Annotated in this window: 43 protein-coding genes (2 of these 43 only partly in view); 19 read left to right on the top strand and 24 right to left on the bottom strand. The window is 71.8% G+C overall.

Going from position 1 to position 57,671, the window contains the following annotated elements; all coding sequences use genetic code 11:
- Nucleotides 1-4,221, bottom strand: the 5' portion of a protein-coding gene (locus JOL79_RS04330; RefSeq protein ID WP_230984211.1) for a HAMP domain-containing protein. The gene continues 12 nt to the left of window position 1, outside the view; 4,221 of the gene's 4,233 nt are visible here — the first part of the coding sequence; the start codon lies at nucleotides 4,219-4,221; the stop codon falls past the left edge of the window.
- A 185-nt stretch (nucleotides 4,222-4,406) separates the two neighbouring features.
- Here JOL79_RS04330 and JOL79_RS34885 point away from each other — a divergent pair, with 185 nt between their 5' ends.
- From JOL79_RS34885 to JOL79_RS04310, 4 genes are all read left to right on the top strand, one after another.
- The gene (locus tag JOL79_RS34885) at nucleotides 4,407-6,032 is read left to right on the top strand and encodes a serine/threonine protein kinase (protein ID WP_269143716.1); all 1,626 of its coding nucleotides are present in this window, start codon (nucleotides 4,407-4,409) and stop codon (nucleotides 6,030-6,032) included.
- A gap of 123 nt (nucleotides 6,033-6,155) precedes the next feature.
- Nucleotides 6,156-7,688 carry a circularly permuted type 2 ATP-grasp protein gene (locus tag JOL79_RS04320; protein ID WP_210154345.1) on the top strand — a complete coding sequence of 511 codons (1,533 nt, stop codon included), beginning with the start codon at nucleotides 6,156-6,158 and terminating at the stop codon, nucleotides 7,686-7,688.
- 26 nt (nucleotides 7,689-7,714) lie between these two features.
- Complete coding sequence (locus JOL79_RS04315) at nucleotides 7,715-8,680, top strand: alpha-E domain-containing protein (RefSeq protein ID WP_210154344.1); 966 nt, start codon at nucleotides 7,715-7,717, stop codon at nucleotides 8,678-8,680.
- Complete coding sequence (locus JOL79_RS04310; RefSeq protein WP_210154343.1) at nucleotides 8,665-9,498, top strand: transglutaminase family protein; 834 nt, start codon at nucleotides 8,665-8,667, stop codon at nucleotides 9,496-9,498. The genes JOL79_RS04315 and JOL79_RS04310 overlap by 16 nt, the downstream gene beginning before the upstream one ends.
- 18 nt (nucleotides 9,499-9,516) lie before the next feature.
- Here the strand turns inward: JOL79_RS04310 and JOL79_RS04305 are convergent, their stop codons facing one another.
- From JOL79_RS04305 to ligD, 3 genes are all read right to left on the bottom strand, one after another.
- On the bottom strand, nucleotides 9,517-10,719 hold the full coding sequence (locus JOL79_RS04305; RefSeq protein WP_307848303.1) for a cytochrome P450: 1,203 nt from the start codon (nucleotides 10,717-10,719) through the stop codon (nucleotides 9,517-9,519).
- A 60-nt stretch (nucleotides 10,720-10,779) separates the two neighbouring features.
- Nucleotides 10,780-12,273 carry an arabinosylfuranosidase ArfA gene (arfA, locus tag JOL79_RS04300; RefSeq protein ID WP_210154342.1) on the bottom strand — a complete coding sequence of 498 codons (1,494 nt, stop codon included), beginning with the start codon at nucleotides 12,271-12,273 and terminating at the stop codon, nucleotides 10,780-10,782.
- 69 nt (nucleotides 12,274-12,342) lie between these two features.
- On the bottom strand, nucleotides 12,343-13,314 hold the full coding sequence (gene ligD, locus JOL79_RS04295; protein ID WP_210154341.1) for a non-homologous end-joining DNA ligase: 972 nt from the start codon (nucleotides 13,312-13,314) through the stop codon (nucleotides 12,343-12,345).
- A gap of 73 nt (nucleotides 13,315-13,387) precedes the next feature.
- Between ligD and JOL79_RS04290 the strand changes: the two genes are divergently transcribed.
- From JOL79_RS04290 to JOL79_RS04280, 3 genes are all read left to right on the top strand, one after another.
- Nucleotides 13,388-13,852, top strand: coding sequence for a protein-tyrosine phosphatase family protein (locus JOL79_RS04290; protein WP_210154340.1), 465 nt, complete (start codon nucleotides 13,388-13,390; stop codon nucleotides 13,850-13,852).
- Nucleotides 13,853-14,055: 203 nt separating this feature from the next.
- A complete protein-coding gene (locus JOL79_RS04285; protein WP_210154339.1) occupies nucleotides 14,056-15,474 on the top strand; it encodes an alkaline phosphatase PhoX in 1,419 nt (472 codons plus the stop codon).
- 182 nt (nucleotides 15,475-15,656) lie between these two features.
- Nucleotides 15,657-16,394 carry a hypothetical protein gene (locus JOL79_RS04280; RefSeq protein ID WP_210154338.1) on the top strand — a complete coding sequence of 246 codons (738 nt, stop codon included), beginning with the start codon at nucleotides 15,657-15,659 and terminating at the stop codon, nucleotides 16,392-16,394.
- A 148-nt stretch (nucleotides 16,395-16,542) separates the two neighbouring features.
- On the opposite strand, the gene JOL79_RS04275 is transcribed toward JOL79_RS04280, so the two are convergent.
- Together JOL79_RS04275 and JOL79_RS04270 are read right to left on the bottom strand one after the other, a co-directional pair.
- Nucleotides 16,543-17,106: a MarR family winged helix-turn-helix transcriptional regulator gene (locus tag JOL79_RS04275; protein ID WP_210154337.1), complete on the bottom strand. Its 564-nt coding sequence runs from the start codon at nucleotides 17,104-17,106 to the stop codon at nucleotides 16,543-16,545.
- Between the two features lie 66 nt (nucleotides 17,107-17,172).
- Nucleotides 17,173-17,709 carry an NUDIX hydrolase family protein gene (locus JOL79_RS04270; protein ID WP_210154336.1) on the bottom strand — a complete coding sequence of 179 codons (537 nt, stop codon included), beginning with the start codon at nucleotides 17,707-17,709 and terminating at the stop codon, nucleotides 17,173-17,175.
- Nucleotides 17,710-17,993: 284 nt separating this feature from the next.
- Between JOL79_RS04270 and JOL79_RS04265 the strand changes: the two genes are divergently transcribed.
- Together JOL79_RS04265 and JOL79_RS04260 are read left to right on the top strand one after the other, a co-directional pair.
- Nucleotides 17,994-20,300 (top strand): rhamnogalacturonan lyase family protein, encoded by a 2,307-nt coding sequence (locus tag JOL79_RS04265; protein ID WP_210154335.1) that lies wholly within the window; start codon nucleotides 17,994-17,996, stop codon nucleotides 20,298-20,300.
- A 166-nt stretch (nucleotides 20,301-20,466) separates the two neighbouring features.
- Complete coding sequence (locus tag JOL79_RS04260; RefSeq protein WP_210154334.1) at nucleotides 20,467-20,973, top strand: vitamin K epoxide reductase family protein; 507 nt, start codon at nucleotides 20,467-20,469, stop codon at nucleotides 20,971-20,973.
- 24 nt (nucleotides 20,974-20,997) lie between these two features.
- Here JOL79_RS04260 and JOL79_RS04255 read toward each other — a convergent pair whose 3' ends face one another.
- The gene (locus JOL79_RS04255) at nucleotides 20,998-23,364 is read right to left on the bottom strand and encodes a hypothetical protein (protein ID WP_210154333.1); all 2,367 of its coding nucleotides are present in this window, start codon (nucleotides 23,362-23,364) and stop codon (nucleotides 20,998-21,000) included.
- Nucleotides 23,365-23,634: 270 nt separating this feature from the next.
- Here JOL79_RS04255 and JOL79_RS04250 point away from each other — a divergent pair, with 270 nt between their 5' ends.
- Together JOL79_RS04250 and JOL79_RS04245 are read left to right on the top strand one after the other, a co-directional pair.
- The gene (locus tag JOL79_RS04250) at nucleotides 23,635-24,042 is read left to right on the top strand and encodes a ribonuclease domain-containing protein (RefSeq protein ID WP_210154332.1); all 408 of its coding nucleotides are present in this window, start codon (nucleotides 23,635-23,637) and stop codon (nucleotides 24,040-24,042) included.
- Between the two features lie 8 nt (nucleotides 24,043-24,050).
- Nucleotides 24,051-24,479, top strand: a complete 429-nt coding sequence (locus tag JOL79_RS04245; protein WP_210154331.1) for a barstar family protein — start codon at nucleotides 24,051-24,053, stop codon at nucleotides 24,477-24,479.
- 160 nt (nucleotides 24,480-24,639) lie between these two features.
- Here JOL79_RS04245 and JOL79_RS04240 read toward each other — a convergent pair whose 3' ends face one another.
- Nucleotides 24,640-25,980: an HNH endonuclease signature motif containing protein gene (locus tag JOL79_RS04240; protein WP_210154330.1), complete on the bottom strand. Its 1,341-nt coding sequence runs from the start codon at nucleotides 25,978-25,980 to the stop codon at nucleotides 24,640-24,642.
- Nucleotides 25,981-26,109: 129 nt separating this feature from the next.
- On the opposite strand from JOL79_RS04240, the gene JOL79_RS04235 reads away from it, so the two are divergent.
- Complete coding sequence (locus tag JOL79_RS04235; protein WP_210154329.1) at nucleotides 26,110-26,412, top strand: hypothetical protein; 303 nt, start codon at nucleotides 26,110-26,112, stop codon at nucleotides 26,410-26,412.
- Nucleotides 26,413-26,738: 326 nt separating this feature from the next.
- Here JOL79_RS04235 and JOL79_RS33735 read toward each other — a convergent pair whose 3' ends face one another.
- The 3 genes from JOL79_RS33735 to JOL79_RS04215 form a co-directional block, all read right to left on the bottom strand.
- A complete protein-coding gene (locus JOL79_RS33735; RefSeq protein WP_230984210.1) occupies nucleotides 26,739-28,517 on the bottom strand; it encodes an ABC-F family ATP-binding cassette domain-containing protein in 1,779 nt (592 codons plus the stop codon).
- A 190-nt stretch (nucleotides 28,518-28,707) separates the two neighbouring features.
- Nucleotides 28,708-30,345, bottom strand: a complete 1,638-nt coding sequence (gene abc-f, locus JOL79_RS04220) for a ribosomal protection-like ABC-F family protein (protein WP_210154328.1) — start codon at nucleotides 30,343-30,345, stop codon at nucleotides 28,708-28,710.
- A 244-nt stretch (nucleotides 30,346-30,589) separates the two neighbouring features.
- The gene (locus tag JOL79_RS04215) at nucleotides 30,590-31,249 is read right to left on the bottom strand and encodes a DNA-binding response regulator (RefSeq protein WP_210154327.1); all 660 of its coding nucleotides are present in this window, start codon (nucleotides 31,247-31,249) and stop codon (nucleotides 30,590-30,592) included.
- A gap of 85 nt (nucleotides 31,250-31,334) precedes the next feature.
- Here JOL79_RS04215 and JOL79_RS04210 point away from each other — a divergent pair, with 85 nt between their 5' ends.
- The 3 genes from JOL79_RS04210 (at nucleotide 31,335) to JOL79_RS04200 (ending at nucleotide 35,517) form a co-directional block, all read left to right on the top strand.
- The gene (locus JOL79_RS04210) at nucleotides 31,335-32,213 is read left to right on the top strand and encodes an aldo/keto reductase (protein ID WP_210154326.1); all 879 of its coding nucleotides are present in this window, start codon (nucleotides 31,335-31,337) and stop codon (nucleotides 32,211-32,213) included.
- A gap of 74 nt (nucleotides 32,214-32,287) precedes the next feature.
- On the top strand, nucleotides 32,288-33,175 hold the full coding sequence (locus JOL79_RS04205; protein WP_210154325.1) for a hypothetical protein: 888 nt from the start codon (nucleotides 32,288-32,290) through the stop codon (nucleotides 33,173-33,175).
- 170 nt (nucleotides 33,176-33,345) lie between these two features.
- Nucleotides 33,346-35,517 (top strand): phosphocholine-specific phospholipase C, encoded by a 2,172-nt coding sequence (locus JOL79_RS04200; RefSeq protein ID WP_210154324.1) that lies wholly within the window; start codon nucleotides 33,346-33,348, stop codon nucleotides 35,515-35,517.
- Between the two features lie 117 nt (nucleotides 35,518-35,634).
- Here JOL79_RS04200 and JOL79_RS04195 read toward each other — a convergent pair whose 3' ends face one another.
- The 10 genes from JOL79_RS04195 to JOL79_RS04150 are packed head-to-tail and all read right to left on the bottom strand — an operon-like array spanning nucleotide 35,635 to nucleotide 50,435.
- A complete protein-coding gene (locus JOL79_RS04195; RefSeq protein ID WP_210154323.1) occupies nucleotides 35,635-36,909 on the bottom strand; it encodes a glycosyltransferase in 1,275 nt (424 codons plus the stop codon).
- 5 nt (nucleotides 36,910-36,914) lie between these two features.
- Nucleotides 36,915-39,146: a glycoside hydrolase domain-containing protein gene (locus tag JOL79_RS35330; RefSeq protein ID WP_307848355.1), complete on the bottom strand. Its 2,232-nt coding sequence runs from the start codon at nucleotides 39,144-39,146 to the stop codon at nucleotides 36,915-36,917.
- 29 nt (nucleotides 39,147-39,175) lie between these two features.
- Nucleotides 39,176-39,679 carry a hypothetical protein gene (locus JOL79_RS04185; protein ID WP_210154322.1) on the bottom strand — a complete coding sequence of 168 codons (504 nt, stop codon included), beginning with the start codon at nucleotides 39,677-39,679 and terminating at the stop codon, nucleotides 39,176-39,178.
- Nucleotides 39,680-39,699: 20 nt separating this feature from the next.
- Nucleotides 39,700-40,242: a hypothetical protein gene (locus JOL79_RS04180; protein ID WP_210154321.1), complete on the bottom strand. Its 543-nt coding sequence runs from the start codon at nucleotides 40,240-40,242 to the stop codon at nucleotides 39,700-39,702.
- Between the two features lie 3 nt (nucleotides 40,243-40,245).
- Complete coding sequence (locus tag JOL79_RS04175; protein WP_210154320.1) at nucleotides 40,246-40,905, bottom strand: NADPH-dependent F420 reductase; 660 nt, start codon at nucleotides 40,903-40,905, stop codon at nucleotides 40,246-40,248.
- A 12-nt stretch (nucleotides 40,906-40,917) separates the two neighbouring features.
- A complete protein-coding gene (locus tag JOL79_RS04170; protein ID WP_210154319.1) occupies nucleotides 40,918-41,358 on the bottom strand; it encodes an acyl-CoA thioesterase in 441 nt (146 codons plus the stop codon).
- The gene (locus JOL79_RS04165; protein ID WP_210154318.1) at nucleotides 41,355-46,688 is read right to left on the bottom strand and encodes a type I polyketide synthase; all 5,334 of its coding nucleotides are present in this window, start codon (nucleotides 46,686-46,688) and stop codon (nucleotides 41,355-41,357) included. The genes JOL79_RS04170 and JOL79_RS04165 overlap by 4 nt, the downstream gene beginning before the upstream one ends.
- 5 nt (nucleotides 46,689-46,693) lie before the next feature.
- Nucleotides 46,694-47,638: an RnfABCDGE type electron transport complex subunit D gene (locus JOL79_RS04160; protein ID WP_210154317.1), complete on the bottom strand. Its 945-nt coding sequence runs from the start codon at nucleotides 47,636-47,638 to the stop codon at nucleotides 46,694-46,696.
- Nucleotides 47,635-49,587, bottom strand: coding sequence for an FG-GAP repeat domain-containing protein (locus JOL79_RS04155; RefSeq protein WP_210154316.1), 1,953 nt, complete (start codon nucleotides 49,585-49,587; stop codon nucleotides 47,635-47,637). The genes JOL79_RS04160 and JOL79_RS04155 overlap by 4 nt, the downstream gene beginning before the upstream one ends.
- Complete coding sequence (locus JOL79_RS04150; RefSeq protein ID WP_307848354.1) at nucleotides 49,584-50,435, bottom strand: DUF1702 family protein; 852 nt, start codon at nucleotides 50,433-50,435, stop codon at nucleotides 49,584-49,586. Before JOL79_RS04150 ends, JOL79_RS04155 begins: the two co-directional genes overlap by 4 nt.
- On the opposite strand from JOL79_RS04150, the gene JOL79_RS33730 reads away from it, so the two are divergent.
- From JOL79_RS33730 to JOL79_RS04140, 3 genes are all read left to right on the top strand, one after another.
- A complete protein-coding gene (locus JOL79_RS33730) occupies nucleotides 50,316-50,582 on the top strand; it encodes a hypothetical protein (RefSeq protein WP_230984391.1) in 267 nt (88 codons plus the stop codon). The two genes, JOL79_RS04150 and JOL79_RS33730, sit on opposite strands and share 120 nt — an antisense overlap.
- A gap of 460 nt (nucleotides 50,583-51,042) precedes the next feature.
- Entirely contained in the window at nucleotides 51,043-51,453 is a 411-nt protein-coding gene (locus JOL79_RS04145) for an SRPBCC family protein (RefSeq protein WP_307848301.1), read from the top strand.
- Between the two features lie 296 nt (nucleotides 51,454-51,749).
- Nucleotides 51,750-52,682, top strand: a complete 933-nt coding sequence (locus JOL79_RS04140) for a hypothetical protein (RefSeq protein ID WP_210154313.1) — start codon at nucleotides 51,750-51,752, stop codon at nucleotides 52,680-52,682.
- A gap of 21 nt (nucleotides 52,683-52,703) precedes the next feature.
- Here the strand turns inward: JOL79_RS04140 and JOL79_RS04135 are convergent, their stop codons facing one another.
- The 3 genes from JOL79_RS04135 to JOL79_RS04125 all read right to left on the bottom strand — a co-directional run bounded on the left by JOL79_RS04135 (nucleotide 52,704) and on the right by JOL79_RS04125 (nucleotide 55,249).
- A complete protein-coding gene (locus JOL79_RS04135) occupies nucleotides 52,704-53,390 on the bottom strand; it encodes a winged helix-turn-helix transcriptional regulator (RefSeq protein WP_210154312.1) in 687 nt (228 codons plus the stop codon).
- Between the two features lie 120 nt (nucleotides 53,391-53,510).
- Nucleotides 53,511-54,737 (bottom strand): AarF/UbiB family protein, encoded by a 1,227-nt coding sequence (locus JOL79_RS04130; protein ID WP_210154311.1) that lies wholly within the window; start codon nucleotides 54,735-54,737, stop codon nucleotides 53,511-53,513.
- Nucleotides 54,734-55,249 (bottom strand): SRPBCC family protein, encoded by a 516-nt coding sequence (locus JOL79_RS04125; RefSeq protein WP_210154310.1) that lies wholly within the window; start codon nucleotides 55,247-55,249, stop codon nucleotides 54,734-54,736. The genes JOL79_RS04130 and JOL79_RS04125 overlap by 4 nt, the downstream gene beginning before the upstream one ends.
- 223 nt (nucleotides 55,250-55,472) lie before the next feature.
- Between JOL79_RS04125 and JOL79_RS04120 the strand changes: the two genes are divergently transcribed.
- On the top strand, nucleotides 55,473-57,671 hold the 5' portion of the coding sequence (locus tag JOL79_RS04120) for an AarF/UbiB family protein (protein ID WP_210154309.1). Its footprint extends 210 nt past the window's final position; only the first 2,199 of its 2,409 coding nucleotides appear in the window; its start codon is at nucleotides 55,473-55,475; the stop codon falls past the right edge of the window.

The following is a 57,671-nucleotide window of genomic DNA, read 5'->3' as shown; positions in this document are numbered from 1 at the left end:
CAGCCCCAGCCACTGCCGCATGCAGACGATCAGCTCCTCGGCGTCCACGGGCTTGGTCACGTAGTCGCTGGCGCCGGACGACAGCGTCTTCTCCCGGTCGCCGTGCATCGCCTTCGCCGTCACGGCGATGATCGGCAGCTGACTGAAGCGCGGCATCGCCCGGATGGCGGCGGTGGCCGCGTAACCATCCATCTCGGGCATCATGATGTCCATCAGGACCAGGTCGACGTCGTCGTTGCGCATCAGCATCTCGATCCCCTTGCGGCCGTTCTCGGCGTACAGCACGTTCATGCCGTGCAGTTCGAGGATGGTCGTGAGGGCGAAGACGTTGCGGACGTCGTCGTCGACGATCAGCACCTTGCGGCCCACGAGCGGGCTGTCGGGCTTGCCGATCTCCGGCCGCCCCGGCTCCGTCTCGGCCGCGGGCTGAACCAGCGGCACCACGCGGCCGGGCTCATCGGCCGACAGGTGCAGCGCGATACGTTCACGCAGCTCGTCCAGGCTGGGCAGGCGCTCCAGCGGCTGGTTGCGGGAGCGGACCTGCAGCAGATCCTCCTGAGGCCGGGAGAGCTTGCGGGAGTGGTGCGCGAGCACCGGCAGGCTCCGCAGGGCCGGATCGGCGTCGAGCCCCTTCAGGAACTCCGCCGCCGCGTCGCTCGGCATGCCCAGATCGAGCACGACGCAGTGGAAGTGCTCCTGCGCGAGCGCCGCGAGCGCCACGGCGGGCTCGCCGGTGGTGGACACCTGGACCGGGCCGTGCGTCTCGTTCAGGTCGGCCGCGACGCTCTGCGCCAGCATCGACAGCAGGCCGCCGGGCCGGGCCTCGACGACCAGGAGGCGGCGGTGCTCCCGTCCGTCCAGCCGCGGCGAGGGGGCGGGAACGGACGGGCTCACCGAAGGCGGGCCGACCGGCCCCGTGGCGGTGGAGGGCCCGATCCCGGGTGTGCCGATCTCACCGGTGCCGATTCCACCCGTGCTGATTCCACCCGTGCTGATTCCACCCGTGCTGATTCCACCCGTGCTGATTCCACCCGTGCTGATCACACCGGGGTCGGTCCCGGCAGGAGCGGCTGCGGCTGAAGCCGTCCCGGCGGGTGCCGTCCCTGCGGGCGCCGGCCCGGGGGATCCCGTCCCGGCCCGGCGGGACGCGTACCGGTCCGGCTGGGCCTCGGGCCCGTGCTGCATGAGCGGGAGGAAGAGCGTGAAGGTGCTGCCCTCGCCGAGCGTGCTCGCCGCCCGGATCTCCCCGCCGAGCAGGGTCGCGATCTCCCGGCTGATCGACAGACCGAGCCCGGTGCCGCCGTACTTGCGGCTGGTCGTGCCGTCGGCCTGCTGGAAGGCATCGAAGATCTGCGACAGGTTGCCCGCCGCGATCCCGATGCCGGTGTCCGCGACGTGGAACGCGAGGACCTCGCGCTGCGCCCCACCAGGAAGCGGCGGTCCGCCAGAGAGCACCGGCCCGCCCGGCAGGCCGGCTCCGGCCGCGCGCTCGATGCGCAGCTCCACTGAGCCCTCCTCGGTGAACTTCACCGCGTTCGACAGCAGGTTGCGCAGTACCTGCCGCAGCCGCTGCTCGTCGGTGAGCAGGCGGTCCGGAACGTCGTCGGCGACCGTGATCCCGAACCGCAGGCCCTTCTGCGTGGTCAGGGGCCGGAAGTTCGCGTCGACGTAGTCGAGCAGCTGGCGCAGGCTGACCGGCTCGGGGGTGATGTCCATCTTGCCGGCCTCGATCTTGGACAGGTCGAGGATGTCGCTGATGAGCTGCAGCAGGTCGGTGCCGGCCGAGTGGATGACGTTGGCGTATTCCACTTGTTTCTGCGTCAGGTTGCGGGTCGGGTTCTGGGCGAGCAACTGCGCGAGGATGAGCAGCGAGTTGAGCGGGGTGCGCAGCTCGTGGCTCATGTTGGCGAGGAACTCGCTCTTGTACTTCGAGGCGAGGGCGAGCTGCTGGGCGCGGTCCTCCAGCTCCTGGCGGGCCTGTTCGATCTCGCTGTTCTTCGTCTCGATGTCGTGGTTCTGCCGAGCCAGCAGCTCCGCCTTCTCCTCCAGCTCGGCGTTCGACCGCTGCAACTCCTCCTGCCGCACCTGAAGCTCCGTCGCCAGGCGTTGCGACTCCGCGAGCAGCGCGTCCGTACGGGCGTTGGCCACGATGGTGTTGACGTTGACGCCGATGATCTCCACGAGCTGTTCGAGGAAGTCGCGGTGGACCTTGGCGAAGCGGCGCAGGCTGGCCAGCTCGATCACACCGAGCACCTGGTCCTCCACCACGACGGGCAGCATGATCAGGCTGACCGGGTCGGCCTGACCGAGGCTGGAGGCCACGGTGAGGTAGCCCGGGGGGATGTCCTCCACCAGGATCGTCCGCCGGGCCAGCGCGGCCTGCCCGACGAGCGACTCGCCCATGGCGTAGCGGCGCGAGATCTCGCGGTGGCCGTAGCTGCCGACCACCCGCAGCTCCGTGCGGGCGGACGTCTCCTCCGCGAGCAGGAACGTGCCGTGCTGGGCGCCGACCAGCGGGGCCAGCTCGTTCATCACGAGCTCGGCGACGGCGGCCAGGTCGCGGTGGCCCTGCATCAGGCCGGAGATCCGGGCCAGGTTGGTCTTCAGCCAGTCCTGCTCCTGGTTGGCCCGGGTCGACTCGCGCAGCGACTTCACCATCGAGTTGACGTTGTCCTTGAGGTCGGCCAGCTCGCCCTCGGCGTCGACCGTGATGGAGCGGGTCAGGTCGCCCGAGGTGACGGCGCTGGTCACCTCGGCGATGGCGCGGACCTGGCGCGTCAGGTTGCCCGCCAGCTCGTTGACGTTCTCGGTCAGCCGCTTCCAGGTGCCGGAGACGCCCTCGACCTCGGCCTGGCCGCCGAGGCGGCCCTCGCTGCCGACCTCGCGGGCGACCCGGGTGACCTCGGCGGCGAAGGCCGAGAGCTGGTCGACCATCGTGTTGATGGTCGTCTTCAGCTCCAGGATCTCGCCGCGCGCGTCGACGTCGATCTTCCTGGTCAGGTCGCCCTGCGCGACGGCGGTCGTGACCTGGGCGATGGACCGCACCTGGCTGGTCAGGTTGTCGGCCATCGAGTTCACGTTCTCGGTGAGGTCCTTCCAGGTGCCGGCCACGTTGGGGACCCTCGCCTGGCCGCCGAGCTGGCCCTCGGTGCCGACCTCGCGGGCGACGCGGGTGACCTCGTCGGCGAAGGCGCTCAGCGTGTCGACCATGGTGTTGATGGTCTGGGCGAGCGCGGCGACCTCGCCCTTCGCCTCAACGGTGATCTTCTGGGACAGGTCGCCCCGGGCGACGGCCGTGGCGACCTGGGCGATCGATCGGACCTGGCTCGTCAGGTTGGACGCCATGACGTTCACCGAGTCGGTGAGGTCTTTCCACGTGCCGGAGACGCCCCGCACGGTGGCCTGGCCGCCGAGACGGCCCTCGGTGCCGACCTCGCGGGCGACGCGGGTGACCTCGTCACCGAAGGCGCTCAGCGTGTCGACCATGGTGTTGATGGTCTGGGCGAGCGCGGCGACCTCGCCCTTCGCCTCAACGGTGATCTTCTGGGACAGGTCGCCCTTGGCGACGGCCGTGGCCACCTGCGAGATGTTGCGGACCTGGCCGGTGAGGTTGCCGGCCATGAAGTTGACGGAGTCGGTGAGGTCGCGCCAGGTGCCGGAGACGCCCTTGACGTCGGCCTGGCCGCCGAGCTGGCCTTCGGTGCCGACTTCGCGGGCGACGCGGGTGACTTCGTCGGCGAACGAGGAGAGCTGGTCGACCATGGTGTTGACGGTGTTCTTGAGCTCCATGATCTCGCCGCGGGCGTCGACGTTGATCTTCTGGGAGAGGTCGCCCCGGGCGACGGCGGTGGTGACCTGGGCGATCGATCGGACCTGGCTGGTCAGGTTGCCCGCCATGGCGTTCACCGAGTCGGTCAGGTCCTTCCAGGTGCCCGACACGCCCGGAACCTCCGCCTGGCCGCCGAGCTGACCCTCGGTGCCCACCTCGCGGGCCACCCGGGTCACCTCCGAGGTGAACAGCGAAAGCTGATCGACCATCCCGTTGAAGACCGTGGCGATCTCCTTCAGCAGGCCGTCGTCGCCCTCCTCGGGCAGCCGGGTGCCGAAGTCGCCGTCGCGCACCGCCGTGAGCCCGGCCAGCAACTGCCGCAGATCGAGCTCCGCGCCGTCGCCCGCGGTGCGAGGAGACCTGCGCCTCGCCGTTCCAGTCCTGTCGGCCATGCCAACCTCACGTTCGCCGTAGAGCCGTGAAAAGAAAGCATATAAATCGAGGCCGTTCCCGTCCGGGCTCGTCGACGGCCTGTGGAAAACGTCCCGGCTGGGTAAAGGTCCTTTCCGGAGGCCGATTCCGGCCCGAGTGGTTAGAGTCTCCACCGACGTGCCGTCTACCCCCACGCGGAGAGTCGATGCCGGTCGCGCAGCCGCTGGAGCCCGGCGATCCCGTACGCCTCGGGTCGTATCGCATCACCGGCAGGCTCGGCGAGGGCGGCCAGGGCGCCGTCTACCTGGGGGAGACGGAGAGCGGAGAGCCCGTCGCGGTGAAACTCTTCCATGCCCGGCTCGGGCAGGACCCGGCGGCCCGTGAGGGGTTCGCCCGCGAGGCGGAGCTGGCCCGGCGGGTCGCCCGCTTCTGCACCGCCCAGGTGCTGGAATTCGGCATGGAGGGCAGCCGGCCCTACATCGTCAGCGAGTACGTGCCCGGCCCGGCGCTGCACGAGGTGGTGACGGCGGAGGGCCCGCGCGCGGGCAGCGCGCTCGAACGGCTCGCGATCGGCACGGCCACCGCCCTCGTCGCGCTGCACGACGCGGGGGTCATCCACCGCGACTTCAAGCCGCAGAACGTGCTGCTCGGACCGGACGGCCCCCGCGTCATCGACTTCGGGATCGCCCGTGCCCTGGCGGGCACGAGCACGATGACCAGCCAGGTCGTCGGCACCCCCGCCTTCATGGCGCCGGAGCAGGTGGCGGCGGGCGAGCTGACCTTCGCGCTCGACATCTTCGCGTGGGCGTCCACCATGGCGTTCGCCGCCGTCGGCCGGCCGCCGTTCGGGTCCGACGCCATCCCCGCGATCATCAACCGGCTGCTCTACCAGGAGCCCGACCTCGACGGGGTCGAGGGACCGCTGCACGGGCTGCTGGTCCGTTGCCTGGCCAAGGACCCGGCCGGACGGCCGTCCGCCCAGGAGGTGCTCGACCATCTCGTCCGGATGCGGCACGACGAGCCGGCGGCGGGCAAGCCCACCGGATCAGCGTCCACCGGATCAGCGTCTAAGGCATCCCCGTCCGAAGGATCAGCGTCCGCCGGTTCCGCGTCCACGGGGCCCACCGGTCCCAGGGGGACGGGTACGGGACCCACCACGGAACCCGCGGATCGGGCGGCCGGGCGGCGCCGCCGGATCAGGGCGGCGGCCGTGTCGGCGGTCGTCGCCGCGGCGGCGGCCACTGCCGTGCTCGTCGTCACGATGCTGCCGCCGGCCCACGTGGCGGCGCGGCGGGACGCGAACGCGGTCACCGGCACGGCCGGCGCGCTCACCCCGTCCGCCGCGGGCCCAGGGGCGGCCCCCGCCGACGGGCCCGTCACCCCCCGGGCCACGGCAGGAGGCGCCGCCGGGAACGGCTCCGCGGCCAAGCCGGCGCACTCGCCCGGCTCCCGCCCCACGACCCCACCCGCGACCCGGCGGCCGGTCCGCACCACCACGGCGAGGCCGACCCGGGGCGGCACGCCCGCCCCCAAGCCGTCCCCCTCCGCCCCGCCGGCCACGCCGCCGGACCGGCCCTCGCCGACGCCGCCGGCGAAGCGGGTCGTGGAACTCGGCCCCGGCCACTTCACCGAATACTGCGTGTCACTCGGCTGGGAGTGGGTCGAGTACCGCACGACCCCCAGCCCGGGCGCCTACTGCGTGAAGCGGAAGGGCGACACGATGTTCCTCACCCAGGGCATGCGCGACGCCGGGTGCCGCTGGCGCTTCCACGAGGCCGACGCCTTCCACCGGTTCAAGGGCAGGTCTAACTACTGCTACGGCTATCGGTGACAAGACTGTGACATTCTGTGGTGGACTGTGACAGACTGTGACAAGGCCCCGGGCAACGGCCCGGCCATCGACTTGATACATACCTCCCCATCGGCGGAAACATAGGGTTCCTACGCTCCGCACATGGCCGACATATTCGACTCATATGCCCTGGCCGACGCGTGGGACGAGATGTTCGAGCGGCCGGGCCTGCCCCGTCCGGCCTACCAGGGGCTGTTCGCGGCCCTGCAACCGCTGGGGGCCGACGAGCTGCGTCACCGCGCCGACCAGCTCGCCCGTGTCTTCACCGACCGGGGGGTGACGTTCGACTACGCGGGCGAGGAACGTCCCTTTCCGCTCGATCTCATCCCCCGCGTGCTCGACGCGGCCGAATGGGATCTGATCGCCCGGGCCGTACGGCAGCGGGTGCGCACGCTGGAGGCGTTCCTCGACGACGTCTACGGCGCGCGCCAGGTGTTCCACGACGGGGTGGTGCCGTGGCGGCTGCTGCACTCCTCGCCGCACTTCCACCGGGTCGCCGACGGCATCTCCGTGCGGGTACGGGTGCACGTCGCGGGCATCGACATCGTCAGGGACGAGCGCGGCGACTTCCGGGTGCTTGAGGACAACGTCCGCACCCCGAGCGGGGTGAGCTACGTTCTGGAGAACAGGCTGGCGATGAGCCGCACGCTGCCGGCGCTCTTCGCGGAGCAGCGGGTCCGCCCGGTCGACGAATATCCGGGCCGCCTCCTGGCCGCGCTGCGCAAGGCCGCGCCCGACCACGTGAACGACCCGACCGTGGTCGTCCTCACGCCCGGGGTCTACAACGCGGCCTACTTCGAGCACGCCCTCCTGGCCCGCCTCATGGGCGTGGAGCTCGTGGAGGGCCGCGACCTGGTCTGCGAGAACAACCGGGTGCACATGGTGACGACGAACGGCAGGCGGCCGGTCCACGTCATCTACCGGCGGGTCGACGACGAGTACCTGGACCCGCTGCACTTCCGCTGGGACTCCACCCTTGGCTGCCCCGGCCTGCTCAACGCCGCCCGCTCGGGCAACGTGGCGATCGCCAACGCCGTGGGCAACGGGGTGGCGGACGACAAGCTGATCTACACCTACGTCCCCGACCTCATGCGCTACTACCTGGGAGAGGAGCCGCTGATCCCGAATGTGGAGTCCTACCGGCTGGAGGACGCCGGCATGCTCGACTGGGTCCTCGGCAACCTGGGCGACCTCGTGCTCAAGCCCGTGGACGGCGCCGGGGGGAAGGGCATCGTGATCGGGCCCCGGGCGTCGGAGCAGACGCTCGCGGCGCTGGCCCGGGCGGTACGGTCCGACCCGCGCGGCTGGGTGGCGCAGCGGCCGGTGGCCCTGTCGACGTCGCCCAGCATGATCGGCGACCGGCCGCGTCCCCGGCATGTGGACCTGCGCCCGTTCGCCGTCAACGACGGGGACGACGTGTGGCTGCTGCCCGGCGGGCTCACCCGCGTGGCCCTGCCGGAGGGCGAGCTGGTGGTCAACTCCAGCCAGGGGGGCGGCTCCAAGGACACGTGGGTCCTGCCGGACGAGCCCGCCCGGCCGGCACCACCACCACAGCCGGCCGCGCTGCGAGGGGCCGCGCCCCCGGCCTGGTGGGAGCCGAGCCGCAGGGCGGCGTGGGACGCCGAGCAGCAATGATGGAAAGGGACCATGGGGGAGGCCCGATGAACAGGGAGCTGCTCAGCCGCATCGCGGAGACGCTGTACTGGATCGGCCGATACGTGGAGCGCGCAGACGACATCGCCCGGCTCCTCGACGTCGCGCTGCGCCGGTCGCTCGCCGGGGAGGAGGACGGCTCCGCGGTGTTCGCCATCCTCGGTCACCCCGGCGAGCCGGGGGACAGCCGGCCCCCGACCGCCGAGACGATGGTGCGGCGGCTGGCCTACGACGCGGGGGAACCGAGCTCGATCGCCGGGTGTGTCCGCGCGGCGAGAGAGAACGCCCGGGGCGTGCGGGACATCATCTCCAGCGAGGCGTGGGAGTGCCTCAACGTCACCTGGAACGAGCTCCCGGTCGTGCGCGGCGACGCCGAGCGGCTCGGGCCGCACGTCTTCCTCCGGTACGTCCGGGAGCGGGCGGCGATGTTCTCCGGGCTGGCCGACGCCACGATGAGCAGGGACGACGGCTGGCGCTTCATCGTGCTCGGCCGGAGCCTGGAGCGGGCGGACATGACCTCCCGGCTGCTCGCGGTCTATCACTCGTCCGTCGCGGACCCGTCCGATCCGGCGTCGCCGACCTGGCGGCTCCTGCTTGAGGCGTGCGGAGCCGACGAGTCGTTCACCCGCATCCATCGGGGCGACCGGGACCGGGTGGTGGAGTTCCTGCTGCTGGACCGGCTGTTCCCCCGCTCGGTCATGCACGCCCTGACCACGACCGAGCGGTGCCTCGCCGAGCTGGCCCCCTACCTCGGCCGGGCCGGCATGGCCGACCCCGCGCGCGCCGCCATCGGCCGGATCCGCACGACCCTGGAGTACACGGAGGCGGACGCGCTGCCCGCCGGGCTGCCCGAGATCCTGTCGGCGCTGCAGGAGGCGGTCACGGCGGCCACCGGCGCGATCACCGGCCGTTTCTTCCAGCACACCGCCCCGGCGGGCTGGGTGAGAGGAGGCTCGGCATGGGCTGGCGTATGAAGATCGTCCATGTCACCCGCTTCGACTACGAGGGCACGGCGGCCGCGTCCTACAACGAGGTCAGGATGTCGCCCGCGGACGACCGCGGGCAGATCGCGCTCGAACGGCGCCTGATCGTCGAGCCGGCCACGCCGGTCTGGACGTACACCGATCACTGGGGGACGCTGGTCGGCGTCTTCGACCTGCCGAACCCGCACCGGTCGCTGACGGTCACCTCCGTCAGCCGGGTCGAGACCTTCCCGCCGGCGCCGCTCGCCCCGCCGCTCGGCTGGGACGAGCTCCGCGCCGCCGGCGGGCCGGTCACCGAGATGCTCCGCTCCACGCCGTACACCACGGTCTCGGCGGAGCTGGCCGAGGCGGCGCGCGAGCGGGCCGCCGGCCGCGACCCGCACGATGCCGCCGAGGCCATCGCCTGGAACGTCAACGAGGAGGTCGCCTATGTGCCGGGCGCGACCGGCGTGAGCACCAGCGCGCAGGAGGCGTGGGAGCACGGCAAGGGTGTCTGCCAGGACATGGCCCACCTCACGGTGGCGTTGCTGCGCGCCGCCGGCGTCCCCGCGAGGTACGTCTCCGGCTACCTGCACCCGCAGCCGGACGCCGCCGTGGGCGAGACGGTCGTCGGGCAGAGCCACGCCTGGGTCGAGTACTGGACCGGGCAGTGGAACGCCCTCGACCCCACCAACCGCACCAGGGCCGGTGAGCCCTACGTCGTGGTGGCCAGGGGACGCGACTACGCCGACGTGCCGCCCATCAAGGGCGTCTACCAGGGCCCGCCGAGCCACCAGGAGGTCAGGGTGGAGGTGACGCGGCTCGCCTGACCCACGGTCCCCGATCGGCTACCAGGCCACGAGCAGCGACTCCACGCCGTAGACGATGTTGAACTCCCGGTAGTCGGGCTCGGGACCGGCCAGGCGCAGCCCGGGGAAGCGGCGCAGCAACGCGGGGAACGCGATGCGCAGCTCCATCCGGGCGAGCGGCGCGCCGAGGCAGTGGTGCACCCCGTGGCCGAACGCGACGTGGCCCGCCGCGTCCCTGGTCAGGTCGAGCGTCTCCGGGTCGGGCATGAAAGCGGGGTCGCGGTTGGCGGCGGGCAGGGAGCAGACCACCAGCTCACCCGGGCCGATCGTCTGGCCGCCGATCGTCACCTCGGTCGTGGTGACCTTGAACGTGCCCGCGTGGACGACGCTGAGCCAGCGCAGCAGCTCCTCCACCGCGGCGTCGACCGCGCCCTCGACCGTCTCGGGCCGGTCGCGCATCAGCTTGAGCTGGTCGGGGTGGCGCAGCAGGGCCAGCGTGCCGAGGCCAAGCATGTTCGAGGTGGTCTCGTGCCCGGCCATCAGCAGCAGCATGCCGATGCCGCTCAGCTCCGCGTCGGTCAGGTCGTCGCCGTGCTCGCGCACCAGCATGCCGAGCAGCGAGTCGTCCGGCGCCGCCCGCTTGCGGTCGACCAGCTCGGTGATGTAGCCCCTGGCGTCGATGTTGGCGGCGCGGCGCCGCTCGATGGGCTCGGACAGGTCAAGGATCAGCCGCGACCGCTCCTGGAAGTCCGCCCGGTCCTCGTACGGCACGCCGAGCAGCTCGCAGATGACCAGCGAGGGGACCGGCAGCGCGAACGACGCCACGAGGTCGGCCGGAGATCCGCCGCGCTCCAGGGCGTCGAGGTGGTCGTCGACGATCTCCCGGACCCGCGGCTCCAACCGGCGGATCCGGCGGCCGGTGAACTCCCCGGCCAGCATGCGGCGGAGCCGGGTGTGGTCGGGGGGATCGAGCGCGAGCAGGTTGCCGGCCCGGAGGTAGGCGGCCTGCTCCTCGCTCATCGGCGGCGCGGTGGCCACGGGGGGAACCTGCTGGATGCTGAACCGCTCGTGGTCGCTCAGCACCTGCCGGACATCCGCGTGCCGGGTCACCAGCCAGACCTCGCGGCCGAAGATCGTCGGCGTCTTCCGCACGCCCTCCTCGTCCCGCAGCCGCCCGAGCTCCGAGTCGGGCGCGAACCCGTCCCGCCGCATGAACAGTGGCGGCGCCGCCGTGTCGCTCACGTGCCCTCCCCGAAAGATCCAATTTACCGATATATCGATCGTAGCCCCGGGAGACGGAGGTCAGGCGGTCAGGCGGATCACATTCCACGAGACCGGCGGCAGCACCACGCGGAGCGGGTCGGAGCGGTGATCGGTGTTGGGCCGGGGCGTCACCCGGGTGGGGTCGTCCGCGGTGTTGCGGGCGTAGGGGTCGGCGCCGCCGAGGGTGCTCACCTCGGCGATCCGCACGTCGCCGAGCGCCCGCGCGTCGATCTCCAGCTCCAGCGACTCCTCGACGGAACGGTTGACGGCGAACAGGACGGTTCCCTCGTCGCCGCGGGTGGCGACGGTGTGGAGCAGCGGGACCTCGCCGTACGCGGCCGTCTCGTGCACGGGGGAGAGGGATTCCACCCGCAGGACCTCGCCGGAGGCGTATCTCGCGGCCTGCGCGAACGGGTGGAAGGTGGTCTGCCGCCACACCCGGCCGCCCGGCTCCGTCATGATCGGCGCGATGACGTTGACGAGCTGGGCGAGGCTCGCGGCGGTCACCCGGTCGCTGTGCCGCAGCAGGGTGATCAGCAGGCTGCCCACGACGACGGCGTCGGCGAGGTGGTAGTGGTCCTCCAGCAGCGGCGGCGCCACCGGCCAGTCGACGGTCGGCTGCTGAGCCTGGACCCGGCTCATGTACCAGACGTTCCACTCGTCGAACGACAGGTTGATCCGCTTACGCGAGCCGGTCCTGGCACGCACGTGGTCGGCGGTCGCGACGACGGAGGAGATGTAGTGCTCCATGTCGGCCGCGCTGGCCAGGAACGACGCGAGGTCTCCGGCCTTCTCCTCGTAGTAGGCGTGGCAGGAGATGAAGTCGACGAGGTCGTAGGTCTCCTCCAGGACCGTCGCCTCCCAGGCGCCGAACGTCGGCATGGAGGCGCCGGAGCTGCCGCAGGCGACCAGTTCGAGCCCCGGGTCGATCATGCGCATCGCCCTGGCCGTCTCGGCGGCGAGCCGTCCGTACTCACGGGCCGTCTTGTGGCCCACCTGCCAGGGCCCGTCCATCTCGTTGCCGAGGCACCACATGCGGACGCCGTGCGGCTCCTTGGCGCCGTTGGCCACCCGCAGGTCCGACAGCGTGGTTCCGGACGGCACGTTGCAGTACTCCAGCAGGTCGAGGGCCTCCTGGACGCCCCGGGTGCCGAGGTTGACCGCCATCATCGGCTCGACGCCGGCCTTGGCCGTCCACCGGACGAACTCGTCGACGCCGACCTCGTTCGGCTCCGTGCTGTGCCAGGCGAGGTCGAGCCGGCGGGGCCGCCGCTCGACCGGGCCCACGCCGTCCTCCCAGCGGTAGCCGGAGACGAAGTTGCCCCCCGGGTAGCGGATCGTGGTCACCCCGAGCTCGCGCGCGAGGGCCAGCACGTCGCCGCGGAAACCGTCCTCGTCGGCGGTGGGATGACCGGGTTCGTAGATCCCCGTGTAGACGCAGCGGCCGAGGTGCTCGACGAACGCGCCGAAGGTCCGCCGGTGCACGGGGGCCACGCGGAACGCGGGGTCGAGGGTGAGCTGCGCCTGGAGCACGAGATCTCCTGTCGGGAGGCCCCGGCTCATCCGGCCGGGGGGGTCGGACGGGTCGCCTGATTGTTAGCTTTATCGCCCATCGGGGTCAATAGCGGAACGGCGGGCGCGGGCGCGCCGCCTCCCCTCGTGCATCGCCTGCACCCGGGCCACCGGGATGGTGTGACCCTCCTCGACCAGGTCGGCGGGCAGCGCCTGGGGACCCGGCATGAGCTCCGTCCAGGGGTCGCGTCCGTCGAGGGCGCGAGCGGCCGTGCGCACGGTGAAGTCGCCCGGCGCGACGTCGTCGAGGTCGTCCCAGGCCACCGGGAACGACACGGGAGCCCCCGGCCTGATCCGCGGGCTGTAGGCCGCCACGACGGTCGCGCCGCCGGCCCGCGTCGAGTCGAGGAACACCTTGCCCGCCCGGTCGTCCCTGATGAACGCCGTCGTGGCCAGATCCGGATCGACGCGCTCGGCCCGGGCCGCGAGCGCGCGGGTGGCCGCCGCCACGTCCTCCGCCGGCGCTCCCTCCTCCAGCGGGACGAACACGTGCAGGCCCTTCGCGCCGCTGGTCTTGACCGCCCCCGCCATGCCCGCGCCGGCGAGGGCTGTGCGGACCAGCCGGGCGGCGGCGACGGCGGCGGGGAACGCCTCCCCGGACGGCGGGTCGATGTCGAGAACGAGGTGCGTGGGGGCGTCCCACCGGCCGGCGCGCACCAGGGCGGGGTGATACTCGACCGCCCGTTGATTGGCGAACCACAGCAACGTGCGGCGGTCGTCGCACAGCGCGTAGGAGATCTCCCGCTGGGAGGTCTCCGCCCACATGCCCACCCGATGGATCCAGGCCGGGGCGTACGACGGCAGGTTCTTCTGCATGAACGGCGGCTGGCCCTGCCGCACGCGGACCACCGAGAGCGGCCGGTCCCGCAGCGCCGCCACCATCGGGCCGTGCACGGCGTCCAGGTAGTCGACCAGGTCGCGTTTGGTCGCGCCCGCCTCGTCGAACAGCGGCTGGTCGAGGTTGGTGAGCGGCACTCCGTCGCGCACCTCGTCGGTGGTCATCCGGTCACCATGCCCCGGCATGGGCGGGACAATCAAGTGCACCGCGCGCGGCCCCGTCCGGCAGAATCCCGCCATGACGGCGTCACTTCCCGGAGCGTTGGAGCTGCCCGACGGCACGATGGTCCGCGGGCGCGGGCTGCGCGAACCCGCCCCTGGCGGCCCCGCGCCCGACTTCGGTCTCTACCTCGGGACGGCACGGCTACGCCGACGCCACGACGACGCGCTGACCTGGCCGCACGAGTGGGTCCCCTGGCCCGACTTCCTGCTTCCGCTCGACCGGCGGGCCGCCGCGGACGCGATCGTCCGCCTGCACCGGCGTGCCCGGTCCGGGCATCGGGTGGAGGTCGCCTGCTACGGCGGGGTGGGGCGCACCGGCACGGTGATCGCCTGCCTGGCCACGCTCGCGGGACTGCCGCCCGCCGACGCCGTCGCCTGGACCCGCGCGCACCACCGCCGCCGCGCGGCCGAGACCCCCTGGCAGCGCCGCTGGGTGACGTGGTTCTCGGCGTACGTCCGGCTCGGCGACCGGGACAGCTGAGCCGCCACCGCCGACCGCCGCCCCCCGAGCGCCGACGTCGAGCCACAGGGGCCACTTTTGATGTAATTTGTCCCCTTTTTCTCGTGGGTGCGCGGCGCATCATTCCCCACAAGTTCACCGGAGGCTATCGACCCCGGCAGAGGGCGTTCATACCGGAGCAATTGGATCACAGGGCCTGTCGAGTAACTGAAAGGTAATGACCTGTGAGCTCCTCCCTCTCCCGTCGGGACCTCCTCCGGACCGGTGCCGCCGGAGGCCTCGGTATCGCCATCGCGGGCAGCATCGAGGCTATCGCCGGTCCCGCCGCCGCCCAGGCCGCACAGGCGGGCCTCGGCAAGACCGTCGGATACGGCCCGGTCGTCGCCGACCCGGCCGGCCTCCTCGCCCTCCCCGCCGGTTTCCACTACAAGATCGTCGCCCAGGCCGGCACGACCAAGCTCGAGACCGGCGAGCCGACCCCCAGCGACGCCGACGGCACCGGCTGCTTCCAGTCGCGTAACGGGTTCGTCCTCGTCAACAACCACGAGATCGGCGGCGGTGAGCCGTACGGCGTGCCGACCCTGCCGGGTCTCACCTACGACACGGGCGCGCACGGCGGCACGACCAACATCGAGGTCGACCGCAAGGGCAACCGGGTCCGCGAGTACGTCAGCCTGGCGGGCACCCACAACAACTGCGCGGGTGGCATCACCCCGTGGGGCACCTGGCTCACCTGCGAGGAGACCGAGCAGCGCGCCGGGGGCGCCTTCCAGAAGGACCACGGCTACGTCTTCGAGGTCGACCCCTTCGACCGCGCCGCCAACCAGAACCCCGTGCCGCTGAAGTTCCTCGGCCGCTACAGCCACGAGGCCGTCGCGGTCAACCCGCACAACTCCGAGATCTACCTCACCGAGGACGCGAGCGGCCCGAACGGCCTGTACTTCCGCTGGACCCCGCCGAGGCACTTCCGGGCCGGCAAGGGCGCCCTGCGCTCGCTCGCGCTGAGCAATGGCGGCGACACCGCCGGCACCCTGCAGGCCATGCGGGCCCGTAAGGGCAGCAAGCACATCGCCGACCTGTCGGAGGCGACGCAGCCCGGCACCAAGTACAAGGTCGAGTGGGTCGACGTGCCGGACCGGGACGCCAAGACCACCTCGGTGCGCAAGCAGTTCACCGACGACCAGATCACCCGTAGCCGCAAGCTCGAGGGCGCGTGGTGGGGCGACGGCGGCGCGTACTTCGTCGCCAGCTACGCCCGGCACGACGACGGCAGCGTCAACGAGCACGACGGCCAGGTGTGGTTCTACGACCCCGAGTCGGAGACCATCACCCTGAAGACCATCTTCGGCGTCAACCCCGACCCCGAGCAGGACACCAACTACGACGGCCCGGACAACATCACCGTCTCGCCGTACGGCGGCGTCATCCTGGCCGAGGACGGCGAGGGCCTGTCGCACCTCGTCGGCGTCACGGACGGTGGCAAGCCGTACCCGATGGCCCGCAACGAGATCAACGACAGCGAGTTCACCGGCCCGACCTTCAGCCAGGACGGCCAGATCCTGTTCGCCAACATCCAGACCCCCGGCTACGTCTTCGCGATCACCGGTCCCTGGACCCAGAAGCACCACGGTCACCACCACTGACGGCTCCCCGGCCCGCACAAGGCGGCGTCGTCCCGTTCCGGCGTTCCGGAGCGGGACGGCGCCGTCCCGGCGTTTCTCCCCCCGCTTCCCACCTGGGATGAGAGAGGATTGCCGCGGGATTGCCACGGTGCCGGGCCGCTCGGGGCGCGCGCCCGGCCGACGGGGGAAGGGCCGGATGTCCCATGGCGCCGAATCACGCGCGTAGCCGCGTCACGCTGGGCCCGATCACGCTGGGCCCGATCACGCTGGGCCCAAACAGACTGGGCCCGATCACGCTGGGCCGAACCGCACCGGGCCGGATCCGGTCGCACCGCGGTCGCGGGGCCGGACCGGTCGCGGTCGCGGGCCTGATCGTGCTCGCCGGTTCGGGGGCGGTGTTCCTCGCCGGGTGCGGTTCGGACGGCGCGACGGTGCCCACCGCGCAGGTCGTGACGCACGCCGGGGCGCCGGCCGCCCAGCCCGAGGGATCCGGGCCCGTGCCCGATTCGCCCGTGCCCGACTCACCCGTGCCGGGCTCACCCGTGCCGGGCTCACCCGTTCCAGGCGTGCCCGCCGCGAGCACGCCCAGCGGCCTCGGGGCGTCCGACGGCACCCGGCTCGCCGCGTGCGAGGACGGTGACTGCGAGGTGGAGGTCCGCGAGGGCGACCGGCTGAAGATCGACCGGCGCTTCGGGCTCGACGCCCTCACCGTCTTGTCGGTCGGGCACGACACCCTCACCCTTGAGCTCACCGGGACGTCCTCCGGCCTGCACGTCCAGGGCCCACGCGTCAGCGTGCAGCGGGCCTGCACGAACGGCCGCTGCCGTGAACGGGGCGAGATGACCCTGTTCGCCGGCGTTCCCGGCCGGATCAACGACCTCGCGGTCGGCCTTGAGCGGACCGGCCCGTCGACCGCCGTCCTGTCGATCCACCACACCTGACAGTGACGATGTAAGTGACGATGTAAGTGACGATGTAAGCGATGACGTAAGTGCTGATGTAGATCAGCACCTCCCGCCAGGCTCGGCACCAGCCCACTCGGCGGCTTCCGCGCGGACCATGCGCACCGTGGGCGGAAGCGCGTGAGCGCTAATCATCGGCGGTCTCTCCCTCGCGGAAGCCGCTCATCGACGGTGCGTCGGAACGCGACGGCCCGCAGGCCCGACCGCCGTCGGGCGGGAACGGCACGCCGCCCGTCTCGGGGGCGAGCCGCTCCAGGACGAGGTGGGCGAGCTGCTCGAATATGGCGACCTCCGCCGCGGTGAGCCCGTCGAAGAACAGCCGGCGCACGGTCTCCGCGTAGCCGGGCGCGGCGGCGGCGATCGCCCGCCGGCCCTCGTCGGTGACGGTCACGAACGCTCCGCGGCCGTCGTCGGCGCACCGCTCGCGTCGCACCAGTCCCCGGCGCCGCATCCGGGTCAGGTGGTGGGACAGGCGGCTCTGCTCCCATTCGAGGGCGCGTTGCAGTTCGAACGGCCGGAGCCGCCCGTCCGGGCTCTCGGTGAGGTGGACGAGGACTTCGTAGTCGGGGAGCGACAGAGCCGACTCTGCCTGAAGCTCCCGATTCAGCTGGGCGGTCAGCCGGCCCTGCATCCGGAGGTACGCCCGCCAGGCGCGCTGCTGGCCGTCGTCGAGCCGCCCCCGGCTGTTCATGCCCTCTACCCTATCCCGGCCGTCCGGGGCAATAATGATGCGTCATCTACTGACCCGCCGGGACGGTCAGGGCAGTTGGCCGACGTGGGCCAGCGCCTGCCGGAGCAGGACGCCGTGGCCGCCCGACATCTCCTGCTGGACGGCCGGGGAGGCCGCCTCCTCCGGTGTGAACCACACCAGGTCGAGCGCGTCCTGCCGGGGGCGGCAGTCGCCCGCCACCGGCACGACGTACGCCAGGGACACGGCGTGCTGGCGCGGGTCGTGGTACGGCGTGACCCCCCTTGTGGGGAAATACTCCGCGATGGTGAACGGCTGCGGCGAGGCCGGGACGGCGGGCAGCGCGGTCGGCCCGAGGTCCTTTTCCAGGTGCCGCAGCAGGGCGTCCCGCACGCGCTCGTGGTAGAGCACCCGGCCGGAGACGAGCGCCCGGCTCACCGTGCCGTCGGATCCGATGCGCAGCAGCAGGCCGACGCGCGTCACCGATCCCTTGTCGTCCACCCGCACCGGAACGGCGTCGACGTAGAGGATCGGCATCCGCGCCCGCGCCGATTCCAGCTCGTCGGGATTGAGCCAGCCGGGCGTGGTCTCGGTCATCTCGGTCATTGATGGATCCTATTCAGGCGTGCTCGGGGCCAGGGCTTCCGGCCCGCGCCTCAGCCTACGGCCGGTCATGGGCGGGCTGACCTGGGCGGGGCCGGAGGTGTAATTTTCAGCCCCCCAGGTGGTCTTCTGTCCGCCCGACCCCAGGTGAGCGGGCCGAGGGAAGCGGCGCGGGAAGGTGACGATCTCGCCCTCGACGGACGCCGGGGGCACAATCGGCCATTGTCGCCACCGCCACCCCCCGTTCCCCCCCCACCGCCGCATCGCGAACGACCTGGAGGTCACCCATGCCGCGCGGACGTTCCCTTCTCGCCGTGGTCGCCGGCACGGCCACGATCGCCGCGGGATGGCTGGCCGCGGCGGTCCCCGCCAATGCCGCCCCGGCGTGCCGGGTCGACTACCAGGTGACCAACGAATGGCCGGGCGGATTCGGGGCGAACGTCACGATCACCAACCTCGGCGATCCCGTCAACGGATGGACGCTCACCTGGTCCTACTCGGCGGGGCAGACCATCACCCAGGCGTGGAACGCCACTGTGACCCAGAGCGGCGCGCAGGTCACGGCCAAGGACGCCGGCTACAACGGGGCCATCGCGACGGGCGCCACGGCGTCGTTCGGCTTCAACGGCTCGATGAGCGGATCGAGCAACCCCGCCCCGGCGAGCTTCTCGCTCAACGGCACCACCTGCACGGGCAGCGGGCCCACGACAAGTCCCAGCACGTCCCCGAGCCCGAGCGCCAGCCCCAGTGCCAGCCCCAGCGCCAGCCCGAGCGCCAGTGCCAGCCCGAGCGCCAGTGCCAGCCCGAGCGCGAGTCCGAGTGCCAGCCCGAGCCCTCCGAATGAGAACGGCCGGCAGATGGAGAAGCTCGACCGCGGGCTGATCAGCGTCAGGTCGGGCAACGGCAACCTGGTGTCGTGGCGGCTGCTCGGCACCGAGAGCATGAACACCGGGTTCGTCGTCTACCGTGGCTCGACCAGGCTCACCTCCACGCCGATCACCACCTCGACGAACTATTACGACTCCGGGGCGCCGGTCGACGCCTCGTACACCGTCCGGGCGGTCGTCGGCGGCAGCGAGCAGGAGGCGTCCGCGCCGTCCCTGCGGTTTGGCGACGGATATCTGGACGTGCCGATCCAGCCGCCGGGCGGCGGCACCACGCCGGACGGCGTCGCCTACACCTACAGCGCCAACGACGCCAGCGTCGGTGACCTCGACGGCGACGGGCAGTACGAGTTCGTCCTGAAATGGGATCCGTCCAACTCCAAGGACAACTCCCAGTCCGGCTACACGGGCAACGTCTACGTCGACGCGTACAAGCTGAACGGCACCCGCCTGTGGCGCATCGATCTCGGGCGCAACATCCGGGCGGGCGCGCACTACACGCAGTTCCAGGTGTACGACTACGACGGCGACGGCAAGGCCGAGGTCGCCATGAAGACCGCGGACGGCACCAGGGACGGCACCGGCCGGGTCATCGGCAACGCGTCGGCCGACTACCGCAACTCCTCCGGATATGTGCTGTCCGGTCCCGAGTATCTGACCATGTTCAGCGGGCAGACCGGCGCGGCCCTCTCCACCGTCAACTACGACCCGCCGCGCGGCACGGTCTCCTCGTGGGGAGACTCCTACGGCAACCGGGTCGACCGCTTCCTGGCCGCCACCGCCTACCTGGACGGCAAGCGCCCCTCGCTGATCATGTCCCGGGGCTACTACACCCGGACGGTGATCGCGGCCTGGGACTTCCGCAACGGCTCCCTGGTCGAGCGGTGGAAGTTCGACTCCGACTCCGCGGGCAGCCAGTACACGGGCCAGGGCAACCACAACCTGGCGGTCGCTGACGTCGACGCGGACGGCAAGGACGAGATCGTCTTCGGCGCGATGGCGATCAACGACAACGGCTCCGCGCTGTGGAACACCCGCAACGGGCACGGCGACGCGCTGCACGTGGGCGACCTCGATCCCGGACACGCCGGCCTTGAGGTGTTCAAGGTCGACGAGGACACCAGCAAGCCCGCCGCCTGGATGGCCGACGCCCGCACTGGCTCGATCCTGTGGAGCAACGCCTCCTGCGGCTGCGACAACGGACGCGGCGTCTCCGGTGACATCTGGGCCGGCAGTCCGGGCGCGGAGTCCTGGTCGTCCGCCGTCAGCGGCGTCTACAACACCAGAGGGCAGAACGTGGGCCGCAAGCCCGGCTCGGCGAACTTCCTGATCTGGTGGGACGCCGACCCCGTCCGCGAACTGCTCGACAGCACCCACATCGACAAGTACGGCACCGGCGGGGACACCCGGCTGCTCACCGGCAACGGCGTGGCGTCCAACAACGGCACCAAGTCGACGCCCACCCTCTCCGGCGACCTGTTCGGCGACTGGCGCGAGGAGGTCGTCTGGCGGACCAGCGACAACAGGGCGCTGCGCGTCTACAGCACGCCGACCGTCACCGACAGGCGGATCTACACGCTGATGCACGACCCGACCTACCGGCTGGCGATCGCCTGGCAGAACACCGCGTACAACCAGCCGCCGCACGCCGGCTTCTTCCTCGGCGACGGGATGAGCACCCCGCCGCAGCCGTCCATCTACCTGCGCTGAGCGCGGGGACGCGGGCCGGCCCGCCGCACCGGCCCGCGTTCTCCACCCCGGCTCCGCCGGGCCGCGTCGCCACTCCCGGCCCCGCTCCCTCCCGGCCCCGCTCCCTCCCAGCCCCGTTGATTGGGCCAGGACGTTGACGGGCCGGTGAGGTGGGTAGGCGAACGGCATGCACGACGGCCCGTCCTCGTTCCGAACCCGCGTGCCGGTGGCGCTGCTCGCGCTGCTCGGCTGCGCGATCTCGACCTATCTCGCCCTGTTCCAGTACGGCGTGATCGGCTCGGTCTGGGACCCGTTCTTCGGGGACGGCTCCCGCAAGGTCCTGACCTCGGCGATCTCGCGCATGCTGCCCGTATCCGACGCGACCCTCGGCGCGGTCGCCTACCTCGTCGAGGCGGTGCTCGAACTGTCCGGGGGACGCCGGAGGTGGCACGACCGGCCCTGGATCGTCGTCCTGCTCGGCCTCACGGCGGCCGTCCTCGCCTGCACCGGGGTGGCCCTGGTGATCGCGCAACCGCTGCTGACCGGGACCTTCTGCACGCTCTGCGTCACCTCGGCCGGCCTGTCCTGGCTCATCGCGCTGCTGGTCTCCCGCGAGGTGCGGGCCGCGCTGCTCCGCGTCAGGGAGCTGCGCAGGGACGGCCGGTCGCTGGTGTCCGCGGTACGCGGGACGTGAGCGCCGGCAACCGGTCGTCCGATATCAGGCTGTAGAGGCGTGCGCATCGGCCGGACCGCCCGGCTGGGCGGGGACACCGGCCGCACCGGCGGGCACGGCCGCCTCGCTCCCGGGTGGCTCCCCGTTCTCGCCGCAGGCGGCCGCGGTCAGGTAGGTCAGCGTCTCGTCGTACGGCGGGCAGAGCCAGTAGCCGGAGTGCCCGAGCATCCGGGGGAGCGGCTCTCCGGCCGCGGGTTGCGGCGGGTCCCAGCAGTAGCGGTCCACCTGCGGCTGCGTGCCCGCCGCCCCTGTGCCCGCCGTCGTGCCCGCTCCAGTGCCCGTGCCCGCCGGGTCCGGCTGCCCGGGCGGGGCGAAGGGGTCGACGCGCCGGAACACCGGGCCGCCGATGGGGTCGCTCAGCCGGTAGAGGTTCGACCACGGCACCGTACGGCGGATCTCGGAGAGGCTGGACGTGCCGAAGTAGGCGGGGAAGAAGCCGGCGTACAGGCGGCGCAGCGGCGATCCGTGGGTGAGCAGCCTGACCTTCGCCGTGACCTCCGGGGGAAGCTGCAGCACGAGGGCGGCGGCGATGACGCTGCCCTGGCTGTGGCCGGAGAGGATCACCTTGTCGTTCTCGTCGCGGGTGAGCGCGCCCACGCGGGCGACGAGCTCGGGGATGACGCGCTCGGTGTAACAGGGGGGTGCGAGCGGGTGGATCGCCCGCGGCCAGAAGGTCGAGATGTCCCAGATGATGCCCACCGTGCGCCGCAGCTTGGAGTCGCCGTAACTGCGGCGGCCCAGGAGCACGAGACCCACGATGATCGTGGCGAGGGCCCAGCTGCCGATCGACGTGAGAAACGCCGCGGCGCCGTCGGACGGGTTCATCCGATGCAGCTGGTAGATCACCGTCACCGTCGCGAAGGCGGCCAATCCGACGCCCGTCAGGAGACCGAGCGCGAGCCCCGCCCTGTCGGTGAGCGACGCGAGCGCCCACTTCCGCGCGACGTCGGCGCTGTTGGCCACGCCGTAGTACTGGCCGAGCGGCGGCTGGAACGCGCGGGCCGCCTTCCCGCGGAGCCACACGAGCAGGACCGCGACGAGCAGCGCGCCGACGACGAGTACGGGGAGTAGCGCGGCGGTCCACCACACGGGGTCGCCCAGGAACAGCTTCGCGCCGATCGGCTCGATCGGCCCGGGCTCCATGGACTCCGGCACGCCGAAGTAGGAGGCGGTCCAGAACATCAGGCCGAGGCCCAGCGTGTTCGCGCTGCCGATGGCGACCATCAGCACGAACCAGCTCGCCATCCCTCCCATGGCCCGTCGCTCGACGGGGTCGCGCGTACCCGGGTCCGGCCGGTCCATCCCGGCCAGCACGGCGGTGCCGATCAGGATGAACAGGGTCAGCGCGATCGTCAGGTCGAACTGGGCCTGGGCGGCTCCCGCCGACGGCAGCCGGTAGCCCGCTTCCGCGACGGGGACGCCCAGCGGCAGCCCGGTCAGCGCGAGCGCGAACGTGACGAGGAAAAGCGCCACCGACGTCCAGCGGAGCGCCACGCAGACCGTGTCGAGGACCGACGTCGCCGAACGGCCGTGGCCGGGATCGAGCCGGCGCGCGATCGCCGGCAGGGCCACAAGCACGGCCGCGATGAGCTGGACGACCCCGTTGGCCACCGTCAGAGCCAGCCCCCGGGGCGTGTGGACGAAGGGCGACGACACGGCCAGCCCGATCGATCCCACCGCGAACGCGATGTGCACCGCCCGCAGCCGCAGGACCGGCGCGGCGCCGTGCCACAGCCGTGGCTGGGCCAGGAGCAGTCCGGGCGGCGGGGTGTGGTGCTCCGGCATCCGGGTCATCTCGTCCCTGACCCAGGTCCGCCGGGCGGTCCACCAGAGGACGGCCACGACGGTGAAGGGGAGCAGTGAGGTGACGGCCAGCCGCGGTGACGGCGTGTCCCACACCTGGCCGATCCATCGCACCCAGGCCGGACCGGCGTCCCCGGTGCACGGGCGGCCCGGCCCGGTGCACTGCCAGCCGACGAGGTCGACGGCGGACACCGTCAGGGCGCTGACCAGCGTCCCGGTGAGGAGTAGCGCGAACAGCCGCAGCGCCGCCTCGACGGCGTGCCGCAGCCGGCGGCCGCGGGCCGGCCGGGGGAGCATGAAGTAGGCGAGGTTGGCCAGGGAGAACGGCAGCAGCAGCAACCACAGTGCGATGGTCTTCCCGCCCGACGTCAGACCGCCCCAGGCGTACGCCTCGCGTCGCCGCGTCTCCGGCACGTCGACCTGCTCGCCGGTCGGTTGCCCGCCCGGCCACCACCGGCGGTAGAACCCGGTGGTGCTGTCGCCGGCGACGAGCTGCGGATGTGGGTAGTTGAGCGTGTGCTCCGGTGGTGTCCCCGATACACCATGCACGCGGAGCTCGGTAACCCCTCGGAGGGAGGTATCGAGGAACCCGTCCATGCACAGCATCATGAGCCATTTCCTGCTCGTCCGCCTACGTAACGGATGCAGGCGCGGATGCGGGTTTCGCGGTCATTCGCTCGCCGGTCCCGGCTCCCCGTGTCGTCGGCTGCGCGCTCTGAAGTGTTCACCGTACCTTTGGCGGTCTTTGTCTATCTTGGCGGGCTCTGACCGCTGATCATGACTGGTGTTCGTGCCCCTGTGACCCCCCAAGGAGGCTCCGTGCACACCACTCCCCGTCCCTCACGGCCGGCGCTGTTCGTCGTCATGCTGGCCGCCGTCACGTCGCTGATCGCGCTCGTGGGCGTCACCCCCGCGCACGCGTCGGTGTACAGCTCCTGCACCATCTCCCGCTGCTCCGACGCCCGTTACGCCCAGTCGGTGTGGGCCTCGAAGGGCTACCCCACGTCGAGCGGCTGGTACTCCTGGCCCGACGGCAGGTACAACTACACTGGCGGTCGCTTCTACAACCGTGAGGGTGAGCTTCCCGCCAACGCCACCTACTACGAGTACGACGTGTACTCCAGGGCCAAGGGCGCCGCCCGCGACGCGTACCGGATCGTCGTCAACCGCAGCACCGGGGCCGTCTGGTTCTCGCCGAACCACTACACCGACTTCTACCGGCTCTAGGAACTCCGATGAACGCACGTCCGCTGCCGTCCTGGCTGACGGTGTCCGCTGACTCGGGCCCGGACTCCGGCCCAGACTCCGGTATCGGCTCAGACTCGGGCCCAGCCTCCGGTTTCGGCTCGGTGCCGGCGGTGCTCGACGGGCGTGCGTGCCGGACCCGCGCCGGCTTCTTCGAGGAGGCGGCGCGGGCCCTACACCTTCCCGGCTACTTCGGCAGAAACTGGGACGCCCTGTCCGACTCGCTCCGTGACGCCGGGCCGGTCACCCTGTCCGTATGGCATGCCGAGGACCTGCTCGCCGCCGAGCCCCCCGGGCAGTTCGCCGCCCTGCTGGCCGTCCTGGCCGTCGCCGCCGAGTCGGGGCTGACCCTCGCGCTGCACACCGATGAAGCCGGTGTCGCCGCCCTCCGCGCACGGGTGGCCGAGGCCCTCGCCTGATCCCGGCCGTCCGCCGGCCGCGCGGCTGTCTGGTCCCGTCCGCCGCCTGTCGTCTGTGGTTCGGGGGCATGCCGGCACCGCGTCCGGCGCGCGCCCCCGGAGAGCCGTCCGGGGGCGCGTCCGGCGCGCGCTGTGTTGCCCCGCTTGTGCGGGTGCTGTGTTAGCCGTCCGGTTCCTCCCGAGATGATGCGCGTTCGTATTTTCGGCGGTTGGGGTGGTGGAGGAGGGTCCAGGTGCCGTTGGGGTTGCGGTGGGTGGTGTAGCGGTGGGGGTGGGCGAATTTGTCGCGGTTGTGGAAGGTGCAGGCGGGGGCCAGCACGTCGAGGTTGGTCACGCCGTCGTCGATCCAGCCGTGGACGTGGTCGACCTCCGCCATGTCGGCGGGGATCGGGCACCCCTGGCAGTAACAGGTCGCGTATTGCGCCAGCAGTGCCTTCCGCTGGGCCGGGGTCGCCAGGCGGACCGAGCGGCCCATGTCCAGAACCTGTCCCTTGGCGTCCATCACCAGCCGGGTCAGGCGTGAGGTCCGGGCCAGCCGGTGGACGTCGCTGACGGGCAGCAGATGCCCGGTCGCGACGAGCAGCCCGGGGGCGAGCCGGTCGGGGGCGTGTCCGCAGGTGCGGCACGCGTCAGCCCGCGCTCCACCGCCGGCCTGCGCCTGCGCCTCCGCTGTCGCCTCCGCGTCGCCGCGCGTTCCCGTGGCCGCTGCCCGTGTCTCCGCGCGTGTCTCCGCGCGTGTCTTCGCGTCTGCGTCTGTGCCTGTGCCCGCGTCTGGGGCAGCGTTCGCAGCGGCGTCGTGGGGACCCGCCCGCTCGGGATCGACATCTGGTGGACCATCCGTTCCGGCCGGCGGAGCGTCCTGCGCGCCGGTCGGCGCGGCGTCATGTGTGCTGGGCGGTGGGGCGTCGAGATTGCCAGTGGTGGCGAGGATGTCGTCGGGGAGGGATTCGACGCGGACCATGACGAGGAGTTCGGTGGTGACCTTCTCGCTCAGCAGTGCGGCGAAGGCGTCGGCCTGGCGGACGCGGAGCGGCCGGTCGTCGTCCTTGGCCTTCGGCCGGGCGTAGGCGGTCATGAACTCCCGCAGCCGCGCCGCTGCCTCCCTGGGCAGGCGGAACTCACCCTCCACCCCACCGGTGTCGGACGGGCGGAGCAGCAGGAACCGGGACGCGTAGTCGTTCTTGCATTCTTCGACGAGGGTGCCGGGGTCGAGGATCTCCCGGATGTACCGGCCGGCCTTGGCCACCTCCGCACACGTCGCACTGCCGGCCAACTCCACCAGGATCGGCTCGGCTTCCGCCGCCTGCTCGTCGGTGAGCTTCGCCGTCACCGTCGTGATCACATCGACGGCCCCACCGGACAGGGACCCGGCCCCATAACGCTCCTCCACCAGGGGGAGGCGGGCCACCTCCGTGGCGAGGCGCAACCACCGCGACGCCTGCGCACCGGTCATCCCCGGACCACGCCGCACCACCCACGGCGCCCCCGGCACACCCCGCACGCCCAGAACATCCGGTGCTGACGCGTCCGGTGTGAGAGTGACCGGGGCTGACCCGTCCTGTGGGGGTGGGCTCGGCGGGGGTGGACTGGGTCTGTCCGACCGGAGCCACGAAGCGGTGGAGGCATGCCCATGGGACTTCGCCTCACCGGTGACGTTCACCCGGTGCAACCGGCCCGCCACCAGCGCACCCATCACATCCATCGCCTGAATCAGCGTCTCCGCCTCGTGGAAACACACCGCAGGACTGTCCGGCACACCCGCACGCGCCATCCCCGCGACCAAACCCAACACCACATCCGCGACATCACCGGCACGATAACCAGCCGCCGCATCACCGGCCGCGACGTCACCGGCCGCGACGTCACCGGCCGCACTGCCAGGGACGTCCCCATCCGAATCGGCCCCGCGAGTGGCTCTGCCTGGCTGCTCTGACGAGGGGGAACGGGGATCCAGACACGTACCCGCTAACAGGGATGGCACCCCAACCGCCGGGACGCGACGAGGAACCGGAGCCACCTCCGAGGCGGCCGACCCAAGGGAGTCGGCATCACCCGCCCCCAGGTCCAGGAACGCGGTGACGCCTTTCACATCGGTGGTTCCGATGACGCCAGAGCCACTAACCGCCGACACAGAGACACCTCCTCCCACCATCAGTACGATCACGTGTTCGACACGCTACAGATCGTGACCGACAAAATCGGAGCGGGCGGTGTCAGGTGGCACCGGGCGCTTTCATCGGCACCGGTTAGGCCGTCACCTCACAGGTGGATCCGGCGACCGGGCCAACGCGACCGCAGCCACCGGTCATGGCTGGCGACCACGACGGCGCCCGGTCCCGTGCCGAGCGCCTCCTCCAGTTCGTCGCAGAGCCGGGGCGACAAGTGGTTGGTGGGCTCGTCGAGCAGCAGGAGTTCCGGCGGGTCGGCCACGAGCAACGCCAGCGCGAGCCGGCGGCGCTGCCCGACCGACAGCTCGCCGACGCGCTTGTCCAGGTCGTCGGGGGCGAACAAGCCGAGGGAGCTCAGCGGTACCGCGTCCGCCCGCTCGGCGCCGAGGGCGCTCTCGTAGGTCTCGCGCGCCGTCCGGTCCGGCCGGTCGAAGACCGTGTCCTGAGTGAGTAGCGCGACGCTGAGGCCCGGCCGCCGCCGCACCTCGCCTTCGGGGGCCAACCGCCCAGCCAGTACGGCGAGGAGCGTCGACTTGCCCGTTCCGTTCGGACCGGTGACCAGGAGCCGGTCGCCGGCCGGGATGTCGAGGTGGTCGAGCATGAGGCGACCAGGCACCCGGACGTCCCGCAGGCAGAGCAGCGGGCCCTCGGACGGCGGCGCGGAGCCAAGCACAGGAGCGGAGCCAAGCACAGGAGCGGAGTCAAGCACCGGCGGGGAGCCGAGCACCGGCGGGGAGCCGAGCACCGGGGCGGAGCCGACCACCGGGCCAAACACCCGCGCCGAGTCAGGCACCCGCGCTGAGTCGGGCACTGGTGCTGAGTCAGGCACCGGGGCAGAGGCGGCCGGGAGCCGTGGGACACGGAAGCGCAGCGGCTCGGGCGGCGGGGGCACCCGCGTGCGCTCCAGCTCGTCTAGCCTGCGGCCCGCGTCGCGCACCCGGCGGGAGATCTGGTTCTGCACCCGGCCCGCGGAGTGGCCATATCCCATCTTCTCGTTGTCGCGTTTGTCGCGATTGGGTGCCACCCGGCGTGCCGTCGTCCCGATCGCCTCGCGTAGCTCGGCCAGCTCCGCCTCTTCCTCGGCGTACCGACGCCGCCAGCGTTCCCGCTCCGCACGCTGCACGGCGAGGTATTCGCTGTACGCGCCGCCATACCGTACGGGCCCGCCGAGGGCGGGATCGAGGTCGATCAGGTCGGTGCAGACGGCGTCGAGGAACGCCCGGTCATGGCTCGCCACCACGACGGCTCCGGGCTGGCTCCGCAACTGCCCCTCCAGGAAGGCCGCGGCGGAGTCGTCGAGATGGTTCGTGGGCTCGTCGAGCAGCAGCGCCGCCGGCCGCCGTACCAGGAGGGCGGCGAGAGCGAGACGCCCACGCTGGCCGCCGGACAGCGAGCCGAGCCGACGTTCGTGCGGGATCCCGGCGAGGCCGAGGCCGGCGAGGACCAGCTCCGCTCGCCGGTCGGCGTCCCAGACCTCGCGCTCCTGTGCACGGTCGAGCGACTCGCCGTAATTCTGGAGTACGGCGGGATCGTCCGGGGTCGCGGCGAGTGCCTGGGCGAGCCGGTCAAGCTCGGCGACAGCGTGCCGTGCCTCACGCAGGGCGTCGTCGAGCACGTCCGCGATCGTCGACGCGGGCTGGAACGGCAGCTCCTGATGCAGGTAGCCGAGGTCGGGTGGCCTGATGACGGCACCGCCATCGGGCTGGTCCGCGCCGGCGAGCAGCCGCAGCAGCGTGGACTTGCCGGCGCCGTTCTCACCGATCAGGCCGATCCTGCGGCCGGGAGCGGCGACGAGGGAGACTCCGTCGAGCACCCGGCGAGAGCCGAACGTACGGACGAGGTCGTGGGCGAGCAGGGCTGGTCGGGACATGTGTCGCACCAAGAGGAAGAGGCGGCCCCGTCGGGCCGGGAAGCAGGCAATCATGAAGTCCGCGTCTGCGCCGATGCGGAAATATCGCGCGCGAATCACGCCGAAACATCGCGCGGAGTATCGGGGAATATCGCGAAGTATCACGGCATGGCGGGCGTCGGCTCGTGGACCGAAGCCCGCCGCACGTGTTTCAGCCGACGGCGGGGGCGCCGGACTCCAGCAGGCGGCCTTCGGAGAGCCGCAGCCAGCGGGTCACGCCGATCTCCGCCAGGAACCGCTCATCGTGGCTGACCACCACGAACGCGCCTTCGTACGCGTTGAGCGCGCTCTCCAACTGGTCGACGCTGATCAGGTCGAGGTTGTTGGTCGGCTCGTCGAGCAGGAGCAACTGGGGCGCCGGCTCGGCGTACAGCACGCAGGCGAGGGTCGCCCGCAGCCGCTCGCCGCCGGACAGCACCCCGACGGGCAGGTGAACGCGGGAGCCCCGGAACAGGAATCGGGCGAGCATGTTCATCCGCTGCGCCTCGGGCATCGCGGGGGCGAACGCGGCCATGTTCTCCGCCACCGTGCGGTCGAGATCCAGCAGGTCGAGCCGCTGGGAAAGGTAGGCGACGCGCCCGTCCGCCCGCCTGAGCGAACCGCCGTCCGGCTCCAGGTCGCCGTTGAGCAGGCGCAGCAGGGTCGACTTGCCCGAGCCGTTGGGTCCGGTCAGCGCGATCCGCTCGGGTCCGCGGATCGTCAGGTCGACGCCCTCGCCCGCGTAGAGATCGCGTCCGTCGAGCCGGACCTGCAGGTGTTCGGCGAGGACGACCGTGCGGCCGGCCGGGACGTTCGTGCCGGGCAGCTCCAGGGCGAGCCTGTGCTCGTCGCGCACGGCGCGGCTCGCCTCGTCGAGCCGGGCCTTGGCGTCGTTCACCCGTGAGGCGTGCACCTCGTTGGCCTTTCCCGCCGACTCCTCCGCGCCGCGTTTCATGTTCCCGGCGAAGATCTTCGGCAGGCCGGCGCTCTTGAGGTTGCGGGCGGCGTTGCTCGCGCGGCGCGCCGCGCGCTCACGGGCCTGCTGCATCTCCCGCTTCTCGCGCCTGAGGTCCTGCTCGGCGTTGCGGACGTTCTTCTCCGCGACCTCCCGCGCGGCGCGTACGGCCTCCTCGTACGCGGTGAAGTCGCCGCCGTAGAGGCGGAGCTCACCCCGGTCGAGCTCGGCGATGCGGTCCATCCGGTCGAGCAGCGCCCGGTCGTGGCTGACCAGCAGCAGGCACCCGTTCCACTCCTCGATCAGCCCGTAGAGCCGATGGCGGGCGTCGAGGTCGAGGTTGTTGGTCGGCTCGTCCAGCAGCAGGACGTCGGGACGCCGCAGGAGCTGCGCGGTGAGGCCGAGCGAGATCACCTGGCCGCCGCTGAAAGTGCTCAGCCTCCGGTCGAAGGGGACGTCGCCGAGGCCCAGCCGGTCGAGCTGGGCGCGGGTGCGTTCCTCGATGTCCCAGTCGTTGCCGATCGTGGTGAAGTGTTCCTCGCTGGCGTCCCCCGACTCGATCGCGTCCAGCGCCTTGATCACAGGGGCGATCCCGAGCACCTCGGCCACGGTCAGGTCGCCGGCGAGGGGGAGCGTCTGCGGGAGATATCCGAGCACTCCGGCGACGGACACGGTCCCGCCGCCGGGCCGGAGCTCACCGGCGATCAGCCGGAGCAGGGTGCTCTTCCCGGCGCCGTTCGGGGCGACGAGGCCGGTACGGCCGGTGCCCACGCTGAAGGACAGGTCCTGGAAGACGGGGGTGTCGTCGGGCCAGGAGAAGGAGACGTTCGAGCAGACGATGAACATGTCAGACATGAGAGAGACCTCAGGTGAAACGCGGGCGCACGCCACGGGCGCCCCGCAGGGACGTGATTATGGGAAACAACGAATCGGCCACGTCGGCGTGCGGCGCGCCTGCGCGCCGGCCGGTGGTCTCACGTCCGGGTATCACCCGGAGATGTCGTCGTCCCCTGCCACGTCTCGGTCTCCCTTGTACGGGTTCAGATCTCCGTCACCATAGCAAACGTCGTCTCGCTCGTGCCAACGAGTATCCCGGCGGTCACGCGTTGAGCCCGAACTCCCCGGCGCGCAACCCGGCCTGGAACCGGGAGCCGGCGTCGAGCGTGTCGAGCAGTTCCGCGACCCGCCGGCGATACGTGCGCAGCGACAGGCCGAGCCGCCGGGCGGCCGTCGCGTCGGTGTGTCCCGCTCCGAGCGCGCGGAGCACGGCCAGGGCGTCCGCGTCGAGGTGGGGCACGTCGCCGCGGAGATAGGCGGTGTAGCCGGTGGCGGACTCCCAGGCCGCCTCGAAGAGGGCGTACACGCCGCCCACCAGCGCGGGCTCGGTCGTGACGGTGAACGTCCGCGGCGTGGCGGTCTCGGCGCCCGCCAGGATCATCACCCGGCGGTCGATCATGATGGTCTCGTGCGGCAGCCCGGTCGAGCTGATCCGCACCTCGGCTCCGCGCCCCACGGCCTCCCGGAGGTGGAGCCGGGTGCCCTCGTCCTTCAGGGCGGCCGGGCTGAGCAGCTTCTTCACGGTGAGCTCGGCGGTCACGCGCAACCGCTCGCCGATCGCCCGCCGGACCTCCGGCTGCGACCACGTGTTGACATCGCGCGCCGCGCACACGAACTCGTGCCGGGTGCCCTCGAAGAGATGACCGGCCCGCGCGAGAAGTTCTGCGTCACCTCGCAGGGTGATGACCTGAGCAGCGCTCATTCATCCATTATGTCCTCGGGTGCGGCGTCGGCAGCTTGTTGCCAGGGGCTTCGCCCGGGACGGCCGGAGGGGACAGGGTGACGGCATGACGAACAACGCAGACACTCCCGCCGCGGCCTCCGGCCGGTTCGCGATCGGCGGCGACCTTCCCGTCCACCGGCTCGGCTTCGGAGCCATGAGACTGCCCCGCGGCACCCTGCAGGGAGAGGTCCGCGACCCGGACACCGGGGTCGCGGTGCTCCGCCGGGCGGCGGAGCTGGGCGTCGATCACATCGACACGGCCTGGTTCTACCGGAGGGGCGGCGTCGTCGCCAACGAGATCATCCGTAAGGCGCTCGCGCCGTACGACGACGACCTGGTGATCGCGACCAAGGTCGGCCCGCTGCTTGGCGACGACGGGATGCCCCGTTACCAGGCGAAACCGGCCGAACTGCGCGGCCTGGTGGAGGACAACCTGAACACCCTCGGCGTAGACCGGCTCGATCTCGTCTACCTGCGGGTCGGCACGTACGAGACCGGAGGTGAGCCGGTCGCCGACCGGTTCGCGGTGCTCGCGGAGCTGCGGCGCGAGGGCCTGATCCGCCATCTGGGGGTGAGCAACGTGGACGCCGCCCAACTGGCCGAGGCCCGATCGATCGCTCCGGTCGCGGCCGTCCAGAACGCCTTCCACGTCCACGACCGGGACTCCACCGAGGTCCTGCGGCAGTGCGAGCGGGACGGCATCGCCTTCGTGCCGTTCTTCCCGCTCGGCGGCGGCCGTCGTCCCATCGACCCGGTACCGCTGCGGGAGGTCATGACCCGCCACGAGGCGACCGCGGCCCAGGTCGCGCTCGCCTGGCTGCTGGCCGTCTCACCGGTGACGCTCGCCATTCCCGGCACCGGATCTCTCGCCCATCTGGAGGAGAACATGGCGGCTGGCCGCCTCCGCCTCGCCCCGGAGGACGTCGCCGCACTGGAGGGCTGAGCGGCGCTGGAGGGCTGAGCGGCCGGCGGAGCCGAGACAGTGAACCGCCGGACGCCGCCGCACGTCTCAGAGGTATGAGAACGATCATCGTTGTCGCCGCGCTCACGGCGCTCATGGCACTCACGGCATGCGGCTCGGCGGGCGGCGCGGCGGAGAAAGCGGCGGGCGGCGAGACGCCGGCCGTTCCCCGGACGCGCTATCAGGCGGACGCGACGGTGCTGTCCGACGCACGGCACGGCCCCCAGCTCTGTGCCGACGTCCTCCAGTCCATGCCACCGCAGTGCAGTGGCCCCGACGTCGCCGGGTGGGACTGGGACGCGGTCAAGCACTCGTCGCAGGGCGGCACGAGCTGGGGGGAGTACCACGTGGTGGGCACCTGGGACGGGACGAGACTGACGCTCACCGAGCCCGCCCGCCCCGCCGCCGGCCGCCAGGGCTCGCCCGACGACCTCACCTCTCCGTGCCCCGAGCCCGCCGGTGGCTGGCGTCCCGTCGCGCCCGCGAAGGCCACCGGCGAGGCGATGGACGCCGTGCTGGCCAGGGCCCGCGCCCTCCCCGGCTACGCCGGAAGCTGGCTGGACCAGAGCTACCTGGACGAGATCGACGGCTACGACGACACCGATCGTCGCTGGGTGGAGCGTTACGCCAACGATCCCAAGCGGCTCGTGCTGAACCTGCGGTTCACCGGCGATCCGGCCGCACGCGAGGCGGCGATCCGCGAGGTCTGGGGCGGCGCGCTCTGCCTGAGCCGTGCCCGGCACACCGAGGCGGAGCTCCGCGCGCTGCAGGAACGGGCGACGAAGGAGATCAAGGGGATCGTGTCGGCGTCGGTGGACCAGTTCGCGGAGCGGGTCGAGCTGGGGGTCTGGGTCGTCACCCCGGAGCTCCGCCGCGAGGTCGACGAGAGGTACGGAAAGGGGCTGGTGGCCCTCAACGGCTTCCTCACGCCGGTCGGCTCGTGAGACGGCGCCCTGAGACGGCGCCCAGAGACGACGCCGATACGGGTGACCGATTTGTCGAGTAAAGGACACCATCAACCGTCAATTTCGGATTTGCCGTCTCGTCGCCGGACGGCAAGATCGCGCGGCTAGCGTCATCCGGCACGTTATCCGCACCCCGAAGGCGTTGAGTCATGTCCAAACTGTCCCGCCGGAACTTCCTTGGCACCGCGGCCGCCGTCACCGGAGCGGCCGCCGTCAGCACCGCGCTGCCCGGCGCCGCCTCCGCGGCCACCGAGCACCACGGGGGCGGCTCGCCGCGGAAGCCGTACGGCGACTTCCGCGACATCAAGCATGTCATCGTGATCATGCAGGAGAACCGGAGCTTCGATCACTACTTCGGCGCGCTCAAGGGTGTGCGGGGTTTCGGCGACCGCTCGACCATCCTGCTCCCCGGAGGTAAGACCGTCTGGGAGCAGCCCGTGTCCTTGACGGCCGGGGCCGCCACGCAGTACCCGTGGCGGTTGAGCGGGGCCAAGACCTGGAACGGAGCGACCCCGCCGAGCCCCGAGCTCGGCGCCGCCAACTACGGCGGCACCAGCCACGGCTGGACCGACCAGCACGGTGCCTGGTACGGCGGACTGATGAACGGCTGGTACTACGCCAAGGGCGGGCCGACCACGCTGGGTTACATGGACCGCCACGACCTGCCGTTCCACTACGCCCTCGCCGACGCCTACACGGTCGGCGACGCCTACCACTGCTCGGTGCTCAGCGCGACCGGCCCCAACCGCACCTACCTGTGGGGCGGCACGATCAACGCCGACCACAGGCACGGCAGCTTCACCGCCTACGACGGCGGTGACGAGCGCGGCAAGTTCCTCCCCTGGGAGTCGTACGCCGAGACGCTCCAGGCCGCGGGCGTGAGCTGGCGGGTCTACCAGTGCGCCGACGACTACGGCGACAACGGCCTGGAGTACTTCAACACCTTCGGGAAGCTCGACCCCACCCAGGGCGGGACGGCCGCGCCGGGCGACCCCTACTACGACAACGGCGTGAAGAACGTCCCCGAGCCGATCACCGGGCTGTCGGGGAACGCCGACAACATCAACGCCGCGATCCGCGCCGACGTGCTGGGCGGCAGGCTGCCGCAGGTGAGCTGGATCGTGAACAACCAGTTCTTCTCCGAGCACCCGGTCACGGCGCCGAGCAACGGCGCGTACTTCCTCAAGGGCGTGCTCGAGGCGCTCAACGCCGACCCGGACGTCTTCAACTCGACCGTGGTGATCATCAACTACGACGAGAACGACGGCCAGTTCGACCACGTCCCGCCGCCCATGCCTTCGCCGGGCGAGGCGGACGAGTTCGTCTCCGGAACGATGGGTCAGTACGGCGTCACCGAGCCCCTCCCGGTCGGTCTCGGTTTCCGCGTGCCGCTCATCCTCATCTCGCCCTGGACCCGTGGCGGCTGGGTGAGCTCGGAGGTCTCCGACCACACCTCGGTCATCCAGTTCATCGAGAAGTGGACCTCCGCGCTCGGCAAGCCGGCCATCTCGCCCAACATCAGCGACTGGCGGCGCAAGGTCTGCGGCGACCTGACGGGCGCCTTCGACTTCCACTCGCCGGTCTACGGGCTGCCCGCCCTCCCGGACACCGGGCCGCTCGTCCCGGAGGTCCGGTACACCCCGCTGCCGGGCGACAACACGATGCCGGTCCAGGAGGCCGGCACCAAGCCCGCGCGTCCGCTGCCGTACCAGCCGAACGCCAACCTGGCCGGGTTCACCAACGGGCCGTCCGGCGCCGTGGCGAACCTGACGTTCAGCAACGAGGCCCCGTTCGCGGCCAAGGCGAGCCACTTCGCCGTCTACAACAACCTGGCCGGGATCCCGTCGCTGGCGCAGTACCCGGCCGCGTTCCCGGGCCAGTACACCGTGGACGCCCACGCCACGGCGACCGGGACCGGCCCCGTGGGCGGCTCCACCGGCGACACCGCGTACGACATCACCGTCACCGGGCCGAACCGGTTCCTGCGCCGGTTCGCCGGCGATGTCGCCACCGCGGGGAAGGACCTCGTCGTCGAGGCGGACTACTACGACGGCAAGTCGACGGCGCAGCCGAAGCTCAAGCTCTGGCTGCGCAACGGCTCGGGCTCACCCGTCACCTTCACGATCACCCACAACAACTACAACTCGGACCGGCCCAAGGCCGTGAAGGTCGGCCCGCGCGGCAAGGAGGCGTGGGTGGTGAACCCGGTGAAGGCCAGCGACGGCTGGTACGACGTGACCGTCACGGCCGACTGCGACGGCGGCTGGTCGCAGCGGTTCGTCGGTCACATCGAGACCGGCAAGCCCAGCGTCACCGGCTGACGCGCGGGGTCGCGGCGCGCTGAGTCGCGGGGTCCCGGTGCGAGCCGGGGCCCCGCGTTCCCACATCCGGCGAACAGATCCCGCGAACAGGCCAGGCAGCCGACTCGGCCGGGCGGCTCAGGCGGCCCCGAGGGCCGGCGTCTCCTGCGGGAACAGGTCGTCGAACACCGCGGCCCGGTCGAAGGCCAGGGCGTAGGCGCGGGCGCGCAGCTCCATCTCCTGCCGTTCCGCGGCGGACATGTCCAGCACGACCCGGTCCACGGCCGCGGCCAGACCGGAGATGTCCCCCGGCTCCACGATGACGGCGGTGTCGCCGACCGCCTCAAGGGTCCCGCCGGTCATGGTGGTGACGATCGGCCCGCCGCCGGCCAGCATCTTCTCGGCCAGGGCGATGCCGAACGTCTCCACGAAGTCGGGCTCGGGCCTGGTGGGCAGGACGTAGGCCGCGCAGCCCCGCATGAGCAGCGGCTTCTCTGCGTCGTCGACGTCGTCGAGGAAGACCACCCGGTCGTCCTCCTCGGCCATCGCCCGCACGTGCTCCAGCGCGGGCCCGGTGCCGGCGACGACCAGCTTCATCCCCGGCCGGCAGCGCATCTGGCCGAAGGCGATCAGCAGGTCGTAGATGCCCTTGGCCCGGGTCACCCGGGACAGGAACAGGATGTACCCGTCGCGTTCCAGGCCGCGCCGGGCGAGCGCGGCGTCCACATCCGCCGGATCCAGGTCGAGGAAGGCGGCCGAGTCGATCGGCGGATAGCTGACGGTCACCCGGCGCCGGCACTGCTCGGCGAAGGTCGTGCCGCAGTGGGCGTCCACGTCCTCGGCCGAGGCGATGATCTCCTGACGGGTGTACTCGGAGACCGCGACGACCTCGTCGTTGGCCAGGAACGTGGTGAACAGCACGGTCGCCGCGCCGAACCGGCCCTCCCGCAGGCACGACCGGATCACGTTGGTCACGTCGGAGCCGACCGCCTTCGCGACGGTGTGGACGTCGGGCGCGAACCCGGCCGCGCGCGCGGCGCCGACCGCGTCGACGACCACCGTGGTGTGCGGGGCGAGATACATGGACAGGCAGACCGTGGGCACCGGCTCGGCGAGCAGCTCGACCAGGCGGCCGGTGAGACCGGCCTGGTGACGCCCGTCGGGCACCCGGTAGTCGCCGACCGGCTCCGGCCGTTCCACGGTGATCCCGGGACTGTACGGCAGCAGCCGGTCGAGCGGCTTGAGCGGCAGACCGGCCGCCTGCAGCGCGGGGATCGGCCAGGTCAGCAGCCGTACGTCGTCGAAGCCGCGGGTCAGTGCCGCCTCCGCGAGGTTGCGGGCCTCGCCGGAGTGGCCGCAGATGACGGGGTCGGCCCTGACCACGATGACGAGACGGCGACGAGGGTGGGTCATCACGCTTACTCCGGTGTGGCGGGTGGATCGGAAAGGGACGGCGGACGGATCGCCCGTCCCCACGTGGAAGGCTCTGGGCCCAGTCGCAGGTGCAGCAGGCCGCCGCGGTGCACCGTGGCGGCACTCAGGTGCGTCGCGTGCAGAGGTTCGCCGTTGAGGGTCGCCGACTGCACGTACTGCGGGGAGGGATCACGCTCGATGCCGTCGACGCCGATCGGCGTCTCGCGGTGCCCGCTGGTCTCGATGACGAACTCGTTGTCTCCGGCGCGGAGCACGGACCTGGCGAACGCGGGCGCGTTGATCAGGAAGAGGCTCTGCCCGGCGATCGGGAACAGCCCGAGTGACGCCCAGATGTACCACGAGCTCAGGCCGCCGGAGTCGTCGTTGCCGGGCAGCCCGCCGGGACCGGTGCCGAACTGCCAGGTCAGCGCGGCGTGCACCACCTCGGCCGTGCGGTCGGGCCGGCCCGCGTAGTGATACGCCCAGGGCGCCTCCATGTCGGGCTCGTTGTTCAGCCCCTCGAAGCGGTTCAGCGCGTATCCGGCCGCCATCTCCGCCGGCTGCGGACGCAGGCCGGGCTGTTTCACGGGCGCGGCGCCGAAGCCGAAGAACCGGTCGAGCTTGTCGATGAACCCGGTGTCGCCGCCGGCCAGGGAGATCCGCGCGGCCATGTCGTGCAGCAGCCGGAACGAGTAGTTCCACTTGCCGCCCTCGTAGAACTCCGAGTCGCGCAGCAGTCCCGTGTTCGGGTCGAAGGCGTTCGACCACTGATGGCTGCGGTTCTCCAGGTCGGCGGCCAGGCGCCGGTCGTTGAGCGCCCGCGCGACCTGGGCCGTGCAGTGGTGGCCGTAGGCGAGGTCCAGCGTGTGGGTGATCGGATGCACCACACCGTGCTCGAAGAAGTCCTCGCCGTAGAGACGGCGCAGGTCGTCGACCATGTGGACGAGCGCCCAGTTCCAGTCGAGGCCCGTCCGGCCGAGCGCGTGGGCGTCCGCGAGCGCGGTGTGCGCGAGCGCGCTGGCCTGGCGGAAGAACCGGTCGGCGCCGCGGGCCATCCGGTATCCGACCGGGAAGTTGCCCTCCTCCTCGCAGACCCGGATGAGCGACTCCAGCAGGTCGAGGGCCCGGTCGGGGACGATGGCGGAGAGCAGCGGCAACTGCGTCTTGTAGATGTCCCACATGGTGCACACGTCGAACGCGTACGGCCCGGGGGTCGGCCAGAACGGGCTCTCGTCGTCGCCGAAGCACGGCTTGATCAGCGAATGGTAGAGCGCCGTGGCGAACACGCCGCGGCGGGCCGGTGTGCCCCCCTCGACCTGGACCCGGTCGAGGTGGTCGGTCCAGCGGACCCGGGCGGCGGAGCGCACCGTGTCGAACGCCGGCCGCGCCTGCCCGCACTCCGCCTCCAGGTTGCGCCGGGCCTGGTCGCATCCGCGCAGCGAGAACCCGAGCCGCACCTCGACGGTCTGCCCCGCGACGGCCGGGCCCATGAACAACATGCCGAAGGGCCGCAGCGTGGTGTGCCGGATGCTGTCGAAGTCGAGGCGGGTGCCGCCGTCGACGAGCCGCCGGTCGTACCAGAGCATCTGGCGCCAGCCGGGGCTGTCGACCTCCAGGTAGACCGACAGCGGGACGCCCTCCATCACCACGGTGCCCTGGGCGCGGCCGTGGCCCATGCTCTCCACCTGCGCCCGCAGCGGGACGGTGCGGCCCAGCTCGATGGCCAGGCCCCCGCAGGACAGGTCGATCACCACGCGGGCGCTCCTGTGCTCCGGGAACGTGTACCGGTGGACGGCGACCTTGGTGCCCACGGTGAGCTCGCAGTGCACCCCGGTGTCGAGGGTGGCCGCGTAGTAGCCCGGCTCCGCCACCTCGCCGCGCAGCGGCCACGCCTCTCCCAGCACATCGAGCGGCTGCACCATCGGGGTGACCCGGACGTAGTTGTAGTACTTGCGGATGGCGCCGGTGCCGGACTGCTGGAAGTGGGTGAACCCGGACGCCTGCAGCCGCTCGAACATCTCCTCGGGCACGCCCTCGGTGTTCTTCGCGTACCGCCCGTATCCGGTCGGGTACGCGCCGGAGTAGGCGCAGGCGGAGACCATGCCCAGCGGTGACGTGGCACCCGGATGGGTGTTGCCCACCTGGGGCTTCGGCCACCACCAAGTCGCGGCGAGACCGTGCGGTTGAGGCAGGTCGGTCGCCGCTGTGCCGATGAAGGGGTCAACGTAGTCGAAGATGGCGGGACTCTATCCGACACTGCCGCCCTTCAGGTTTCGGTTAGATGAACTCCTGGTCTGTCTTCACCTGCGGAAACGCGGGTGGGAGTAGCCCTGGCGGCCAGTCGCCGGCGGATCGCCCCGAGCACGGGCGCGACGGCGAAGGCCAGGAGCCCCAGCACCGCCAGGAACAGGAACACGGTGAAGATCCATTCGTTCGAGCCGTCCGGCCCATAGACCCGGTTGGCCATCCCGACGTCCACCGCATCGGTCCGCTGACCCGCGTGGTGGGTCGTCCGGCCGCTGCCGGCGAGGGCCACTCCCGTCCGCAGGACGACGCCGTCGCGGGAGCGGAACTCGCCCGTCCACGCGCAGCTCTCGTGGCCGGGGTGCCGTACGCAGTCCAGGCGCCGCGCGGTGAAGACGCCGGGCCGGCCGTCGCCGGCGGCGAGCCGCAGCGCCGGGCCGAGCGCGGGGGCCGTCCAGGACAGCAGGAGAGCGCAGACGAGCAGGAGGACGACGGTCAGCGGCGAGAACGGGCGTCTGCGGGCCATGGTCTTGTCACCCCCGCTTCTCACGCCGTCCTGAGCGCGCAGCCGCAGCGCATGACGGCGAGCTCGGTCTCGCGTGGCCTTCGGTGCAGCAGCATCGCGACGACCATCGGGATGGTGACGATCGTGTTGTAGAAGAGGTGCAGCTCGACGCGGGGCACGAGGAGCTGGATGACGCTGGTCGGTACGGGCCGTCCGGCCAGGTGCAGGCCCGACATCGCCTGGACCAGCAGGAGCAGGTGCTCGATGTGGTGCCAGAACTGGATGGCGAGCGCGATGTTCCACCAGGTCCGCGATCGGCCGGTGAAGCCCTTCCGCAGCAGGATCAGCCCGATGAGCATGAGCAGGGCGTAGCCGTAGTGCATCCACTCCGAGGTGACGAGCCAGGGGAACGGCAGCCCGAGCACCCCGCGCGCCTCGGGGATCGGCCAGCCGAGCGCGTAGATCTGGACCGCCTGCGCGACGTGTTCCGCCCAATGGGCGATGACGACGAAAAGGAAGACGCTGAGGGCGGCCTTGTGGTGCCGTTCGTTGAGACGCACCCGGCTGGTGATGGGGACGGACATCGGTCAGCTCCTCACGTCGAACACTCCGGTGGCGGACGCTTCGGCCATGGTGGCCGCGGGGACGAGCCGCACGGCGATCGAATCGGCGTCGATGCACAGCAGCAGCTCGGTGAGGCTCTCGACGCACCGGCTGTTGGCCAGCGGCCCGGCGTCGGCGGTGTCGAAGCCCAGCGCCGAGCAGAACTCGGCGACCAGCAGTTTGGCGGCGGGGTCGTCCCCCGCGATGGGAACGGTCGGGGGGATCGTCACCGGCGCCCGGACGTACGCGGTGATCCACCGGGCGGACAGGCAGTTGAGGGCCTTCACGACGGTGCGGCCGGGCAGCGCCGCGGCGATCCGCTGGGCCGCCGAGCGGTATCCGGGGACGGCCGGCTGGTCGAAACAGGGATTGGAGACGTCGACGATCACCGAGCGTCCGTGGCGTAGCCGGGGGGAAAGGTCGCGGCAGGTGGCGTCGATCGGGGTGGCCAGAATGGTCAGATCCGACTCGGCGGCGACCCGCTCCGGTGTGACGGCCCGCGCGCGGGACAGGCCGGCGGCGAGCGCGGCGGCCCGCGCGGGGGTCCGGTTGGCGAGCAGCAGCGGCATCCCGTGCAGGTCGGCGAGCCGGGCCAGCGCCGTGCCCATCCGCCCGCATCCGATGATCCCGATCCGCAGATCCACAGATCGGCCCTCCTAGGCTGCCGCGACGGGGGAGTAGCGGTCGAGCGCCCGCCTGAGCGGGCCGGGGATCTCGACCGGGACGAGGGCCCCGCCGGGGCCGCGCCGCAGGCACGCGATCGTCTGCCGCCCGCGCGCGACCAGCCGGGCCGGGCCGGCGCCCACCCGGTAGTAGCCGAAGTCCATGGTCACCCGGTTGTCGTCGACACCGCCCAGGGACATGCGGATCGACACCTCGTCCAGGGCGTACAGCTCGGCGAAGAACTCGCACGAGCAGTCGACGGTGACCAGGACGAGGTCGCCGGCGAGCGCCTGGAGGACCTCCGGCGCCTGGTCGGCCAGGAATCGTTCCCGGCAGCGGCCCTGCCATTCGAAGTAGTGGGTGAAGTAGACGTTCCCGACGACGTTGGTGTCGGCGAAGGTCACGACCTGACGGTGTTCGTAGTAGGGGTTCATCGCGTTTCCTGGGTGAGGACGGCGACGACCATGGATCGGGGCGGGCCGTCGGAACTGTTCAGGGTGAGCAGGCCGGACAGGACCGCCAGGCCGGACGGGCCGGTCAGCTTGATCCAGCCGTGCTCGTAGGCCGCCTCGACCTGGAGCGGCACGGCCCGACTGGCTCCGGCCAGGCAGCGGTGCGCCGTACGCATCCGGGAGTCGAGCACGGCGCGCGGCTCTCCCGTCAGCCGTGCCAGCTGCTCGGCCTGCCGGGCCCACTCCGGCTCGGGCGCGATGGGCGGCTCGCCCAGCTCCAGCCACTCGTCGGTCACGGCCGACGCCCCCGGGCACAGGGCCCCGACGACCCGTTCCAGGTAGGGGCCGGTCAGCAGCGGGGGCATGGCGTCCATGCGCAGCGGCCCTGTGTCGAGCAACCGCAGCCCGGTCCAGCTGAACACCGGCCGCCCGTCCGCGGATCGCGCGACGACGTCGTAGACGTACTCGGTGCCGTGCTGAGACCGCTCCACCGCCTCCATGATCACTTCGGTGGATCCGGCCGGGTCGCCGTGCGACTCGAAGCGATCGCAGCCGACCGGCAGCAGCCGCCGATGCGGCACGCAGGCCTGCAGCACGTGGATGGCCGCGTCGTGCAGGGCGGCGTCCCCCAGCACCGGCGTGCCGATGCCCAGATCGTCCGCGGTCGCCGACAGCACGGCCCGGCAGCGGGTGGGGAGGAGCGATTCGAAGCGGGTCAGCCGCCGGAACGCCGGCCCGTGGAAGAACAGCGGCCCGTAGAGGTCGGCCGCCGAGTGAGCGGGGGGATCACCGGCCGGTACGGCGACGTCGGGGGGACCGGCCGTCGCGGCGACGACCCGGCCGGCGAAGTGCACGGCGCCGAAGTCGGTCTCCGCGCTGCGGATGTCGACGTCCACGGCGCCGCCGGGCTGGCGGATGGCGTGGATCCGCAGCGTCCTGGTCGCCTCGGCGGGCACGATGACCGGGCGGTCGAAACGCGCATCGGTGATCGCGCGGGCCGGGGTGCCCAGCAGGTCCGCGGCCTGGGCCATGACCTCCAGAGCGCAGACCGCCGGCAGCAGCCGCACCCCGTCGAGCCGATGATCGGCGAGGTATCCGCTCGCCGGGTCGAGCTCGCACTCCGCCGTCAGCTCGACCCCGGGGACGTAGCTCAAAACGCGGTGGAGCAGCGATCGCCGCGGCCGGGCGTCCTCGGCCCGGTCGAGCTGCGGCAGCCGCCCGCTGACGACGATCGTCTCACCGGCCGGCCGCGCCGCGATCGCCTCAAGCAGCAGCTCCGCCCCGCGGTCCACGGGCAGGGTGCCGATGCCCGCGCCCGCGAGGTGGCCGACCACGCCCAGCCGTTCGGCCATCCCCGCCCCGGTCCAGGCCGTCCAGGCGAGCGTGGCGGTGACGCAGTCCGCGGGCAGCTCCCCGGCGAGGCCGCGGACCAGGGCCTGGAGCCGTCCGTTGGCCAGCGCGTAGTGGGCCTCCCCGGCCAGCCCGAACCGTCCGATCACCGACCCGTACGCCAGCACGAGGCGCAGCCGGCCGGTATCAACGGCGGCCAGCACGTTGGTCAGGCCCTCGCACTTGACGCGGGCGTGCTCGGCGAAGTCGTCCTCGGTGAGCTCGCCGAAACGAGCGGGACGGTTGACCCCGGCGGCGTGCACGACGCCCGCGATCGGGCCGAGCTCGGGCAGCTCGGCGAGCTCGGTCACGGCCCGCCGGACGGCGTCCGCGTCGGTGACGTCGGCGCAGCGGTACGCGGCGACGACCCCGGCGGCCCGCAGCCGCTCCAGGCCGCCGGCCAGCTCGGGGTCGGCCGCGGGATCGGACCGGCCGAGCAGCGCCAGCCGCACTCCGTATTCCCCGGCGAGGGTGAGCCCGGCGTGCAGCCCGATCCCCTTGCCGCCGCCGGTGATGAGCACCACGTCGCCGCGGCGGAGGGGCGCCTCACCACGGGCAGGGGGCAGCGGCAGGTGGTGGACGGCGTACGTCCGCCCGCCGTGGTCCACCCCGAACCAGTGGGCGTCCAGCTCCGGATGTTCTTGGCGCAGCGCGGCGACGAACCCGGACGCGCAGTCGGCCTCGTCGGTGACCACCAGGGGCCTCCCGGCGCCGATCGCCCGCCGTGCGGCGGCGATCAGCGCGGCCACGTCGGCGTCCGTGGGAACGGCGGGGAGGTGCGCCTCCAGCGCGTTCTCCGGCGCGTTCCCACGCGGGCTCTCCGGCGGGCTTTCCGGCGCGGGCGGGCGGGCCGGCCGGCGGTGCTCGGCGAACAGCCGGAACCACTCCGGCCGGTCGGGCTCCCGCTCGCGGGCCGGTGGGAACGCCTCGACGGCGGCGATCAGGTCGCCGACCGTGGCCTCCGCCATCCGGGGCAGCTCCGCGGGCAGGGCCTTCCCGCACGCCGACGCCGACTCGACGGCGAGCTGGATGACCTGCAGCGAGTTCATGTGCAGATCGGCCAGGAGCCGGTCGTCGTCGCCGATCGCGTCAGGCTCCAGCTCCAGGGCGGCCGCGACCAGGTCGCGGACGGCCCCCGCCGCGCCGCCGCCCTGCCTCCGCTCCGGGGCGGGGCGCCGGACCGGTTCGGGCTCCGGCGCCGTCTCGCACGGGTTGGTGAGGAACGCCGGCTCCCGGTTCAGGTCGTAGGGGCGATGGAAGCGGTGGCCGAAAAGGGGCTGCAGCGAGTCGGCCGCACCCGCGGCGAAGAGGGCGGCGGCGGTCTCCAGCAGGTCGTGCCCGGTCCGCTCGCCGGCGTTGACGGACACCGCGGGCGGGGCGGGCCGCGCGGGTGGCTCGGCGCCCGGGTGACCGTCCAGATGAGCGCTGGCCAGATGAGCGGTGGCCAGATGAGCGGTGGCAAGGTGAGCGGCGGCCAGGCCGGCCAGCGACCGGCCGGGGCCGACCTCGACGAGCAGGTCGCACTCGGCGGCCAGGAGTTCCAGGGCCCGGCCGAATCGCACCGGCCGGGTGATCTGCTCGGCCAGGTGCCGCCGCAGGTCGGCGCTCGCGTCCAGCTCCTCGCCGGTCACCGTCGAGAACACCCGTCCCACGGGCGCGCCGAACGGCGTCTTGTCCAGGCAGACCGTGAACGGTGCGACGGACTCCCGTACGGCGGGGGAGTGGAAGGCGTGGCTGACCTGCAGTCTCGTGGCGGGCAGGCCCGCCGCGCCCGCCCGGCCCAGCGCGGTCTCCAGCGAGGTCAGCGGCCCGGCGACGACGGTGGAGGCGCCGTTGTCCGCGGCGACCACCAGGTCGAGGCCGTCGATCAGGGCCGCGACCCGGCCGGCTGGGGCGGCGACGGACACCATGCCGGTGCCGGCGGCCCCCACCTCCTCCATGATCCGGCCGCGTTCGACGACCAGGTCGAGCGCGGAGTCCTCGTCGACGGCTCCGGCCCAGGTGAGCGCGGCGATCTCGCCGACGCTGTGGCCCAGCGCGGCGCTCGCCGTCACCCCGAGGCTGTCCAGCCACCTCAGCGCGGCCATCGAGGCCCGGAAGACGGCCGGCTGCACGATTCCGGTATCGGTGCCCTCCGGTCCGGTGAAATAGGGCCGCGCCTCGTCGAACATCCGCCCGAGCGCGCCGGCGTCGCCGCGCGCGGGACCGCCCTGGCCGGTGAACATCAGGCCGATCCTGCGGGCCGGGCCGGTGCCGCTGAAGATCCCGGACTCGGCGGCGTCGCGGCCGGCCATCGAGACGGCCCGGCCGGCCCGGCGGGCGAGTTGTTCGGGGTCGCGGGCGGTGAAGGCCACTCTCTCGGCTCCGGGCGGCTCGCCGGCCAGGCCGGCGGCGAGGTCGGTGAGCTCGGCGAAGGACATGGAGCCGGCGAGTTCGGCGATCCGCCGGAGCTTCCCGGCGAGTTCGCCGGAGGTGCCGGCGGTCACGGCGAACACCTCTTCCTCCAGCGGGGCCCGCGCCATCCGCTCCTGTACGGCGGACAACCGGCCGCGGCGGACCGGCTCGGCCGCCTCGATGACCAGATGGGTGTTGATCCCGCCGAAGCCCATCGCGCTGACCGCGGCCCGCACCGGACCGGCGGGCCAGGGGATGGGCCGTTCCGCCGTCGCCAGGCCGCCGCCGAGCAGTTCGTGCGGCGTGCGAGACCCGGTGGTCGGCGGAATGATCTGGTGGTGCACGGCGAGCGCCGCCTTGATGAGGCCGGCCGCCCCGGCCGCCGCCTTCGTGTGTCCGATGTTGGCCTTCACCGACCCCACGAAGGCGGGACGGCGGTGCTCGCCCCGGACGGCCCGCATGGCCCGCAGTTCCGCCTCGTCGCCCACCGGCGTCCCGGTGCCGTGGCCTTCGAAGTAGCCGACCGTCTCTGGGCCGAAACCGGCGCGCTGATAGGCGCGGCGCAGCGCCAGCGCCTGCCCGTCCGCCTCGGGCCTGCTGATCCCCCCGCGTCCGTCGGACGACATGCCCCATCCGCGGATGACCGCGAGTGGGCGCCTTCCCGTGGCCAGCGCGTCGTCGGCGCGCATCAGCGCGACCATCCCGCATCCCTCGCCCGGCCAGAATCCCGTGGGGGAGGCGTCGTAGACGCGCATGTCGGTGCGGGCCAGCGCGCCGGTGCGGGCGAAACCGACCAGCTCGAAGGGGTCGAGGCTGAGATCGACCCCTCCGGCGAGGGCGAAGTCGAGGTCACCCGAGGTCAGCGCCGCGCAGGCGTGGATGACCGCGAGCAGCGACGAGGCGCACGCGCCGTCGACGGTGAAACCGCCGCCGTGCAGGTCGAAGTGATTGCAGATCCGCCCGGAGATGGTGTTGGACAGCGCCCCGGCGAGCGACTCGTCGGTGGGTTCGGGGAAGGGCGCCTTGAACAGTCCCTCCGACCGCTCGATGAGCCGGTCGCGGACGTCGTCGGGGATGTCCTCGCCGCCGAGGGCCTGCTGGAGCACGCGGCGGACGTACGGCCACCGCAGCCGCATGGTGCCGGCCCGGGTGAACTCGCCGGTCAGCGTGTTGCCCAGGACGACCCCGGCCCGGTCGCGGTTCAGCCCGCCGCCGTCGGCGAAGCCCGCCGCGGCCAGGGTGTCGGCGGCCACGTCGAGGGCCAGCCAGTGGGCCGGGTCGGTGACGCGGAACGTGGTGCCGGGGACGCGGTGCCTGGCCCGGTCGAACGACCAGCCCTCAAGCAGGGCCGCGTAGCGGACGTACGTCGAGTCCTGGTCGTCGCCGCCGTAGTCGGCGAGGTTCAACCGGGCGGCCGGGATCGGCCGGAACGCCCGTCTGCGGGCCATGACCAGCTCCCACAGACGGTCCGGGCTGGACGCGTCGGGATAGCGGCACCCCGCTCCGACGATCGCGATGCCGTCTGCCATGGCGATCACCTGGAGCTGGGGACGGCCACCGAGGTGGCGGGGGCCTGCACGTCGCTCTCGCGTGGTGGCGCCGTGCGGAGGGCCAGCGCCGCGAGCAGCAGGCCGCGGCAGGCGCACACGATGATCAACGCGAAGAACAGGCCGTACACCACGTGGAGATGCACCAGCAGGCCGTACACCACCGCGGTGGCGGCGCCGAACACGACCTGGTTGCGCGGCCGGACCGGAGTCGTGCCGGGATCGGTGATCATGTAGTTGGTGAACAGGACGAAGGCCACGCCGGTCATGACCAGCAGGGCGCTCGTCGTCGCGGTGCCCTCGATCCAGGTGCGGATCAGCGCCTGGGCGAAGAACGCGCCGACCCAGCCGAGGATGAGCGGCGTCTTCTTGGTGAGCCCGGCGTTGAGCATCGTGCCCGCGACCAGGATGAAGCCGGGGATCAGCCAGTCGATCGGGCTGCCGACCCACTCGGTGAAGTGGTAGGGCGGCGCGATGCCGACCCAGGGGAACACCAGCAGCGTGACCGCGATGCCGGCGTTGGACGGGTTGAGGATGTGCCGCCGCCTGCCGGACACCCGCACGCGGATGAGGTATTTGGTGCCGATCGCGACCGCGACGGCGAACAGCACCGGCCAGAGGCGGTCGTTGGCGTACAGGAGCATGGCACAGGCCAGCCCGGAGATGTGGGCGGGCAGGAGGAAGTCGAACAGGCCCTCGGCCCGATACTTCGGCTCTCGCCTGTCGGCCCACGCCTCGGCCGTCTCCAGCGCCAGGTCGAGCAGGTAGGCGAAGCCCACGGCGGCGATGGGAGTGACGTACGCCTGCTCGAAGCCGAGCCAGAGATGCCCCAGCAGGGTGAAAACGGTGATCGAAAGAGCGAACCTACGGAGCGCGGCCGTTCTCGGGTCACGCCGGGCAGGGGTTCGGGCGGTGGTCCGAGCGGAGTTCATGGTGTTTCCTCCGTGAGAGCTTTGATCGAGCCGTCGTTTCCGAGGAGGAGGCGGTGCCAGCCGGGCTGGAGGTCGATGCCGGCGGTCCGGGACCGGCCGCAGGTGTCACGCCAGGTCACCTCGACGGGGACGGACGAGGCCCCCGGCCGCAGGGCGAACAGCAGCTCCGGGGACGCGACGCCGGTGTGCCCGTTGGCGGGGTAGACCTGGCCCGTCCGCAGGCCCTGGGCGCCGGCGTTGAGGCGCACGCTCGCGCCGATGGCGGGGGAGAGGGCCCCGGATCGGGCGCCGGATCGGGTGCCGGATGGGGTGGCTGATGGGTCGCCGGTGCCGGTCGCGCAGCCGCCCGCCGGGCGCATCGGCTGCAGGCCCAGGTATGGCGGTCGCGCCGGCCGGGTGTTGCGGTAGAAGTAGCTCTGCCCCCACTGGATCGCGACGGCGAAGTCCAGCCTGCCGTCGTGGTCGACGTCGGCTGTGGCGATGCCCCGGGACGGTCCCGTGTCCGCCACGCCGACGGCGCGTCCGACGTCGGCGTACCGGCCGTCGGGGAGCCGGGTGAAGAACGCGTTGGGGTTCTCGCCGGAGATGTCGGCATCCGGCTGGAAGTAGGGCCACGCCGCCGGGTTCGCGAGGAGATCGTCGTTGGTCATCGCGAGTTCCTGCAGGTTGGCCCAGCGGTTGACGTCGCCGCGCAGGAAGCCGGTGGCCTGGACGATCTCCGCACTGCCGTCGCCGTTGAAGTCGCCCGCCTTGATGTCCCAGCCCCAGCCGCTGCGGGACAGGCCGAGGCCCTCGCTGTCGTCGTCGTAGAACGCGGTGCCGTGACCGTCGAAGACCCGCTTCCGGTCACTGATCCACGCGAAGTTGCTCTCCAGCAGGCCGTACTGCTGGGTGATGTTGCTGACCAGCATGTCGGGGACGTCGTCGCCGTTCAGGTCGGTGAACGCGACACCCATGCCCTTGAACGAGTCGTTGCCGAGGACCTTGGACTTGGGGGCGGTGAAGCCGCGTGGGCCGTGGGTGACCTCGAAGGCGACCGCGCCGGGACGGGACCGGTTGCGCAGCAGCTGGTCGGGGCCGAAGTCGTTGGCGATGTAGAGCTCGGGCAGCCCGTCGCCGTCGAGGTCCTGGGCGCCGATCGCCAGGGTCCAGCTGTCCGCGACCTCCTTGGTGAAGGCACCGGCGGCCTCGGTGAAGCTTCCGCCGCCCTGGGACAGCAGGACGCGGTTCGTCCCGCCGTTGGCGGCGTTCGACATGGACTGCTGCATCCGCAGCTCGGGCCGCGCCGCGGCCTTCGGGTCCAGGACCCGGGCGCCGTCGGGGAAGTAGTTGCCGACGATCACGTCGGTGCGGCCGTCGCCGTCCACGTCGGCCAGCGCCAGCGCGTCGGTGTTCCACACCTGGTAGGGCCGCACCAGCTCGCGCGAGGCGAAGGAGGCCGGCCCGGCGAGCGGTCCGGTGCCGCGCATGAAGAGCACCGGGGACCGCCCCCAATAGAAGACGAGGACGTCGGTGGTGCCGTTGTCGTCATAGTCGGCGGGCACGCAGCCCATCGGCGCCATCGTCGCGTCGTACGGCAGACCGGCCGGGGTCAGCTCGATCGGGGCGTACCTGTCCCGCGTCTGGGGGGCGGGGCGGAGCGTGACGCTGTCGTTCCGCGGATCCACCAGGCACACGTCGTCAGAACGCCCGTTGCCGTCGAGATCGGCGAGGGCGACCCCGGCTCCGACCGAGGAGATCCAGTGCCGGATGTTCTGGTAGGCGGGGGCGACCTGGCGGATGGTGTTGCCGCCGGACGGCGCGTTCAGCGGCAGCCGGGCGAAGGCGAACGAGGCGGCGGCCTGCCGGGCCGCGGCGGAGGACACGGCGGGCAGCGCGGCCGCCCAGCCGACGACGAGGATCACCAGGAGGGCACCGATCTTGACCATGTGCGCCGGCCATCTGTTCATCGGAGAACGCCTCCCGCATGTCGCTCGTAGGTTCCCCGGATCTCGGCGCGCCAGCGTTCGTAATCCAGGGGCGAGTCCGCCCGCGGCACCCGGGCGAGCGCCCGATCGGTCCATTCGGCCGCCAGATCGGGCGCGACGCCGGTCAGCACCTCGATGTCGCGGGCGGATCCGGGCGGGACGTGCCCGCTGAGCACGTGCGCCTTGGCCGCGAAGGCGGCGCCCTGGGCCAGGTGGGCGCGGTGGCCGGCGCCCGCCGCGAGCAGTTCGTCCATCGGCCGGGACAGTCCGGTGTAGGCCGCGGCCAGCCCGATGCCCGCCCACAGATCGCTCCGGCGGTGCTCGGGGAACTCCTCGATGAGCCGGGCGATCAGCCGGGGATCGGAGCCGGTGCGGAACCACAGCGCCCGGCCGGCCCCCTGGTCCCTGATGGGCCGGGTGGCGCCGCGCGCCCCGCGCTCGATCCAGTGATCGTGGAAGACCCGGCGGGGATGGAAGTACGCCTGGTGGAATCCCCAGCCGTCCCAGGCCAGCCAGCGGAGCATGGGGTGGGCGACGCCCTGCCAGCGGGTGCGGCGCAGGCGGGCCATGGCCCAGCCGGCGCCGACGTGGATCAGGTGGACGTACGAACCCCGCGTGCTCTCCTCCAGGGCGCGAAGACGCCGGTTTCCGCTCATGGTGATCGTGTCGAGCAGAGCGCAACTCATCGCGGCGCCCTCGAATGCGAAACCATGCAGGCGGTGTGGCAAATCGCTCACATCCGGGATGCCGGTGAGTGCGCGGTTATAACCTTTCGCAAAGGCGTGGATTATCTCCAGCAGATCATTATTCGCCGGGCTGGAGTTTGGCACGAAGCCCGTCAGTCGATTTTCGGGCAAGCGAAACAGCCAGGTCGGTACCATGATGTTCCCGCCTTTTTCCGGTCGGCCTACCCGGAGAAAATAAGCATTTTTCAAGCGAAGCGTCAAGGCATTGGTGACTTATGGGATGAGAGGTGACCAATGATTTCGGATATCACTGGGCGGGTGGAATTCAATTCCTGAGCCCCGGCGCCGGCCGCTTGATCGACTACGCGTGCTCGCGTTATGGTCGCGGATGGCGGGCTCACCGGCCGGATAACACGCCGTCCGTAAGGAATGCGGCGGGCGAGTGGCCGGTGTGATGCGCCCCGAATATTGTTGACCGTTCAAGTTGCTCCGGGTTTACACCGGGGTGAAGACATGGATGGGATTTTGTTTCCGGGGCGACAGGAAGCGCGGGCATCGGGTCTTTCCGCGAGATCACCGTTTGCCGTGGCGGGAGAAGCCGGGTCGCCGTGAGTCGTCGCGACGGCGGAAGGGGCGGAGACGGCCGGCCGTCATGATCGTAAATTACCTCGCGATCAAGCCGGTCCACCATTCCGGTCTGGGCAGATGTCCTAGGATTTGGTGGGTCGCTCTCCGACGAACGAGGAGCCCCGTGCCCGGCCTTCACCCCGCGTCCATCTCGGTCGACCAGTTCATCCCGGCGCCGCCGGCCAAGGTCTGGAGCTCCCTGACCGAACCCGAACTGCTCGCCCGCTGGTGGGTGCCCGGCGACATCCACGCCGTCGTCGGTCACCGGTTCCACCTGCAGATGCCCGGCTGGGGCTCGGTGCCGTGCGAGGTGCTGGAGGTCGAGCCGTACGAGCGGCTCGTCTACACCTTCGGCGCCAGCTGGGTGCTGACCTGGCGTCTGGTCACCGAGGGCAAGGGGACGCGGGTGCTCCTCGAGCATTCGGGCTTCGACCTGGAGAACAAGCGCGACCGCGCCGCGTTCGAGCGCATGGGCCGCGGCTGGCCGAGCACGGTCCTGCCCCGGCTCGCGGACGTCGCCGCCGGGCTGCCGTGACGGCCACCCTCTTGATCGACTTCACTAAACCATAGTCATACGTTTCCTTCTCCGGGCATCTGGACCCGTTCGCGCAGACTTGGTATAGCTGTTTCAAGTACAGAGCTGCTCTGCCGCTCCCCAGACCAGGCTCCCGTGTGAGCGTCCGGTGTCGCCGGGCTCCGCCGTCCGCCCTGGTGTTCCGCTGCGCGATCGCTTCGAATACCCGTGCGCAGCGACGTTCCGTCCGCCCCAGGCATGCCCGTGATCCGGCGCGCGTGCGCCCGGTCACACCCTGCGCGAAGGAGGAGACCCGCATGACGCTCACCCACCAGCACTCCCTCGGAAGGACCGAAACCGGCCGCCCCTGGCTGGCCGTCGCGGTCAGCGCACTGATCGGCTTCCTGCTCACGGTGATCTGGTCGGCCAAGTTCGTCGACTCGGTCATCGGGGAGAACGTCTCCAGCGCCCTGCTCGGCCACGAGGCCGAGGGCGCGACGCTCGACGGCGTCCTCCCCGGCGTCGTCTTCGCCTTCGTGACCGGGCTGGGCGGCACCTTCACGGCCTGCAACATCGCCGTTCTCGGAGCGCTCTGCCCGATCGTCGGGCAGCCCCGCCCGCTCGCGAGCCGGGTGGCGGCCGTCTTCAAGCCGCTCGGCTGGCTGACCGTGGGCATGCTCGGCGTCGCCGGCCTCTACGGGTTCGTCGTCGGCATCGTCGGGACCGCCATGCCGCAGTTCTCGACCGCCCCCTCCGCCGCCGGGCAGTTGTCGCCCAGAAGCGTCCAGTCCATGGTGGCCTTCGGGCTGATCGGCCTGGTCTTCGTCTGGCTCGGGCTCGCCTCGCTCGGCGTCGTGCGCGACCCGCTCGCCCGGCTCGCCCGGCGCTTTCCCAACGCGCCCACTCTGGTCATGGGAGTGCTGATCGGCGGCTTCCTCATCGGACGGCCGTACGGGCTGTTCCGGCAGCTCTTCCGCGACGCCGCCGAGAGTCACAACCCGCTGTACGGCGCGGTGGCCTTCATGCTGACGTCACTCGGGAACATCGTGATCCTGGCACTGCTCTTCGTGATCCTGGCCGTGGTCATGGGCGCGCGGGTGCAGCGCTGGCTGACCGCTCGCCCCGGCCGTCTCGCGCTGATCGCCGGAGGGGCCTTCATCGTCGTCGGGGTCTTCACCTTCCTCTACTGGGACGTACGGCTGCTCGCCGGGCGCGGGATCATCCCCTGGTATCCGATGATCGGCTGGTAGCCGACCGGAGCCGTCGGGTTCTCAGGACGCCCTGCCGGGAAGCAGCCCCAGCAACCGGGAGCAGCGGGTCAGGGCGTCCGGATCCCCCTCCAGGTTGAGCCGCCTGGTCGCCACCGCCTCGAACGGTGAGACCCGGCCGGCGCCGATGTCGACGAACGTCCTGGCGTCGGTCGAGATCCGCAGGGCGGCCTCCTCCGTCCCCTCCCTGTTGATCGATATGCGGCCGTCCCGCACGGCGATGTGGAAGACATGGCCGTCGACGAGGAACTCGTAGGACTCGTCCACCTCGGGGATCTGGTCCTTCCTGATCAGCGCTTCGACGGCCAGCACCCCCCACTGGGGCCGTACCTCGTCCTCGGCGTCGAAGGAGCCGGCGACGTTCAGCCCCCAGCGGGCCAGGCCCAGGATCGGTTCGCGCAGCCCTTCGCCGAACTCGGTCAGTTCGTAGACGGGGCCCTTGCCGTTCGACCGGGGGTGATGCCGGATCACGCCCTGCTGGGTGAGCCGGCGGAGCCGCTCGGCGAGCAGGTTGGTGCCGATGCCGGGCAGATCGTGCAGCAGCTCGTTGTATCGCTGGGGGCCGATGAGCAACTCGCGGACGATCAGGAGGGTCCACCGCTCGCCGATCACGTCGAGGCATGCCGCGAGGCCGCAGTACTGCCCGTAGCGTCTGCGTTCGCCGGCGCGGACCGCCGACTCGTTTCCCATACTTACAAACTACATAGCGACGACCCGTCGCGACGGGCCGCTCCGGCACCAGGGCAGGCCTCACCCGCGCCGGAAGCCGGCGAACGGACGGCGACGTACGGAGCCGACGTCCGGGACGGCTCAGCGCGCGTGTGCGGCGCGGGCCCGGGCCACGATGGACCTGAGCACGACCGGCCCCGCGAGCGACTGGAAGTTGATCTTCGGGTCCAGCTGCTTGACCTGCCCTTCTATGGCGAGAAGCGCCATGAGTGGGAAGACGAACTCGGCTCGGGAGAACGCCCCGTGCCGCCGCTGGATGGCGAAAAGGCGGGCGGCGAATCCGGTCAGGGAGAAGCTGCCTGCGGTCAGCCCGGTGATGGAGCCGATCAGGACCTCCATGTCGCGACGGAACGCCTTCTCATGTTCCGGCGGGACCGGTCCGGCCGCGGCGGCCAGGGCGTGCGTGGCGCAGATCTCGGCGTTTCCGCTGGACATCCCGAGGAAGAACTCGGCGAAGTGCGTCCGCATCTCCTCGTCCAGCTCATAGGTGAATCCGGCGTCGACGATCGCCAGCCGCCCGTCGGGCAGCTCCCACCAGTTGCCTGGGTGGAGATCGCAGTGGACGACGCCGGTGATGAAGAGCATCTCGTAGATGGTCAGGACCAGCCGCCTGGCGGTTCGCCGGGGATCGGGAAACCGGCGTCCGCCGGCCTGCCCGGGCAGCCAGGTCATGGTCAGTACGTCCGGCCCGCTGTCGCCGTCCAGCACCCGGGGGAAGACGACGGGCAGGGCCGTTTCGAGATCCTCGAACCGGCGCAGGGTGGCCGCCTCGGCCATCAGATCGGTCTGCCGGCGGACCGATTCGCACATCTCCCGCACGACGCGCCGCATCGTCGGCCCCGACCGCCGGAGCGGCAGGGCGGCGATCCGTGTCATCGCGGTGATGAGGCCGAGGTCGATCCTGAGCAGTTCGGCGGCGGTCGGATGGAGGGTCTTCACGGCGGCGTCGACGCGGCCGACGCGGCGTCGCTCCACCGCGGCGACCGATCCGATCTCCCGGTCCGCCTGGGCGCCGCCGGCCCGGCCGCGGGCCAGGGCCGACTCCAGTTCCTCGCAGAACGCGGCGGCGAACAGGTCTCTGCGGCTGGCCAGCATCTGCCCGATCTTGATGAAGGCGGGGCCAAGACGCCACAGGGCCGCGCTCACGACGGCCCCCGTCTCGCGGACGACGCGGTCGGACCGGCCGCGCCCGCCGTGCCGGACCAGCACCCAGGCCGTCGCCGCGGCCGCGCCGCACATGACGACGGCGATCCGCCCGATTCTCGCCGCAGAATGGGCGAGACGGCGCGGAGAACGGCGGGACCTCACCTCGGGCTCCTCGCCCGCGACTCCGGGGCCTGGACTGGAGACGGGGCCCGCTCAGGAGATGAGGCCGGAGACGGGGGCGGTGCGGTCTCGGCCAGGTGACGCCGCAGGGCGTCCAGATAGTCGGCCCAGCCTCGCGTATAACCGTCGACCAGTTCGGGCGGCGGATGCAGGTGCCGCAATTCCAGCGTGGATCCCGCCCCGCCGTCGGCGATCACCCGCACTTCGACCATGCTGTCGCGATAACCCTCGTCCTGCAGGAGGAACCGATATTCGCCGTGGGTCGCGTGACGGGCGCAGCCGAGCACCGTCGCATATTTGAAATACGACTCCCCGGAATCCTCCGTGAATCGCAGTGAATAACGTCCGCCCGGCCCGAGGTGGCACGGCGTGAACCACACGGAGATCGACTCGGGTGAGGTCACGGCCCGCCAGATTTCGTCGAAACCGCAGTCGAGCCGGCGGCGGACGAATATGGCGGTGGAGTCGGCTGCCGAATCTCTGACCGCGGACATGGGGTCAACGTAACACGGCGACATCGATGACGGAACCGGGACAGGCTCCCCGATATCCGCGGGGAGGGCAGCAGTTTCGAAGAAGACCGGCGGAGCATGCCCGGATAAAATCCGTACATTTGCTGCCGGAATAAGGGGGCGTCCGATGCGCCGGAAAACCCCGCGGCCCGCCGGGACGGTCCGTGACGTGAACAGGGCCGTGAACGGTGCTGTGAACGGTGCTGTGAACGGTGCTGTGAACGGTGCCGAGGCCGGTGCGGGGACCGGCGGCGACCTGGAATTGCCCCGGCCGATGGCCATCGTGGCCACCGCGATGATCGCCGCCATGCTGGAATTCGGATCGCGAACCGGGCTGAGCGCCGCGCTGGCCGATCGCCCGGCACAGGCGGCCGATCTCGCCGAGGCCACCGGCGGCGACGAACGGCTGGCGGAGGAATGGCTGCACGGCATGGTCGCCGCAGGTCTCGTAAATCATGACGGGTCGCATTTCGCGTGGCTCCCGGAGATAAAGCCGTTCATCGGCGGCGTGCTGGACGTCCAGCCGGGGGTGGCGCTGTTCGGCGCGCTGACCCGGTGCGTCCCCGCCGTCGCGGAGGCGTACCGCGCCGGAGGATCCCTCGCGGGTGACGACTACCCGCACGAGCTCGCCGACGCCATGCGGGCGATGAGCGCCCAGTGGACCGGCGCGATCCTGCCGGACGTCTGGCTGCCCGCCGTTCCCGGGCTCGCCGGCACGTTGCGGCGGGGCGGACGGGTGGCGGAGATCGGCTGCGCGTCCGGCGAGACGCTTGAGGCGCTGGCGACGGCGTTCCCCCTGATCACGGCGGAGGGGTTCGACCTCGACGAGCGGCTGGCCGGTGAGGGCAACGCCCGGCTGGCCGACCGGGGACTGGCCGGCCGCGTCTCGCTTGGCTGCCTGGACGCCGCGACCGGCCTGAACGGTGAATACGACTTGATCCTCGCCCTCAGCGTGCTCCACGACGCGAGCGATCTGGCGGGGCTGCTGACAGCGGCGGCGGCCGCCCTGCACCCCGGTGGCGTGTTGCTGGTGGTGGAGTCTCCGCCGCTCACCGGGCCGGCGGCGGCGATGCTGCTGGCGACCAGCGTGCTGTACTGCGTGCCGGCCACCGCCGCCCGGGGCGGCCGGCCGCTCGGCACCCTCGGGCTCACCCCCGGCGTGCTGCTCGCGGCTACCGCCGAGGCCGGCCTGGCTCCGGTCGCGACGCTTCCGGCCGTGCACCCGCTCGTGGCGGCGTACGCGTTCGGCCGGACGGGTGAGACCGCGAGTGAGACGGCGGACGAGACGACCGGCGGCGCGGTGCCGGGCGAGCGGGCGGCGGGGGAGCGCCTCGTCATGGACCACCTCCCTCCTGTGGGGCGGTGGCGCCTGGCCGGCCGGGCGGCGCGGCTCACCGCGCGGGTGGCCTTCGCGGTGTCGCACATCGTCTCGCTCTGGGTCGTCGACCGGCTCCGCGCGGGCAGGGTGGAGGCTCAGGCGCGCGGGACCCGGCGTCTCGTCCGGCATCTGGAACGGATGGGACCGACCTATGTGAAGTTCGGTCAGATGCTGGCCAGCCGCGCGGACCTGTTCCCCGCGCACGTCACGGAGCGGCTGGCCGCCCTGCACGACGACGTCACCCCGATGGATGCCGGAGAGCGCGGCCGTCAGCTGGCCCTCGCGGTGCGGCAGGAGCCGCGCCTCCGCCTGCTCGACGTGACGGATCGCTGCATCGGCAGCGGCAGCATCGCCTGCGTCTACGAGGCCGTCGACCCGGACGGCCGCCCGCTGGCCGTGAAACTGCAGCGCGAAGGCGTGGCCGCGTCGATGGCGGTCGACCTCGCGCTGCTGACCGCGTTCACCCGGGTGGCCGAACGGCTGCCCGGGGCGGGTGGCGCGCCCATGGCCGACCTCGTCGGATACATGTCGCGCGCCCTCTACGGTCAGATCGACTTCTTCCGGGAGGCGGCGTACCTGCGGAGGCTGTCCGCCAACCTCGCCGGCTACGAGGAGATCGTCGTGCCGCGGGTGCACGACGACTACACCTGCGCCACGGCCCTGGTGACCGACCTCGTTCCGGGGCTCACCGGCGACTCCGCCGCGGGGGTGGCCGCCACGACGTACGACCGGGTAGCGGCGCGGGTGCTCGACGCCGTCGGTTCGATGATCTTCAGGGACGGCTTCGTCCACTGCGACCTCCATCCGGGCAACATCTACATCCGGTCCGACGGCACGGTCGTGATCCTGGACGCCGGATACTGCGTCGAGATGCCTACGGCGGTGCAGCACTCCCTCCGGGACTTCTTCACGAACCTGGCGCTGCGGAACGGGCCCAGATGCGGAGAGATCATGTACGACTCCGCGTTCCCCGGCGGGCCGCCCGCGCGGCACACCCCGGCCGACCGGCGCGCGTTCGCGGGGGAG

Origin of the sequence: Microbispora oryzae (assembly GCF_017896165.1) — a bacterium.
GTDB lineage: Bacteria > Actinomycetota > Actinomycetes > Streptosporangiales > Streptosporangiaceae > Microbispora > Microbispora oryzae.
This window is presented reverse-complemented; position numbering and strand designations above follow the sequence as displayed.

Bases quoted from the DNA above. Each gene is read 5' to 3' on its own strand.
- JOL79_RS34885 (WP_269143716.1), top strand. From the start codon at position 4,407: ATGCCGGTCGCGCAGCCGCTGGAGCCCGGCGATCCCGTACGCCTCGGG.
- JOL79_RS04320 (WP_210154345.1), top strand. From the start codon at position 6,156: ATGGCCGACATATTCGACTCATATGCCCTGGCCGACGCGTGGGACGAG.
- JOL79_RS04315 (WP_210154344.1), top strand. From the start codon at position 7,715: ATGAACAGGGAGCTGCTCAGCCGCATCGCGGAGACGCTGTACTGGATC.
- JOL79_RS04310 (WP_210154343.1), top strand. From the start codon at position 8,665: ATGGGCTGGCGTATGAAGATCGTCCATGTCACCCGCTTCGACTACGAG.
- ligD (WP_210154341.1), bottom strand. From the start codon at position 13,314: ATGACCACCGACGAGGTGCGCGACGGAGTGCCGCTCACCAACCTCGAC.
- JOL79_RS04290 (WP_210154340.1), top strand. From the start codon at position 13,388: ATGACGGCGTCACTTCCCGGAGCGTTGGAGCTGCCCGACGGCACGATG.
- JOL79_RS04280 (WP_210154338.1), top strand. From the start codon at position 15,657: ATGGCGCCGAATCACGCGCGTAGCCGCGTCACGCTGGGCCCGATCACG.
- JOL79_RS04275 (WP_210154337.1), bottom strand. From the start codon at position 17,106: ATGAACAGCCGGGGGCGGCTCGACGACGGCCAGCAGCGCGCCTGGCGG.
- JOL79_RS04270 (WP_210154336.1), bottom strand. From the start codon at position 17,709: ATGACCGAGATGACCGAGACCACGCCCGGCTGGCTCAATCCCGACGAG.
- JOL79_RS04265 (WP_210154335.1), top strand. From the start codon at position 17,994: ATGCCGCGCGGACGTTCCCTTCTCGCCGTGGTCGCCGGCACGGCCACG.
- JOL79_RS04260 (WP_210154334.1), top strand. From the start codon at position 20,467: ATGCACGACGGCCCGTCCTCGTTCCGAACCCGCGTGCCGGTGGCGCTG.
- JOL79_RS04245 (WP_210154331.1), top strand. From the start codon at position 24,051: ATGAACGCACGTCCGCTGCCGTCCTGGCTGACGGTGTCCGCTGACTCG.
- JOL79_RS04235 (WP_210154329.1), top strand. From the start codon at position 26,110: ATGGGACTTCGCCTCACCGGTGACGTTCACCCGGTGCAACCGGCCCGC.
- JOL79_RS33735 (WP_230984210.1), bottom strand. From the start codon at position 28,517: ATGTCCCGACCAGCCCTGCTCGCCCACGACCTCGTCCGTACGTTCGGC.
- abc-f (WP_210154328.1), bottom strand. From the start codon at position 30,345: ATGTCTGACATGTTCATCGTCTGCTCGAACGTCTCCTTCTCCTGGCCC.
- JOL79_RS04215 (WP_210154327.1), bottom strand. From the start codon at position 31,249: ATGAGCGCTGCTCAGGTCATCACCCTGCGAGGTGACGCAGAACTTCTC.
- JOL79_RS04210 (WP_210154326.1), top strand. From the start codon at position 31,335: ATGACGAACAACGCAGACACTCCCGCCGCGGCCTCCGGCCGGTTCGCG.
- JOL79_RS04205 (WP_210154325.1), top strand. From the start codon at position 32,288: ATGAGAACGATCATCGTTGTCGCCGCGCTCACGGCGCTCATGGCACTC.
- JOL79_RS04200 (WP_210154324.1), top strand. From the start codon at position 33,346: ATGTCCAAACTGTCCCGCCGGAACTTCCTTGGCACCGCGGCCGCCGTC.
- JOL79_RS04195 (WP_210154323.1), bottom strand. From the start codon at position 36,909: ATGACCCACCCTCGTCGCCGTCTCGTCATCGTGGTCAGGGCCGACCCC.
- JOL79_RS04185 (WP_210154322.1), bottom strand. From the start codon at position 39,679: ATGGCCCGCAGACGCCCGTTCTCGCCGCTGACCGTCGTCCTCCTGCTC.
- JOL79_RS04180 (WP_210154321.1), bottom strand. From the start codon at position 40,242: ATGTCCGTCCCCATCACCAGCCGGGTGCGTCTCAACGAACGGCACCAC.
- JOL79_RS04170 (WP_210154319.1), bottom strand. From the start codon at position 41,358: ATGAACCCCTACTACGAACACCGTCAGGTCGTGACCTTCGCCGACACC.
- JOL79_RS04165 (WP_210154318.1), bottom strand. From the start codon at position 46,688: ATGGCAGACGGCATCGCGATCGTCGGAGCGGGGTGCCGCTATCCCGAC.
- JOL79_RS04160 (WP_210154317.1), bottom strand. From the start codon at position 47,638: ATGAACTCCGCTCGGACCACCGCCCGAACCCCTGCCCGGCGTGACCCG.
- JOL79_RS04155 (WP_210154316.1), bottom strand. From the start codon at position 49,587: ATGAACAGATGGCCGGCGCACATGGTCAAGATCGGTGCCCTCCTGGTG.
- JOL79_RS33730 (WP_230984391.1), top strand. From the start codon at position 50,316: ATGCAGGCGGTGTGGCAAATCGCTCACATCCGGGATGCCGGTGAGTGC.
- JOL79_RS04140 (WP_210154313.1), top strand. From the start codon at position 51,750: ATGACGCTCACCCACCAGCACTCCCTCGGAAGGACCGAAACCGGCCGC.
- JOL79_RS04135 (WP_210154312.1), bottom strand. From the start codon at position 53,390: ATGGGAAACGAGTCGGCGGTCCGCGCCGGCGAACGCAGACGCTACGGG.
- JOL79_RS04125 (WP_210154310.1), bottom strand. From the start codon at position 55,249: ATGTCCGCGGTCAGAGATTCGGCAGCCGACTCCACCGCCATATTCGTC.